At 69.6% G+C, this 54,216-nt stretch carries 60 protein-coding genes (2 of these 60 running past the window's edge); 28 read left to right on the top strand and 32 right to left on the bottom strand.

The window, feature by feature from the left end; genetic code table 11:
* From ACIRG5_RS22140 to ACIRG5_RS22130, 3 genes are all read right to left on the bottom strand, one after another.
* Positions 1–2,854: the 5' portion of a S8 family peptidase gene (locus ACIRG5_RS22140; RefSeq protein WP_402907292.1), read on the bottom strand. 302 nt of this gene lie to the left of the window's left edge; the window shows 2,854 of its 3,156 coding nt (coding positions 1–2,854); it begins with the start codon at positions 2,852–2,854; its stop codon lies off the left edge, out of view.
* 95 nt (positions 2,855–2,949) lie between these two features.
* On the bottom strand, positions 2,950–3,642 hold the full coding sequence (locus ACIRG5_RS22135) for an aspartate/glutamate racemase family protein (RefSeq protein ID WP_402907290.1): 693 nt from the start codon (positions 3,640–3,642) through the stop codon (positions 2,950–2,952).
* Between the two features lie 8 nt (positions 3,643–3,650).
* The gene (locus tag ACIRG5_RS22130; RefSeq protein ID WP_402907288.1) at positions 3,651–4,205 is read right to left on the bottom strand and encodes a TIGR03086 family metal-binding protein; all 555 of its coding nucleotides are present in this window, start codon (positions 4,203–4,205) and stop codon (positions 3,651–3,653) included.
* Between the two features lie 66 nt (positions 4,206–4,271).
* Between ACIRG5_RS22130 and ACIRG5_RS22125 the strand changes: the two genes are divergently transcribed.
* Positions 4,272–5,042 (top strand): DUF6597 domain-containing transcriptional factor, encoded by a 771-nt coding sequence (locus ACIRG5_RS22125; protein WP_402907287.1) that lies wholly within the window; start codon positions 4,272–4,274, stop codon positions 5,040–5,042.
* Here ACIRG5_RS22125 and ACIRG5_RS22120 read toward each other — a convergent pair.
* Entirely contained in the window at positions 5,035–5,457 is a 423-nt protein-coding gene (locus ACIRG5_RS22120) for a VOC family protein (protein ID WP_402907285.1), read from the bottom strand. The genes ACIRG5_RS22125 and ACIRG5_RS22120 overlap by 8 nt on opposite strands.
* 124 nt (positions 5,458–5,581) lie before the next feature.
* On the opposite strand from ACIRG5_RS22120, the gene ACIRG5_RS22115 reads away from it, so the two are divergent.
* Positions 5,582–6,172 carry a LysE family translocator gene (locus tag ACIRG5_RS22115; RefSeq protein WP_402907283.1) on the top strand — a complete coding sequence of 197 codons (591 nt, stop codon included), beginning with the start codon at positions 5,582–5,584 and terminating at the stop codon, positions 6,170–6,172.
* A 7-nt stretch (positions 6,173–6,179) separates the two neighbouring features.
* Here the strand turns inward: ACIRG5_RS22115 and ACIRG5_RS22110 are convergent, their stop codons facing one another.
* The 7 genes from ACIRG5_RS22110 to ACIRG5_RS22080 form a co-directional block, all read right to left on the bottom strand.
* Positions 6,180–6,929 carry a GNAT family N-acetyltransferase gene (locus tag ACIRG5_RS22110; RefSeq protein WP_402907281.1) on the bottom strand — a complete coding sequence of 250 codons (750 nt, stop codon included), beginning with the start codon at positions 6,927–6,929 and terminating at the stop codon, positions 6,180–6,182.
* A 2-nt stretch (positions 6,930–6,931) separates the two neighbouring features.
* The gene (locus tag ACIRG5_RS22105; RefSeq protein ID WP_402907280.1) at positions 6,932–8,176 is read right to left on the bottom strand and encodes an RNA polymerase sigma factor; all 1,245 of its coding nucleotides are present in this window, start codon (positions 8,174–8,176) and stop codon (positions 6,932–6,934) included.
* Positions 8,177–8,183: 7 nt separating this feature from the next.
* Complete coding sequence (locus tag ACIRG5_RS22100) at positions 8,184–8,414, bottom strand: hypothetical protein (RefSeq protein ID WP_402907278.1); 231 nt, start codon at positions 8,412–8,414, stop codon at positions 8,184–8,186.
* 63 nt (positions 8,415–8,477) lie between these two features.
* Positions 8,478–9,314 (bottom strand): SDR family oxidoreductase, encoded by an 837-nt coding sequence (locus tag ACIRG5_RS22095; protein ID WP_402907276.1) that lies wholly within the window; start codon positions 9,312–9,314, stop codon positions 8,478–8,480.
* Positions 9,311–10,066, bottom strand: coding sequence for a TetR/AcrR family transcriptional regulator (locus tag ACIRG5_RS22090; RefSeq protein ID WP_402907274.1), 756 nt, complete (start codon positions 10,064–10,066; stop codon positions 9,311–9,313). Before ACIRG5_RS22090 ends, ACIRG5_RS22095 begins: the two co-directional genes overlap by 4 nt.
* 65 nt (positions 10,067–10,131) lie before the next feature.
* Complete coding sequence (locus ACIRG5_RS22085) at positions 10,132–10,788, bottom strand: SGNH/GDSL hydrolase family protein (RefSeq protein WP_402907272.1); 657 nt, start codon at positions 10,786–10,788, stop codon at positions 10,132–10,134.
* A 37-nt stretch (positions 10,789–10,825) separates the two neighbouring features.
* Entirely contained in the window at positions 10,826–11,734 is a 909-nt protein-coding gene (locus ACIRG5_RS22080) for an alpha/beta fold hydrolase (RefSeq protein WP_402907270.1), read from the bottom strand.
* Between the two features lie 81 nt (positions 11,735–11,815).
* Between ACIRG5_RS22080 and ACIRG5_RS22075 the strand changes: the two genes are divergently transcribed.
* Positions 11,816–12,388, top strand: coding sequence for a TetR/AcrR family transcriptional regulator (locus ACIRG5_RS22075; RefSeq protein ID WP_402907269.1), 573 nt, complete (start codon positions 11,816–11,818; stop codon positions 12,386–12,388).
* Here the strand turns inward: ACIRG5_RS22075 and ACIRG5_RS22070 are convergent.
* The 7 genes from ACIRG5_RS22070 to ACIRG5_RS22040 all read right to left on the bottom strand — a co-directional run bounded on the left by ACIRG5_RS22070 (position 12,381) and on the right by ACIRG5_RS22040 (position 18,465).
* Positions 12,381–13,058 carry a hypothetical protein gene (locus ACIRG5_RS22070; protein ID WP_402907267.1) on the bottom strand — a complete coding sequence of 226 codons (678 nt, stop codon included), beginning with the start codon at positions 13,056–13,058 and terminating at the stop codon, positions 12,381–12,383. The genes ACIRG5_RS22075 and ACIRG5_RS22070 overlap by 8 nt on opposite strands.
* An 87-nt stretch (positions 13,059–13,145) precedes the next feature.
* Complete coding sequence (locus ACIRG5_RS22065) at positions 13,146–13,655, bottom strand: general stress protein (RefSeq protein ID WP_330275778.1); 510 nt, start codon at positions 13,653–13,655, stop codon at positions 13,146–13,148.
* A 37-nt stretch (positions 13,656–13,692) separates the two neighbouring features.
* Entirely contained in the window at positions 13,693–14,469 is a 777-nt protein-coding gene (locus tag ACIRG5_RS22060; RefSeq protein ID WP_402907266.1) for an arylamine N-acetyltransferase, read from the bottom strand.
* Positions 14,447–14,956, bottom strand: coding sequence for a GNAT family N-acetyltransferase (locus ACIRG5_RS22055; RefSeq protein ID WP_402907265.1), 510 nt, complete (start codon positions 14,954–14,956; stop codon positions 14,447–14,449). The genes ACIRG5_RS22060 and ACIRG5_RS22055 overlap by 23 nt, the downstream gene beginning before the upstream one ends.
* A complete protein-coding gene (locus ACIRG5_RS22050; RefSeq protein WP_402908158.1) occupies positions 14,938–16,548 on the bottom strand; it encodes an MFS transporter in 1,611 nt (536 codons plus the stop codon). The genes ACIRG5_RS22055 and ACIRG5_RS22050 overlap by 19 nt, the downstream gene beginning before the upstream one ends.
* 85 nt (positions 16,549–16,633) lie before the next feature.
* Complete coding sequence (locus ACIRG5_RS22045) at positions 16,634–17,890, bottom strand: hypothetical protein (RefSeq protein WP_402907264.1); 1,257 nt, start codon at positions 17,888–17,890, stop codon at positions 16,634–16,636.
* The gene (locus ACIRG5_RS22040; protein WP_402907263.1) at positions 17,887–18,465 is read right to left on the bottom strand and encodes an RNA polymerase sigma factor; all 579 of its coding nucleotides are present in this window, start codon (positions 18,463–18,465) and stop codon (positions 17,887–17,889) included. The genes ACIRG5_RS22045 and ACIRG5_RS22040 overlap by 4 nt, the downstream gene beginning before the upstream one ends.
* Before the next feature lie 84 nt (positions 18,466–18,549).
* On the opposite strand from ACIRG5_RS22040, the gene ACIRG5_RS22035 reads away from it, so the two are divergent.
* Positions 18,550–18,828: a hypothetical protein gene (locus ACIRG5_RS22035; RefSeq protein ID WP_402907262.1), complete on the top strand. Its 279-nt coding sequence runs from the start codon at positions 18,550–18,552 to the stop codon at positions 18,826–18,828.
* Positions 18,829–19,322: 494 nt separating this feature from the next.
* Positions 19,323–20,054, top strand: a complete 732-nt coding sequence (locus ACIRG5_RS22030) for an SDR family oxidoreductase (RefSeq protein WP_402907261.1) — start codon at positions 19,323–19,325, stop codon at positions 20,052–20,054.
* Here ACIRG5_RS22030 and ACIRG5_RS22025 read toward each other — a convergent pair.
* Positions 20,036–20,233: a DUF2087 domain-containing protein gene (locus tag ACIRG5_RS22025; protein WP_402908156.1), complete on the bottom strand. Its 198-nt coding sequence runs from the start codon at positions 20,231–20,233 to the stop codon at positions 20,036–20,038. The two genes, ACIRG5_RS22030 and ACIRG5_RS22025, sit on opposite strands and share 19 nt — an antisense overlap.
* A 369-nt stretch (positions 20,234–20,602) precedes the next feature.
* Between ACIRG5_RS22025 and ACIRG5_RS22020 the strand changes: the two genes are divergently transcribed.
* Positions 20,603–21,808, top strand: coding sequence for an RNA-guided endonuclease InsQ/TnpB family protein (locus ACIRG5_RS22020; protein ID WP_402907259.1), 1,206 nt, complete (start codon positions 20,603–20,605; stop codon positions 21,806–21,808).
* Positions 21,809–21,907: 99 nt separating this feature from the next.
* Here the strand turns inward: ACIRG5_RS22020 and ACIRG5_RS22015 are convergent, their stop codons facing one another.
* On the bottom strand, positions 21,908–22,384 hold the full coding sequence (locus tag ACIRG5_RS22015; RefSeq protein WP_402907257.1) for a hypothetical protein: 477 nt from the start codon (positions 22,382–22,384) through the stop codon (positions 21,908–21,910).
* A gap of 156 nt (positions 22,385–22,540) precedes the next feature.
* Here ACIRG5_RS22015 and ACIRG5_RS22010 point away from each other — a divergent pair, with 156 nt between their 5' ends.
* Together ACIRG5_RS22010 and ACIRG5_RS22005 are read left to right on the top strand one after the other, a co-directional pair.
* Positions 22,541–22,687 (top strand): hypothetical protein, encoded by a 147-nt coding sequence (locus ACIRG5_RS22010; RefSeq protein ID WP_402907255.1) that lies wholly within the window; start codon positions 22,541–22,543, stop codon positions 22,685–22,687.
* Between the two features lie 45 nt (positions 22,688–22,732).
* The gene (locus ACIRG5_RS22005; protein WP_402907253.1) at positions 22,733–23,701 is read left to right on the top strand and encodes a helix-turn-helix transcriptional regulator; all 969 of its coding nucleotides are present in this window, start codon (positions 22,733–22,735) and stop codon (positions 23,699–23,701) included.
* On the opposite strand, the gene ACIRG5_RS22000 is transcribed toward ACIRG5_RS22005, so the two are convergent.
* From ACIRG5_RS22000 to ACIRG5_RS21980, 5 genes are read right to left on the bottom strand one after another with little or no spacing between them, the layout of a single operon-like run.
* The gene (locus ACIRG5_RS22000; protein WP_402908154.1) at positions 23,689–24,402 is read right to left on the bottom strand and encodes a DUF3626 domain-containing protein; all 714 of its coding nucleotides are present in this window, start codon (positions 24,400–24,402) and stop codon (positions 23,689–23,691) included. The genes ACIRG5_RS22005 and ACIRG5_RS22000 overlap by 13 nt on opposite strands.
* A gap of 43 nt (positions 24,403–24,445) precedes the next feature.
* Complete coding sequence (locus ACIRG5_RS21995; RefSeq protein ID WP_402907251.1) at positions 24,446–25,063, bottom strand: DUF2238 domain-containing protein; 618 nt, start codon at positions 25,061–25,063, stop codon at positions 24,446–24,448.
* On the bottom strand, positions 25,053–25,592 hold the full coding sequence (locus ACIRG5_RS21990) for a sugar O-acetyltransferase (protein WP_402907249.1): 540 nt from the start codon (positions 25,590–25,592) through the stop codon (positions 25,053–25,055). The genes ACIRG5_RS21995 and ACIRG5_RS21990 overlap by 11 nt, the downstream gene beginning before the upstream one ends.
* Positions 25,589–26,347 (bottom strand): hypothetical protein, encoded by a 759-nt coding sequence (locus ACIRG5_RS21985; RefSeq protein ID WP_402907247.1) that lies wholly within the window; start codon positions 26,345–26,347, stop codon positions 25,589–25,591. The genes ACIRG5_RS21990 and ACIRG5_RS21985 overlap by 4 nt, the downstream gene beginning before the upstream one ends.
* On the bottom strand, positions 26,344–28,665 hold the full coding sequence (locus ACIRG5_RS21980; RefSeq protein ID WP_402907245.1) for a DEAD/DEAH box helicase: 2,322 nt from the start codon (positions 28,663–28,665) through the stop codon (positions 26,344–26,346). The genes ACIRG5_RS21985 and ACIRG5_RS21980 overlap by 4 nt, the downstream gene beginning before the upstream one ends.
* A 41-nt stretch (positions 28,666–28,706) precedes the next feature.
* Between ACIRG5_RS21980 and ACIRG5_RS21975 the strand changes: the two genes are divergently transcribed.
* From ACIRG5_RS21975 to ACIRG5_RS21935, 9 genes are all read left to right on the top strand, one after another.
* Positions 28,707–29,462 carry a TetR/AcrR family transcriptional regulator gene (locus ACIRG5_RS21975; protein WP_402907243.1) on the top strand — a complete coding sequence of 252 codons (756 nt, stop codon included), beginning with the start codon at positions 28,707–28,709 and terminating at the stop codon, positions 29,460–29,462.
* Between the two features lie 106 nt (positions 29,463–29,568).
* Positions 29,569–30,810, top strand: coding sequence for a hypothetical protein (locus ACIRG5_RS21970; protein ID WP_402907241.1), 1,242 nt, complete (start codon positions 29,569–29,571; stop codon positions 30,808–30,810).
* Positions 30,807–31,763, top strand: a complete 957-nt coding sequence (locus tag ACIRG5_RS21965) for a glutamate ABC transporter substrate-binding protein (protein ID WP_402907239.1) — start codon at positions 30,807–30,809, stop codon at positions 31,761–31,763. Before ACIRG5_RS21970 ends, ACIRG5_RS21965 begins: the two co-directional genes overlap by 4 nt.
* A gap of 9 nt (positions 31,764–31,772) precedes the next feature.
* Positions 31,773–33,905 (top strand): tetratricopeptide repeat protein, encoded by a 2,133-nt coding sequence (locus tag ACIRG5_RS21960; RefSeq protein ID WP_402907237.1) that lies wholly within the window; start codon positions 31,773–31,775, stop codon positions 33,903–33,905.
* Complete coding sequence (locus ACIRG5_RS21955; RefSeq protein ID WP_402907235.1) at positions 33,905–34,873, top strand: PP2C family serine/threonine-protein phosphatase; 969 nt, start codon at positions 33,905–33,907, stop codon at positions 34,871–34,873. The genes ACIRG5_RS21960 and ACIRG5_RS21955 overlap by 1 nt, the downstream gene beginning before the upstream one ends.
* A 28-nt stretch (positions 34,874–34,901) precedes the next feature.
* Positions 34,902–35,129, top strand: a complete 228-nt coding sequence (locus ACIRG5_RS21950) for a hypothetical protein (RefSeq protein ID WP_402907234.1) — start codon at positions 34,902–34,904, stop codon at positions 35,127–35,129.
* A 39-nt stretch (positions 35,130–35,168) separates the two neighbouring features.
* A complete protein-coding gene (locus tag ACIRG5_RS21945; protein WP_402907232.1) occupies positions 35,169–35,594 on the top strand; it encodes a hypothetical protein in 426 nt (141 codons plus the stop codon).
* The gene (locus ACIRG5_RS21940; RefSeq protein WP_402907230.1) at positions 35,594–36,022 is read left to right on the top strand and encodes a hypothetical protein; all 429 of its coding nucleotides are present in this window, start codon (positions 35,594–35,596) and stop codon (positions 36,020–36,022) included. Before ACIRG5_RS21945 ends, ACIRG5_RS21940 begins: the two co-directional genes overlap by 1 nt.
* 17 nt (positions 36,023–36,039) lie before the next feature.
* Positions 36,040–36,807, top strand: a complete 768-nt coding sequence (locus ACIRG5_RS21935; protein ID WP_402907229.1) for an alpha/beta hydrolase — start codon at positions 36,040–36,042, stop codon at positions 36,805–36,807.
* On the opposite strand, the gene ACIRG5_RS21930 is transcribed toward ACIRG5_RS21935, so the two are convergent.
* On the bottom strand, positions 36,800–37,831 hold the full coding sequence (locus tag ACIRG5_RS21930) for a LacI family DNA-binding transcriptional regulator (RefSeq protein WP_402907227.1): 1,032 nt from the start codon (positions 37,829–37,831) through the stop codon (positions 36,800–36,802). The two genes, ACIRG5_RS21935 and ACIRG5_RS21930, sit on opposite strands and share 8 nt — an antisense overlap.
* A gap of 136 nt (positions 37,832–37,967) precedes the next feature.
* Here ACIRG5_RS21930 and ACIRG5_RS21925 point away from each other — a divergent pair, with 136 nt between their 5' ends.
* Genes ACIRG5_RS21925 through ACIRG5_RS21915 form a run of 3 tightly spaced genes read left to right on the top strand, consistent with a single transcriptional unit; the run spans position 37,968 to position 40,750 of the window.
* On the top strand, positions 37,968–38,981 hold the full coding sequence (locus ACIRG5_RS21925; protein ID WP_402907225.1) for a sugar ABC transporter substrate-binding protein: 1,014 nt from the start codon (positions 37,968–37,970) through the stop codon (positions 38,979–38,981).
* 3 nt (positions 38,982–38,984) lie between these two features.
* Positions 38,985–39,986 (top strand): ABC transporter permease, encoded by a 1,002-nt coding sequence (locus ACIRG5_RS21920; RefSeq protein WP_402907224.1) that lies wholly within the window; start codon positions 38,985–38,987, stop codon positions 39,984–39,986.
* Complete coding sequence (locus tag ACIRG5_RS21915; RefSeq protein ID WP_319980484.1) at positions 39,983–40,750, top strand: ATP-binding cassette domain-containing protein; 768 nt, start codon at positions 39,983–39,985, stop codon at positions 40,748–40,750. The genes ACIRG5_RS21920 and ACIRG5_RS21915 overlap by 4 nt, the downstream gene beginning before the upstream one ends.
* Here ACIRG5_RS21915 and ACIRG5_RS21910 read toward each other — a convergent pair.
* Entirely contained in the window at positions 40,747–41,088 is a 342-nt protein-coding gene (locus ACIRG5_RS21910; protein ID WP_402907221.1) for a YybH family protein, read from the bottom strand. The genes ACIRG5_RS21915 and ACIRG5_RS21910 overlap by 4 nt on opposite strands.
* A 39-nt stretch (positions 41,089–41,127) precedes the next feature.
* Here ACIRG5_RS21910 and ACIRG5_RS21905 point away from each other — a divergent pair, with 39 nt between their 5' ends.
* Entirely contained in the window at positions 41,128–41,460 is a 333-nt protein-coding gene (locus tag ACIRG5_RS21905) for a winged helix-turn-helix transcriptional regulator (RefSeq protein WP_402907219.1), read from the top strand.
* On the opposite strand, the gene ACIRG5_RS21900 is transcribed toward ACIRG5_RS21905, so the two are convergent.
* The gene (locus ACIRG5_RS21900) at positions 41,434–41,973 is read right to left on the bottom strand and encodes a hypothetical protein (RefSeq protein WP_402907217.1); all 540 of its coding nucleotides are present in this window, start codon (positions 41,971–41,973) and stop codon (positions 41,434–41,436) included. The two genes, ACIRG5_RS21905 and ACIRG5_RS21900, sit on opposite strands and share 27 nt — an antisense overlap.
* Positions 41,974–41,991: 18 nt before the next feature.
* Positions 41,992–45,858, bottom strand: a complete 3,867-nt coding sequence (gene hrpA / locus ACIRG5_RS21895; RefSeq protein ID WP_402907216.1) for an ATP-dependent RNA helicase HrpA — start codon at positions 45,856–45,858, stop codon at positions 41,992–41,994.
* 75 nt (positions 45,859–45,933) lie between these two features.
* On the opposite strand from hrpA, the gene ACIRG5_RS21890 reads away from it, so the two are divergent.
* From ACIRG5_RS21890 to ACIRG5_RS21880, 3 genes are all read left to right on the top strand, one after another.
* A complete protein-coding gene (locus ACIRG5_RS21890; RefSeq protein WP_402907214.1) occupies positions 45,934–46,509 on the top strand; it encodes a DUF4240 domain-containing protein in 576 nt (191 codons plus the stop codon).
* 135 nt (positions 46,510–46,644) lie between these two features.
* Complete coding sequence (locus ACIRG5_RS21885) at positions 46,645–47,199, top strand: DUF4240 domain-containing protein (RefSeq protein ID WP_402907212.1); 555 nt, start codon at positions 46,645–46,647, stop codon at positions 47,197–47,199.
* Positions 47,199–47,537 carry a hypothetical protein gene (locus ACIRG5_RS21880; protein WP_402907210.1) on the top strand — a complete coding sequence of 113 codons (339 nt, stop codon included), beginning with the start codon at positions 47,199–47,201 and terminating at the stop codon, positions 47,535–47,537. The genes ACIRG5_RS21885 and ACIRG5_RS21880 overlap by 1 nt, the downstream gene beginning before the upstream one ends.
* On the opposite strand, the gene add is transcribed toward ACIRG5_RS21880, so the two are convergent.
* Together add and ACIRG5_RS21870 are read right to left on the bottom strand one after the other, a co-directional pair.
* On the bottom strand, positions 47,453–48,481 hold the full coding sequence (gene add / locus ACIRG5_RS21875; protein ID WP_402907208.1) for an adenosine deaminase: 1,029 nt from the start codon (positions 48,479–48,481) through the stop codon (positions 47,453–47,455). The two genes, ACIRG5_RS21880 and add, sit on opposite strands and share 85 nt — an antisense overlap.
* 42 nt (positions 48,482–48,523) lie before the next feature.
* Positions 48,524–49,231: an alpha/beta hydrolase gene (locus ACIRG5_RS21870; protein WP_402907206.1), complete on the bottom strand. Its 708-nt coding sequence runs from the start codon at positions 49,229–49,231 to the stop codon at positions 48,524–48,526.
* A 220-nt stretch (positions 49,232–49,451) separates the two neighbouring features.
* Between ACIRG5_RS21870 and ACIRG5_RS21865 the strand changes: the two genes are divergently transcribed.
* The 4 genes from ACIRG5_RS21865 (at position 49,452) to ACIRG5_RS21850 (ending at position 53,922) form a co-directional block, all read left to right on the top strand.
* Positions 49,452–49,823, top strand: coding sequence for a DUF4180 domain-containing protein (locus tag ACIRG5_RS21865; RefSeq protein ID WP_402907204.1), 372 nt, complete (start codon positions 49,452–49,454; stop codon positions 49,821–49,823).
* Between the two features lie 52 nt (positions 49,824–49,875).
* Positions 49,876–50,922: a threonine aldolase family protein gene (locus ACIRG5_RS21860; RefSeq protein WP_402907202.1), complete on the top strand. Its 1,047-nt coding sequence runs from the start codon at positions 49,876–49,878 to the stop codon at positions 50,920–50,922.
* Positions 50,919–52,037: a site-specific integrase gene (locus ACIRG5_RS21855; protein ID WP_402907200.1), complete on the top strand. Its 1,119-nt coding sequence runs from the start codon at positions 50,919–50,921 to the stop codon at positions 52,035–52,037. The genes ACIRG5_RS21860 and ACIRG5_RS21855 overlap by 4 nt, the downstream gene beginning before the upstream one ends.
* A gap of 364 nt (positions 52,038–52,401) precedes the next feature.
* On the top strand, positions 52,402–53,922 hold the full coding sequence (locus ACIRG5_RS21850; RefSeq protein WP_402907198.1) for a M4 family metallopeptidase: 1,521 nt from the start codon (positions 52,402–52,404) through the stop codon (positions 53,920–53,922).
* A gap of 72 nt (positions 53,923–53,994) precedes the next feature.
* Here ACIRG5_RS21850 and ACIRG5_RS21845 read toward each other — a convergent pair whose 3' ends face one another.
* On the bottom strand, positions 53,995–54,216 hold the final stretch of the coding sequence (locus ACIRG5_RS21845; protein ID WP_402907196.1) for a YybH family protein. 228 nt of this gene lie beyond the right edge of the window; 222 of the gene's 450 nt are visible here — the last part of the coding sequence; its start codon lies off the right edge, out of view — the gene reads right to left on this strand; it ends in the stop codon at positions 53,995–53,997.

Raw genomic sequence — 54,216 nt, 5'->3', positions numbered from 1 at the left:
GCAGCGGCACCGACTGGTACAGATCGCCGGCGACGAACTCGGAGTAGAACGACCAGTCCGCGGTCACCTTCGACGAGAACGAGTCGCGGGTCGCCTCGGTGTGGACGGTGTAGCGCTTCTTCTCCGCCGGCGCGTTCGGGACGGTGCCGTATCCGGCCTCCGGCTGGTCGGAGATGACCTTGCCGTCCAGCGTGATGGTGGTGCGGCCCGTGGTCGGCGACGAGTACCCGTACATGCCCTGTGAGCTGTGCAGGGGCAGGTCGAGGCGCAGCAGGTTGCCGACGCGCCCGGCGAAGCGCACGGTCCCCGGGGCGTGCGGTACACCGGGCCCGTAGACGGCGCTGTTCCAGTGCTCGGTCGTGGTGCGGCCGAGCTTGAACACCCGTGGCGCGACCGAGAACTGCGAGCCGAGAGTGGGCCACTCGCCGAGCTTCGTGAACTCGGTCAGCCCTCCGGCCCAGTCGACGCCCGGCGTGTAGAACTCCTTGAGCCGCAACGGCAGCGGGCCGGAGGCACCGTTGTCGCGCTGGCCGATCGAACCCGGCACGCGGGCGTGCGTGATGGAGTCGACCTTGGCCAGTTCGCGGTCCTTGACGGAACGCTGCAGGTTCTCCGGCACGCGGGTCTTCTCGCTGATCCGCACGTGGTACTGGTACGGGCTGCCGTCGAACTTGCCGTTGGCGTCCGGCTTGGCCTGCACGCTCTCGGCGTAGAACTCGAACTTCGGCCACGACGTCTTCGACGGGCGGACGCGGATCGAGTCGAACGAGTTGAGGTACCAGGTGCCGCCGGTCGCGCCCCAGTTGGCCTGCATCAGGAACCCGAGACCTGCCTGCGCGGCCTTGGCGTCCTTCTGCTCGACCGCGATCACCGGCTGGGTGCCCTGCCGTGCGTCGAACACGATCTCGGTGTTGCCGGTGACCTCCAGCGCCGGTTCGGTCAGCGTGGTGGTCAGGCCGCCCTTGGTCGGGTCGGGGTCACGGGTGCTGATCGTGCCGTCGAGGAAGTACTTGCCCTTGGGCAGGCGCTGCACGAGCGTGCCGGACGGGTCGTAGCGGAAGTACGCCTGCGGCTGGTCGAGGCTGACGAACCGGTAGTCGTAGTACTGCGTCGCCGCGCCGTTGTGGTCGAGGAACGTGAGCTTCACGTCGTAGCTCTCGACCTCCTTCACCACGCCGATCGGCACCCGCACGCCGTCGGAGGACAGGACCGCCGCGCCGTAGACGCCGTCCGCGACGGCGGCCTTCGTGTCGGCGGTGACCGCGGCGTCGGCCGTGCCACCGGCGGGGATCGTCAGCTTCGCCGGCGAGACGCCGAACAGACCGGCTCCGGCGGGCTTCACCTCGGCGACGCTGAGGTCGACCGTCACGTCGGACGTGCCGTTGTTGCGGTAGGTCAGCTTCTGCGTGATCGGCTTGTCGTCGTCGTGCGGCCACTGCGCGGTGCCCAGCGAGAAGCTGCCGTGGTTCGTGGAGACCCCGGCGGACACGGCGCGGCCGACGTCGAGACGTCCGGCGCCCTGCTCGTAGACGGTCAGCGACGGGTTGGGCTTGGCGCTGTTCATCAGCGCGGCCTTGATGTCCTCGGCCTTCCACGCCGGGTTCTTCGAGGCGAGGATCGCCGCGGCGCCCGCCACGTGCGGGGTGGCCATCGACGTGCCGGACAGCGAGACGTGTCCCTCGTCGACGGGCGTGCCGATCTGGCCGTTCTTGGCCTTGGCGGCCACGATGTCGACGCCCGGCGCGGTGATGTCGGGCTTGACGGCGTTGTTCACCCAGCGCGGGCCGCGCGAGGAGAACTCGGCGAGCGTGTCGTCGCGGTTCACGGCGCCGACGGTGAGGGCCGCGTCGGCGGATCCCGGCGAGCCGATGGCGCCACCGGAGTTGCCGGCGGCGACGACGAACAACGCGCCGGTCTGCTCGGTGATGCGGTTGAGCGCCAGCGACATCGGGTCGGTGCCCTCGTCGGGCCACGAGCTGCCGAGGCTCATGTTGACGACCTTGGCCTTGGCCGCGGCCCACTCCATGCCGGCGATGATGTCGCTCTCCCGGCCGCCGCCGTAGTCGCCGAGCACCTTGCCGTTGATGAGCTTCGCGTCGGGCGCGATGCCCTTGTACTTGCCGTCGCCCGTGACGGTCGACGCGACGTGCGTGCCGTGGCCGAGGCGGTCGTCGGTGCTGTCGCTGTCGCTGAAGTTCTTCGACTCCACGACGGCGCCCGCGAGGTCCGGGTGGGTCTCGTCGACGCCGGTGTCGAGGATCGCGACGGTGACGTCCTTGCCGGTGAAGCCCTTCTCCCACGCCTGGGGCGCGCCGACCTGCGCGGCGCTGCGGTCCAGTGACGCGGTGACCTTGCCGTCGAGCCAGATCCTGCCGGTGCCCGCCGCCCGGGCACCGGCCCAGAACGAGCCGTTCTTCTCCACCGTGATCGCCCGAGCGTCGATGCTCGGCAACGACTCGGCGTTCGCCGCGCTGATCCCCTGCCCCTGCACGATCAGCGGAAGCGTCTTGCCGGCCGCGTCGTCGTAGCCGGATCTGGCCAGCAGCGAGACGTCGAACAGCCGTGCGTCCAGTTCGCCCGTGTTGAGTCTGTGCTGGGCGTCGAGCGGGACGACGTGCAGGTCGCCGCGCGGGTCCTTGAAGCTGCGGAACCCGACGGTCTCCCTGCCCTGCGCCGCTCGGGCGTGGACCTTGCCGTTGGAGACGGTGATCTCGTCACCGGTGATGAGGGTGACCTTGGTGGTCAGCCCGTCGGCGCGTACCTCTTGTTCCTGTGGCGCCGCCGAAACAGGAACGGCTGCCGTGGCGGCAACCACGACAGCCGTCAGCCCGGCAGCGAGATGTGATCGTTTCAAGCGAACTCCCCTTAGTTCACCGAGGAGGGAATAGCCCTCAGTGACTAAGACACTCCGCACGGTTGCGGCGTTGCTGAGTGGCCCGCATCACATGTTCACAGATTTGCCTGGATTGCCCGTTCGACGGCCGCCTCGACGTGCAGGCGGGTGGTCGGGAACACCGGAATCGGCACGTCAGCCTGGGAGAGCAGCAGTTCGATCTCGGTGCAGCCGAGGATGACGCCCTCCGCCCCTTCGAACCGCGCGATCACGTCTTGATAGGCGCGCCGGGACTGCTCGCGGACGATGCCGAGGCACAGTTCGTCGTAGATGATCCGGTGCACGGTCGCCCGGTCCTCCGCCGAGGGCACCAGGACCTTCAGGCCGTGGGACTCCAGGCGTTCGCGGTAGAACGCCTGGTCCATGGTGAAGCCGGTGCCGAGCAGGCCGACCGTGGTGAAGCCGGCCTGCCTGATGGCCTGTGCCGTCGTGTCGCCGAGGTGGATGACCGGGATGTCGACGGCGGCCTGGACCTGGTCGAACACCTTGTGCATGGTGTTGGTGCAGATCAGCAGGAAGTCGGCGCCGCCGGCCTGCACCTGTGCGGCGGCTTCGGCGAGCGCCTTGCCCGCGTCGTCCCAGCGGCCCTCGGCCTGCAGGCGTTCGATCTCGGCGAAGTCGACGGAGTGCAGCACGACCTTCGCGGAGTGCAGGCCTCCGAGCCGTTCGCGTACGAGCACGTTCGCGAGCCGGTAGTACTCCGCGCTGCTCTCCCAGCTCATTCCGCCCAGCATCCCGATCGTCAGCATGCGATCAGTCAAGCACTCCAGCGCGGGTCACGGCCGGTGGTGGCCAGGAGCTGCTCGAACGGCGACGCGTCCGCGGGCGCCTCGACGGGTTCCTTGAAGACCTTCCACTCGATGGCCGTCGGTCCCATCTGGGTGACGAGATCGGCGACCTCGGCGAACACCTCGGGGTCAGGTTCGAAGCGCTGGCCGGTGGCCTGGGCGAGATCGGACGCGTGGATGGTGAGGTCGAGCAGGGCCAGTCCGCCGACCGTCCGCGCGGGCAACTGCATGTTGCCGGCGATGCCCTCGGTCGCGCCCGGCTGTCCCCAGGCCTCGACGAGCTTCGCGGACTCGGCCGGGTACTGGGTGCGCCAGTCCGGGTAGGACGGCGTGTGGCTGAAGTCGGCGTCCTGCTTGGTGGCGAGTTTCTGGAACTCCACGACGACGTGCAGCAGGTGGTCGAGCAGGGCGCGGACGTCGTAGTCGGCGCACGGCGTGGGCTTGGTCAGGTCGTCGTCGGTGATGTTCGCGATGACGGGCAGTGCGTGGTCGCGGGCTCGGTCGAGCAGAACGCTGAGCTTCATGGTTGCGAGCCTATTTTCGTGCGTCTCGTCGCTCTTGAAGAAACGCGCCAACCTAGGATCTGGGCTGTGCAGGGGCCGCGCCGGGACACTCGGGGGATCATCGACGCGCGCGAGCTTTTCGCCCGCGTGCGGTTTCGCCGCCGCATGCCGTGTGCCGAGTTGCAGCCGTATCTGGAGCACTACTGGCTCATCGACGGTCAGCTGGACGCGCCGTACACCTCGCACGTCGTGCCGCATCCGTCGGTGAACGTCGTCTTCGAGCGCGGCTTCGCCCAGCCGGAGATCGCCGGCGTGGGGCTGGGGCTGTTCAGCCGGGTGCTGGACGGGCGGATCAGGGTGGCGGGTGTGCAGTTCCGGCCGGGAGGGTTCCGGCCGTTCCGTGCCGAGCCGGTGTCGGAGTGGACCGGGCGGCACGTGCGGCTCGACGCTCCGTCGTCGCTGGTGCTGGACGTGGAGGACGAGGACGATCGGGTGGCCGCGCTCGACGCGTTCCTGCTGGGTCTGGGGCCGGTGCCCGATCCGCAGACGGCGCTGGCGATGGAGCTGATGCAACGGATCCGGGACGACCGGGAGATCCGGCGGGTGACGGACTTCGCGCGGGACAGCGGTGTCGCGGTGCGCACGATGCAGCGGCTGTTCGCGGACTACGTCGGGGTGAGCCCGAAGTGGGTCATCCTGCGGTACCGCATCCACGAGGCGCTGGAACGGGCCGAGTCGGACGTGGAGTGGGCACACCTGGCCGCTGACCTCGGGTACAGCGACCAGGCCCACCTCGTCCGGGACTTCACGCAGACCGTGGGCGTCTCCCCCACGGCGTACGCGCGGGCGCTCAATTGAAGTACTGGCACAGCTCGACGAGGATCCCCTCGGGGCCGCGGACGTAGCAGGTCCGGAGCATGTTCTCGTACGTCTCGACGTTCCTGACCAGCTCGGCGCCGTGCGGCTTCAGGCGGGCGAGGGTGGCGTCCAGGTCGTCGATGACGAACGCGATGTGCCGCAGCCCGAGGGCGTTGATCGGCGCGTGCGAGCTGCCGTCGATGCTCTCCGGGGTCTGGAACTGGCTGAACTCGATCCGGTACTGGTCGTCCGGCGTCTTCAGCATGGCGATGTCGCTGTTGGAGCCGTCGAGCCCGATGACGCCGTCGACGAACTCGCCCTCCATGTGCGCCTTGCCCTCCAGTTCCATGCCGAGCGCCTCGAAGAACGCGACGGCGGCCGCGAGGTCGGTGACGGTCATTCCCACGTGGTGCATGCTCTTGATGCTCATGCCCCTGGGACGGAGCCCACGACCGATCCTCGACATCGAAAGTGGTCCAACTTCACGGGCAGTTTTTGGCTCTCCTGCCTGGACCGCTTTGGCGGCAGAGTTCACCGGCATGAGCCTCGCATTCCTGATCACGACGTTGATCGCGGTCGCCACGCCCGGCACCGGCGTGCTGTACACGCTGTCCGCCGGTCTCGCACACGGCCGCAAGGCGAGCGTGGTCGCCGCGTTCGGCTGCACGCTGGGGATCGTGCCGCACGTCCTGGCCACCGTCACCGGGCTGGCGGCGCTGCTGCACGCGAGCGCGCTGGCGTTCGAGATCGTGAAGTACCTGGGCGTCGCGTACCTGGTCTACCTGGCGTGGGCGACGTTGCGGGACAAGAGCGACCTCGTGGTGGACACCGCGGCGGCACCGGCGTCGGCGCGCAGGGTCGTGGTGTCGGCGGTGCTGATCAACCTGCTCAACCCGAAGCTGACGATCTTCTTCGTGGCGTTCCTGCCGCAGTTCGCGACCGGCTTCGGGCAGATGGTGACGCTCAGCGCGGTGTTCATGGCCCTGACGTTCGTGGTCTTCGCCGTCTACGGGGTGTTCGCGGCGTCGATGCGCGACCGGGTGCTGGCCCGGCCGCGCGTGATGGTGTGGCTGCGCCGGTTCTTCGCGGCGTCGTTCGCGGCGCTCGGTGCGAAGCTGGCGCTGAGCTGACGCCGGATCAGGACCTCGCCCACGCCGCGCGTCGCTCCAGACGGAATCCCGCCCTCTGCAGATTCGCGGCGCTCACCGACTCGGGACGAGCCGTGGCCACCGCCAGCACGCAACCCGCGTCGGCGGCCACACGGAGACGGTGGCGCAACAGCTGCGACTGCGCGCCCCGGCCCCGGTACGCGGGCAAGGTCGAGGCGCCTCCCAGCACGGCGACATCGCCGTGGATCGTCATGGCGGCAGCGGCGATCGGGGTTCCTCCCGCCACGGCCAGGAACCGCCGCATCATCGGCAGCCGATGTTCGGCCCGGATGAACGCGGCGACCGTCCCGCCGACCTCGTATCCGGCCAGCAACACCTCCACGAACGCGTCGGCCGCATCCGCTGCGACCACGTCGAGGCCGGCACCTTCCTCCGGCCCGGGTTGGACGGTCAGCCGGTTGACCGCCAGCAGACGGTCGGCCATGCGTGCGAACCCCGCCGTCACCAGCGCGTTCTCCGCCGCCTCGGCCGGCACCACCAGCGTCGGCTTGACGCCTCGCCAGTCCGCTGCGTCGACCAGGTCGATCGCGGCGGGCACCGTCTCGCCCGACACCGTCGAGAGAAATCCCAGCGCGGGATCCGTGGCGAGCACGGCCATCGCCCCCGCCTGTTCCCACACGCGAAATCGGCCCGGCACACCGGCCTCCGACGCGGCGTCGCAGGCCCACCTCGCGCGGCGATGCAACGCGCGCACCGCCCTGCTCACCTCCGACGACACGGCTAGCAGGCGGCGGCGCGTTCGAGCAGCAGCGTGCGTTCACGTTCGTTGCGGGTCAGCGACGCGGCCTTCTCGAACTCCGCCTTCGCCTCCGCGGTGCGCCCGAGCTTCACCAGGAAGTCGCCGCGCACGCTGGGCAGCAGGTGGTAGCCCTGCAACGCCTTCTCACCCGCGATCTCGTCGACCAGCGCGAGACCCGCGGCGGGCCCGAACGCCATCGACAACGCCACCGCGCGGTTGAGTTCGACGATCGGGGACGGCGAGATTCCCGCGAGCACCTGGTAGAGGGTGGCGATGCGTTGCCAGTCGGTGTCCTCGGCCCTGCGCGCACGGCCGTGACACGCGGCGAGAGCGGCCTGCACGTAGTACGGGCCAGGCGGTTGGTTGAGGGCTTCGGCGCGTTCGAGGGCCTTGAGACCGCGGCCGATGAGCAGCCAGTCCCAGCGGCCGCGATCCTGTTCGAGCAGCAGCACGGGTTCGCCGCCGGGGCCGGTGCGGGCCTTGGTGCGGGAGGCCTGGATCTCCATCAACGCGACCAGGCCGTGGACCTCGGCCTCCTTGGGCGCGAGTTCGGCGAGCACGCGGCCGAGCCTGAGCGCCTCAGCACAGAGTTCGGGGCGCAGCCAGTCGTCGCCCTGGGTGGCGGAGTAGCCCTCGTTGAAGATCAGGTAGATGACTTCGAGCACCGACGCGAGCCTGGTGGCGAGTTCGGGGCCTTCGGGGACCTCGAACGGCACTCCGGCGTCGGCCAGGGCCTTCTTGGCGCGCACGATGCGCTGGGCGACGGTCGCGTCGCTGACCAGGAACGCGCGGGCGATCTCCTCGGTCTTGAGGCCGCCCAGCATCTTCAGCGTGAGCGCGACCCGCGCCTCGGTGCCCAGCACCGGGTGGCAGGCGGTGAACATGAGGCTCAGGAGGTCGTCGCCGATCTCGTCCTCGATGCCGTCGCCGGCATCGGGCGTGGCCTCCTGGACGTCGCGGCCGATCTCCTCGACCTTGCGGTTGAAGTTCTCGCGCCGGCGGATCTGGTCGATCGCGCGCCGCTTCGCCGTCGTGGTCAGCCAGGCGCCGGGGTTTTTCGGCACGCCTTCTTCCGGCCACTGCTCCAGGGCCGCGACCAGTGCGTCCTGGGCCATCTCCTCGGCGAGTCCGACGTCGCGGGTGTACCGGGCCAGCGCGGCGATGACCTTCGCCGACTCCATCCGCCAGACCGCGTCGATGGTGCGATGCACCGAGGTAGCCCCCATGGGGGCATCAGACCACAGGCACCTGACGTATTTCCACGACGCACGCGGGAAGGCGGATGCGCCGGATCCGTTCGACCGCTTCCTCCTGGTCGCGGACGTCGATCAGCCAGTACCCCGACACCCCGTACGCGCCGGGCACGAGGTCCCCGGCGTCGAGCAGAACGCCCGCGCGCACGAGCGCGTCCCCGTGCCGTGCCGCCAACGGTCTCGGACTCCTGACGAACACCATGAACCGCACCGGGCCTCCTCGTTCGCCGTCTACCGGTACGTCGAACGAGGAGATGCGGAATCGACGCGATGATCAGCCGCGGAAGTCGGCCGCGTGATCGCGCGCCCACTGCGCGAACGTCCGATACGGCTTGCCGGTGAGCTTCTCGTAGTCCGGCGACACGACGAACTCGTAGTCGGAGAAGTCGTCGGCCTCGCCGCCCTCGTAGCCGCCGAGGCCGAGGATGTAGCGGGCGATCTCCTCGGGCCAGCCGATGCTCACGTAGTAGGCGAGCGCCTCGTCGGCGGTGACGTCCTGGAACGTCAGGTCGCGGCCGATCGCGGCGCCGATGTCGCGGGCCATGTCCCGCTGGGTGAGTTGCGGCGGTCCGGACAGGTCGTAGGCCCTGCCCGCGTGACCGTCCTCCTGCAGCACCCTGATCGCGGCGTCGGCGATGTCGGCCTCGTGGATGGGCTGGCCGAACCCGTCCGGCTCTGGGTGCACGATCGTGCCGTCCGCGCGGATCGACGGACCCCAGAGGTCGATCTTGTTGGCCGCGAACTCTCCTGGCCGCAGGTGCGTCCACTCGACGCCGGACGACTCCACGGCCTGCTCGACCGGTAGATGGTGACTCGTGTCGTAGCCGTAGGTCACCGCGCCCGAGGACAGCGTCACGATCCTGCGCACACCCGCCCGCACCGCGCGTTCGACCACCTCCCGCGCGGTCGGCGGGTGCACGAACAGGTAGAGCTTCTCCACGCCGTCGAACGGGATGCTGTCCGGGTCGTCGAGGTCGGCCTTCACCACGTCGACGTGGGCGGGGAAGTCCGCCTTGGCCGGATCGCGGGTGATCGCCCGCACCGGTCCGGTGAGCCCTCGCACCACCAATCGGCCGACGTTGCCCGTCGCGCCGGTCACCAGCGTCGTCATCGCATGCCCCCTTCGATGCCGTCGAGCAGTTTGTCGAGCCCGTAGTCGAACGAGCTGCGCATGTTGTCCGCGAGCGTGCCCTCGGTGTCGTAGGCGCCGGCGTTCCACAGCGCCGTCATCGCCGGGTAGCGCTCGACGTCGAAGTAGTCGTCCCAGAACACCTGCCGTGCGCCCCACCACGAGTCACCGGACTCACCCGTCACCGCCGCGAGCTGCTGATCGTCCACTTCGGACGCCGCCGCGCCGTGCACGAACCCCTCGACCGCGACGTGCGCGACGGTGATCTGCCTCGGTTCCAGCCCTGAGTCGGCGAGCGCGGCCAGCACGAACTCCTGACCGTCCATCAGTCCCGGCCCGAGCGGCGGCCGCACCATCGACACGTCCCGCATCCACGGGTGCGCCTGGTAGACCGCACGCGTGCGGTCGGCGTAGTGCTTGACGCGTTCACGCCACGTGCCCTCCGCCGCGAGGTCGCGCTCCTGCAACACCGCGTCGGCCATGAGGTCGATCAACTCGCCCTTGCCGGGCACGTGTGTGTAGAGCGACATCGTGCCGACGGCCAGTTCCTGCGCGACGCGGGCCATCGACATGGCGCCGAGGCCCTCGCGGTCGGCCACCGCGATCGCAGCGGTGACGATCTGGTCGACGCTCACCTTGGGCTTCCTGCCGACCGGCTTCGGCTCCGCCGGCGTGCGCCAGAGCAGTGCGAGCGTCCTGGCCGGGTCTCCCCCGCCGCTGCGTTCGGCGGCCATCCGTCCACCCCATTTCCGTAGGCCATACGGAAACAATACCGTACGCCCTACGGAAATGGATCTGGTTACCCGACGAGATCCAGCCAGGCCTCCGCGAGAGCGCTGTGACCTGCGGCTGTCGGGTGCACGCCGTCCTCGGCCCAGTGCTCCGGCGGTCTCCGCGCGGACAGTTCGGTGAACATGCGGTCAGCTTCCAGCAGTTCGGCGCCGTACTCGCGGGCGAGCGCGCGCACGACCCCGATCTTCGGCTCCAGGTCCTCACGCCACTGCTTGCGCTCCTGCTCACCGATCCGCATCCCACCGGCCTCGACGACGCCGTCGACCGCCAGGAGAAACGGCTCGATGAGGATCAGCCGCGTGCCGGCGTCGGCGAGGGGCGTGAGCAGGCGGCGGTAGGTCGCGGCGAACTCCTCGGCGGAGACCACCGGTGTGTCCGGGTCGATCGTGTGGCCACCGGCGTCGTTGATCCCGACGAGGATCGAGAGGACGTCGGGGCCTGCGTCGAGCACGTCGGCCTGCCAGCGGGCTTCGAGGTCGGCCGTCGTGTCGCCGCGGTAACCGGTGTTCAGCCACGTCAGGGGCCAGTCGGGATGCTCGAAGCTCCACCGGCCGGCCACCTGCAACGGGTAGGCGGCCCGGTCGTCGCCGTCCTGGCGCCAGACGCCGGTGATCGAGTCGCCGGTGAACATCACGGTGCTCGCGGGATTGAGAGTGATCGTCACACCGCAGACCTTGACGAGGCCCACTGGCAGACGCCGCTCACCGCGCTGGCAGTCCGCTGGCGGCCTGTCCGCCGAGGAAGTCCCGCAGGACCTCGGTGAACCGCGCCGGCTGCTCCTCGGCCACGTAATGACCGCACTCGTCGATGACCACCTCGGTGACGTCATCGGCCGCCAGCCGCATCGTGTCGGCCACCAACGCGCCGCTGTACCGCGCGCCGCCGACGGCGAGCACCGGCAGCGTCAGGCGGGTCTCCTTCCGCTGCTCGTTCTGCGCGATCGTCTCGTCCAGCGCCCGGTAGTACGCGAAGCTCGCCCGCAGCCCGCGAGGATCAGCGACGATCGCGTCGACGTAGACGTCGACGGCGTACGCGGGGATCGGCATGGTGGCCTTGGTGGCGAACTGGTGTCCGAAGAAGAGGTGCTCCCGCCCCCGGACCAGTTCCTCGTTGAGGTCGGTGAGCCGGTTGAAGCCGAAGTGCCAGAGCCGCTGGTTGACCGCGGCCAGGCTGAAGACCGACGGGATCGGCGTGAGACCGGGGATGACGGCGTCGACGACGGCGAGCCGGCCCACCCGCTCGGGGTGATCGGCGGCGAGGGCGTATCCGGTCCACATGCCGATGTCGTGGCCGACCACGTCGAACCGGTCGTGCCCGAGCGCGGCCATCAGCGCGACCAGATCGGCGGCCAGCGCGCCGGCGTCGTACCCGTCGTCGGGCTTGTCGGAGAGCCCGGCTCCGCGCGAGTCGACGGCGACGACGGTGTGCTCGCGGGCGAGCGCCGGCATCACTTCCCGCCAGGCGTACCAGGTCTGCGGCCACCCGCCGACCAGCAGCAGTGGCGGGCCGTCCCCGCCGGTGACCGCGTGCAGCCGCAGTCCGTCCAGCTGCACGAACTGGCTGACGAAGACGTCGGTGAACCCGTCGGGCAGCCGCAGCGAGCTCATCATGGACCGATCAGTACAACTTGTCATGGCGGCGACCCTACGCATATTGGAACGATCGGTGCAAGATGTGTAGGCTGATGAACCATGGTGGGCCGCAAGCAGTTCGACGTGGACGAGGCGCTACGACGCGCGATGCACGTCTTCTGGCGCTGGGGCTATTCCGAGGCCTCGATCGACCGCCTCACCGAGGGCACGGGCCTGGGCCGGAGCTCGCTCTACAGCACCTTCGGCGACAAGAGCGCCCTCTTCCGGAAAAGCCTCGAACGGTACGCGCAGACCTACCACCCGCTGTACGACCAGGCGTTGTCCGGCTCGCACCCGAGCCCGAGCGCCGTCGTGGCCGCCTATCTGCAGGTCACCCTGAACCGCATCGCCGACCCGGCGGTCCCGGACGGCTGCCTGCTCACGGTGTCCGCAACGCAGTTCCCGGCCCTCGACGCGGAGGGCCAGGCGGCGGTCCGCGCCATGATCGACGGTGTGCGGACGATGCTAGAGAAGGCGTTGCTGGCAGCGGGGGCCGACGAGCAGCAGGCGGCGGAGCTGGCGTTGTGCGCGCTGGCGACGAACAAGTCCCTGGCGGTGCTGAGCCGCGCCGGCTTCTCGAACGAAGAGCTGGCAACCGTCGCCGCGGCCGCCGCGCGACAGGGCACTAGTTGACGTACCAGGTGACCTCGACCGCGTCGGAGGAGATCCTCTTCGGCTCCGCGCACACCTCGTGCGTGAACACGAGCCCGGTGGCCCGGCACAGCCGCTCCGGCGTCCGAACCGTGAACCCGCGCGACTCCAGGTGCTCGCGCATCAGGTCAGGAGCGCGGTCCCCGGTCGCGGTCACCTCGCGCGAGCAGTTGCCGGAACCGCAGTAGCCACTGCCTTCGGCGATCCGCAGCCCGGACGGCGCGGGCAGCACACCCTCGTCGCCGGGCTTGGCCTCCAGTTGACCGAGCAGGACGACCGCCGTGGCCAGGAACCCCGCCAGGACCATCGTCACCAGCCCGAGGACACCGGTCGACACCCGCCGCAGGGCCGGCAGGCACACGACCGCCGCGATCACCGGGTAGAGCCAGTACACCTCGACCTCCGAGGGCACCAGCGATCCGGACCACCCGAGTCCGCGCGGCACCACGAACCACACCAGCAGCGCCAGCAGGATCAGTCCCACGATCACCCCGGCCTCGCGCGACCGAGCCAGGAAGCACCAGATCAGGATCGGCACCACGCCGAACACGCTGGCCGGCGCGGTCCACGGGAACGTCGCCACGATCACGGCGGCGACGAGCAGCGCGGCCTTCCACCAGTGCAGCCGAGTCGTTTCCCCCAGGGTGGACATGCCGCCAGTAAAGCGGAAACGCCGCCCCGAAGATCGGGACGGCGTTTCCTCGTGGTGGGAACGGGTGTCAGGCTGCCAGGCGGGTGGTCAGGAACGCCAGGCCAGCGTCGCCAGCATCTCCTTGCCGCGTTCGGCGCTGCGCGGGGCGCTGAGCACGTCGTAGCGGCCGCCCACGAGCTGGGTGACCGAGGCGAAGTCACGACGTCCGCCGGTCGCCTTGTAGCGCACGGCCGCGCTCGCGAGGCCGAAGACCGTACCGAAGACGAGGCCCGCGATGATCGGGGCGAGGGCACCGCCGGTCGAGAAGAAACCGAGCAGCAGACCCACGAACAGACCGAACCAGGCACCCGACGCGGCACCCGCGCCGAGGACGCGGCCCCAGGTCAGGCGGCCGGTCACGCGTTCGACGATCATCGGCTCGACGCCGACGATGGTGACGTCCGCGACCGGGAAGTCGTTGTCCGCCAGGTGGTCCACGGCCCGCTGGGCCTCTTCGTAGGTCCCGTAGGAACCAATGGGCCAGCCGGTGGGCGGAGTGGGCAGTGCGTTGACGCCCGTGGAATTTGCTCCCGTGGCGAACGGAGTCGCGGTGGTCATTTCCAACACCTCCGAATTGCGATCCCTACACCCGGTATTACGAACGCGGGCCCCCGGTTGTTCCCAGAGTTGAGCTGATGTGACTCAGCTCCCTGTCGGTAAGCGTGATGTCCAGCGATTCCAGTGTCTTTCCGAGGTCGTCGACCTGAGAATTCTCAGGTTTCTCACCGGCGTGCTCGACGGTGAGCGTCATTCCGACCAGACGGCGGCTCAGACCCGGTTCGAGACGCATGACGACGAGCTGGCGGCTGAACGGCGACCGCTCGTGCGTGGCGACGTAGTAGTTGGAGGCCATGTAGTCGACGGGCAACTGTTCGACGTCGGTCTCGAACGCGTGCTGGCGCTCCCAGCCGTCCGCCGCCTGCTTCTCCAGCACCCAGCGGTTGTCCTCGCGGCGCAGCCGGTGCGGCCATCCGGCCTGGTCCACGATCGCGCCGTCGACCAGCGGCATCGGGTGCAGCATTCCGGCGCCGAACCCGACGTCCATGAGCTGGTCGTCGACGATCGACACGAAGTGCGTGCGCGGCCCGGTCTTCACACGGCTCATCTGCCTGCTGACGGTGTGGCCAAGACGTTCCAGCACGGCCGTGAACAGCAGCTGGTGCTCGAAGCAGTAGCCGCCGCGACGGCGTCGGACCATCTTGTCCTGGATGTCGCCGAGGTCGAGTGACGGCACACGGCCGAGCAACACGTCGATGTTCTCGAACGGAATGGCGCGCACATGCGCTTCGTGCAACTCCGCGAGCGAACTCGACGCTGAGGTCCCCGTGCGCGCGAAGTACGCGTCCAAATCAAGCAATTCCGTCTGCCACATGGCCTTCCCCCTGAACTCGTTGCCACTCTTCTTTTGTCAGCGCGTACTCGACCTCTCCGTATTCCGCGCCGGGCAACGGATCGGGGAAGTCGACGTGGAACGTGCGGACGTGCCGCAGCCCGCACTTCTCCATCACGCGCCGCGATCCGGCGTTGACGAACATCGTGGTGGCGACGACGCGCCGCACTCCGCCTGTGGTGAACCCGCGTCCGATCAGGGCCTTCCCGCCCTCGGTGGCGTAGCCGAGGCCCCAGAACTCGCGGTGCAGCCGGTAGCCGAGCTCGACCTCGTCCGTCCCCTTGAACTCGAACCAGCCGACGAACCGGCCGCTGCCCTTCTCGCAGGCCGCGAGGAAGCTGTCGCCGAGGTAGCTCTCGACCGGGGCCGGGTCGAGGTAGCGCATGACCTCGGGGTCGGCGTGCAGCGCGCGCAACGAGTCCACGTCGGACTCGGCGAGCGGGCGCAGCGTCAGTCGTTCCGTTTCCACGAGGAGATCGTGCCGCACTTGAGCGACGCGAACGCGGCCACCAGGCACAGGACGATGGCGAAACCGAACGCGATCGCGAGGCCCTGGGCGAACGGCCCGGAGATCAGGCTCGGGAAGAACCCGCGCCCGGTGAGGAACGCGGCCTGGTCCGGTGGCAGCGTCGCGAGCTGGTCGCCGAGCAGCTGCTGGATGGGGTTGTAGCCGAGGAACGCCGCGAACAGCACGGCCACCGCGGGCAGTGCCGCGACCTGGGCCGCGGCGGCCGGAGCGACGCCGTGCTCGACCAGTCCGCTGCGCATCGCGCCCGGCAGGGACTGGGAGAACCCGACGATGATCAGGCTGAAGAAGAACCCGATCGACAGCACCATCGCGGTGTTCTGGAAGGTGGTCATCATGCCACTGCCCGAGCCGCGGGCGTTGGCGGGCAACGAGTTCATGACCTCGGCGCGGTTGGGTGAGGAGAACATGCCCATGCCGATGCCGGTGAACACCAGGATCAGCGCGAACTCCCAGTACGGGAAGTCGACGGGCAGGGCGATGAGCAGCGCGAACGTCACCGCGGTCAGCACGTTGCCGGCGAACGCGAGCGCCCTGCTGCCCAGCCGGTCGGACAGGATGCCGGCGGTGGGCGCGGCGAGCAGGAACCCGACGGTCATCGGCAGCATGTAGATCCCGGCCCACAGCGGCGTCTCCTCGTAGGAGTAGCCGTGCAGCGGCAGCCAGATGCCCTGCAGCCAGATGATCAGGATGAACTGCAGCCCGCCGCGTCCGAGCGCCGAGGCGAAGTTCGCGATGTTGCCCCAGGTGAACGACGGCAGCCGGAACAGGTGCAGGTCGAACAGCGGGTTGGGCACGCGGTGCTCGATCACGACGAACACGGCCAGCACCGCGAGCCCGCCGATGAGGCAGGTCAGCACGAAAGGGCTGGTCCAGCCGGTCTGGGAGGTGCCGTGCGGCTGGATGCCGTAGGTGATCCCGACCAGCAGGACGATCAGGCCGACGCCGAAGGTGATGTTGCCCCACCAGTCCATCTCGGCGTGGCGGCGTTCGCCGGTGTCGTGCAGCTTCAGGTAGGCCCAGACCGTGCCGAACAGGCCGAACGGCACGGACACGATGAAGATCAGGTTCCAGTTGACCGGCGCCAGCAGGCCGCCGACCACGAGACCGAGGAACGACCCCGCGATCGCGGCCACGCCGTTGATGCCCAGTGCCATGCCGCGCTGGGTGACCGGGAAGGCGTCGGCCAGGATCGCCGAGGAGTTCGCCATCAGGAACGCACCGCCGACGCCCTGCACGATCCGCCAGCCGATCAGCCACAGCGCGGCGGCGTCACCACCGAACCAGGTGATCGCGAGCATCACCGAGGAGAACGTGAAGATCGCGAACCCCAGGTTGTACATGCGGGCCCGGCCGTACATGTCCCCCAGCCGCCCGAAGCTGACCACCAGCACCGCCGTGACGACCAGGAAACCCATGATCATCCACAGCAGGTAGCCGGTGTTGGCCGGGTCGAGCGGGTTGATCGCGATGCCCTTGAAGATGTCGGGCAACGCGATCAGCACGATGGAGGAGTTGATCGTGGCGATGAGCATGCCCAGCGTGGTGTTGGACAGCGCGATCCACTTGTACCCGGCCGGAGCCGCCTGCACAGTCACTTCGCCATGCTAACCAACCTGTCTACGACGGGTTCTGCGGCGTGATCGTCTCGAGTACGTTCCCGGCGGCGTCGCGCACGATCACGCGGGCCTCGGGATGGCGGTCGAGCAGCTTCGCGGCCAGCACGAACGTGCCGTTGCCCAGCGTCGCGGGCACGTCGGCCGCGCCGGGGCCGGAGTAGGTGATCGAGGCGACCCGAGGGTCGAGGACCAGGCCGATGGCCGCGGCGCTGGTGCTGCCGCCGTCGTAGAACTCCCCCTGTTCGTTCACCTTGTACGGCTTGAAGTCGTAGAACGCCGTCATCCCCGCGATGGTCTGGCCGCGGTACTCGGTCAGGTCGTCCAGGTCGAACACCGTGCCGGGCGTCGGGTCGTGGTCGGCGTCCCGGCAGTAGAACAGCAGGTCGCCGAACCGGCCGGTGATCATCGTGTCGGTGGCGCTGACCTTGGCCGTGAGGCCGTGCGCGAACTGGCCGGGGTCCGGGACCGCCCTGTCCTTGAGGCAGGCGCCGAACCGCTTGGCCTCGGGTGTGTCGCGGGCGGCGGGCGGCTGCGGGCGGTCCACGACGGACGCGGTGGGCTTCGGAACGCCCCGCACGGCGAACTCCTCGCCGTTGACCAGTGCCTTCGTGCCGTTCTCCGCCTTCTGGAAGCCGCTGGGCGCGAGGAACAGACCGTCCACGAGGGCAGGCATCGTGTTGTTCTGGCCCGAGGCGGCGATCTGGGACAGGCTCAGGAACTTCACGTCGGACGAGACGATGCCCGCCATGGCGCCGGTCGGCGTGGTGAAGAGGATCTCCACCTGGCGCCGGCCCTCGGGCACGGCGGGGTTCGGCGCCGAGATCGTCGTCGTGGTCGCGGTGTTCGCACAGAAGAAGACGCCGGCCGCCGTGCGGAACGCGGTGAGCACCGTGCCGTTCTTGTGGCTGGTCGCCATCGGCGTCCATTCGGCGACGGGCGTGTGGGCCGTGGCCGCCGCGGCGCACCGGGCCAGCACGTCGGGGTCGACCCTGTCGCGTTCGACGTGGTTGACGATCCCGCGGTCCTTGCCGACGAACTCGCCGTTGTGCCGCACGGGCGGTTCGGCGACGTCGGCTGAGCTGCCGAGAAGTGTCTGGCTGGCGAAGACCGCGCCCGCGGCGAGCATGCTCACACCCGCGGCGATCAGGATCGGCCTGCCGTTGCGGGCAGCGGGGCTCATGCCTTCGGAGAGACGTTGACGGGCGCGCATGCGGACGTCGTCGGGCAGGGCGCGGTGTTCGGGCAGCTGGTCGATCACGGGGTGTCCTCGGGGGTCAGGTCGCGCAGCCGGGCGCGGGTGCGGGAGACGCGGGCGCGGACGCTCGACTCGGTGATGCCGAGGAGCGCGGCGGCGTCGGCGGTGGACACGTCGCCCAGCAGGCAGAGCTGGGCGATCTCGCGTTCGGAGGCCGGCAGCTTCGCGATGGCGGCCACCACGCCGGCGAGGCGGCGTTGGGCGTCGGTGCGCGCGGCGACGTCGTCGGCGTGGTCGCGTTCGTCCTGCGGGGTCAGCTTCGTGACCAGCCGCAGGGCTCTGCGCGAGGCCCGCCACTCGGTGCGGGCCCGGTTCGCGGTCACCGTGTAGAGCCACGGCAGCGCGGAGTCGCGCACCAGCTGGGCGTCGCCGCGTTTGCGCCACGCGGTCAGGAACGTCGCGGAGAGCAGGTCCTCGGCCTGCGACCAGGAGGCCGTCAGCCGGTAGGCGTAGTTCCAGACCGCTTCGGCGTGGCGTTCGAAGAGCTCGGTGAACGCGGCGTGGTCGCCTTTCGCGATCTGCTCCCAGAGGCGCGTGTCGGGCGGCCCGACGTTCGCACGCTCGGTCGTCTCAGTCATCACACTCCGCCTGGGGCCGCCACGGCCCAGTGTGCTGCGTGACGCGCGTCACTCGACGCCGGGGAGCCGCCCCTCATTCGAGGCGTGAACGACACCGATGGCAAGATCTTCGCCGTGCCGATCGAGCAGAAGCAGCCCGGCAATGTCGAGGCGGAGACCCAGGTGTTCGCGAAGATCACGATCCCCGTGCAGGACGCGGCGACGATTCCCGGAGTTCCTCCGGTGACACCCGCTCCCGCGGCGGTCACTCCACCAGCCCCCGCACCGGCGGCGGCCACCGCGGCGCAGGATCGTCAGTCCAAGTCGCGGACCCGGCGGTTGGCCCGCCGGATCCTCGGCCCGACCTTGATGACGAAGAAATAGGGCTCAGCGACACCTATCTGTCGGGGACCTGTCCCAAGCCCCCGCAGACCCGGCAGGCGGTCCGGTCCTCGTTGAGTCCAGAACCAAGGCAACGGCTGCACTCCTTCACAGAAGAACAGTGTCCGCTTCTACTCCGAGTGGGGGCAGCCGCCAAGCAGGGACCCTCCCGGCAATAATGGGTGACCCCCATCGTTCACGCTCGGTGATCAGGCCTGGGTGGACGGTCCGGCCGGAATCTCGTTGGCACGTGCGACATTGCCTGCGACGATGCCTCTGCTTTCCCCGTGCGGAAGCCTCCACCAGCCGGAGCACCCGCGCGGGCACGGGTGCGACATCTCGTGCAGCACAAGGCCTTCCGGACCGGGAACGGGTTGTTGCCACGACATCGTTCCGGACCCTGCGCACAGCAGGCAGGTGTCCTCTTCACACTCCACACCTGTAAGTACTCCACAGGGGACACTTCGGGCAATCGCTGGATCGAGGGGAGATCACCGATGGCAGTCGCGGTCGTGACGGGAGCGGGTTCCGGGGTGGGTCGCGCGGCGGCGCGAACCCTGCTGGCGGCGGGATTCCAGGTCGCTCTGGCAGGCAGGCGCGAGGACGCGTTGATCGAGACCGGAGAGGGCTTTCCCGGTTCCGCCCTCGTCGTGCCGGCCGATGTGTCGCAAGAGGACTCGGTCGTCGCGTTGTTCGAGGCGGTGGTTGCCCGCTTCGGCCGGGTGGACGTGTTGTTCAACAACGCCGGGATGAACGTGCGCGCGACGCCGATCGAGGAATTCAGCCTGAGCGCGTGGGAGAAGGTCGTCGGGGTGAACCTGACGGGCGCGTTCCTGTGCGCCCGCGAGGCGTTCAAGGTGATGAAGACCCACGGCGGCGGCCGGATCATCAACAACGGCTCGATCTCGGCGTCGGTGCCGCGCCCGCACGCGGTGGCGTACAACGCGACCAAGCACGCGATGACCGGGCTGACCAAGTCGTTGTCGCTGGAGGGCCGCGCTTTTGGCATCGCGTGCGGGCAGATCGACATCGGCAACGCGGCGACGGAGATGACCGAGCGGATGGGCGTCGGCGTGCTGCAGGCGAACTTCGAGGTCAGGCCGGAGCCGACGTTCGACGTGCAGCACGTGGCCGATGCCGTCCTGTACCAGGCTCAGTTGCCGCTCAACGCCAACGTGCAGTTCATGACCGTGATGGCGACGGCGATGCCCTACATCGGCAGGGGTTGAGCCTGGTACATGCCGCCGCCGCGCTCCAGCAGACCGAAGTCGACCAGGTAGCGGCGGATGGTGACGTGGTCGAGCTCTCCCCCGTCGCACCAGGCTTTCAGCCGCTCGTTGATCTCCTTCTCCTCGTAGTAGGTCCGCGGGCATCGCCTCGGTGAGCGTCGCCGCGAGCGGCTTGAGATCGGCGGGCCGGACCGGTTCCCCCTCGACCAGCCCGGCCTCGCGGAGCTTGATCAGCGCGGTGCCGGCGTCCTTGACCTTCAGTCCGGAGGCGGCGGCGATGTCGGCCAGCGTGCCCGCGCCGAGGACGACGGCGGCAAGAGTCCGGTCGCGCGGCGATGGCACCCGCAGCCTCGTGGGTTCGGCCAACGCGCGCACGACGGATTCCGGAGTGGTCATCTGAAGTCCTCCGAGGAGACCTCGTCCTTCAGGGCGAGGAGGAATCGGACTTCTGCGGAGCAGAGCAGGAACAGCCGTGTCGCCGCCGGGGCGGTACGGCGTCCGCGACCCACCCGTACAGGGGTACACAGTGGCCGGATAATCTGTGAACTGTGAACGGGCTGGTGAAGCGGGCGTTTCGGTACCGCTTCTATCCGAGCGAGGCGCAGGCGGCGGAGCTGTCGCGCACGTTCGGGTGTGTCCGCAAGGTCTACAACTTGGCGTTGCAGGCTCGTGCGGAGGCGTGGACGCTGCGGGGGGAGCGGGTCGGTTATGAGGCCACGTCGGCGTTGCTGACCGCGTGGAAGCGCACCGAGGATCTGGCGTTTCTGGGTGAGGTGTCGTCGGTGCCGTTGCAGCAGGCGTTGCGGCAGGCGTTGCGGCATCTGCAGGCTGGGTTCGCGAACTTCTTTGCCAGGCGTGCGCGGTTTCCGCGGTTCAAGTCGCGGAAGAAGTCGCGTGCCAGCGCGGAGTACACGCGTTCGGCGTTCCGCTGGCGTGACGGGGCGTTGACGCTGGCGAAGATGGCAGAGCCGCTGGATATCCGCTGGTCGCGGCCGCTGCCCGTGGGCGTGGCGCCGTCGACGGTGACGGTGTCGAGGGACTCGGCCGGGCGCTGGTTCGTGTCTCTGCTGTGCGAAGACCCGAGCGTGACGCCGTTGCCCGCGGTGGATTCGGTGGTGGGCATCGATGTCGGTCTCGATCACCTGCTGGTGCTCTCGACCGGGGAGAAGATCGGCAATCCCCGGCACGAACGTCGCGACCGCACGGCACTGGCGAAGGCGCACCGGGCGTTGTGCCGCAAGCAGAAGGACAGCAGCAACCGGGCCAAGGCCCGTATCAAGGTCGCTCGCGTGCATGCCCGGATCGCCGACCGGCGTACCGATTTCCTGCACAAAATCACTACTCGGCTCGTGCGTGAGACCCAAACGCTCGTGATCGAGGACCTCGCGGTGTCCAACATGGTCGGCAACCACAGCCTGGCTCGCGCCATCGGTGACGCGGGCTGGCGGCAGTTTCGGCAACAGTTGCAGTACAAAGCGCGCTGGTACGGGCGGGGCGTGATCGCCGTGGATCGCTGGTTCCCGTCGTCCAAGTTGTGCTCGGTCTGCGGCGCGCTCGCGGCGACCATGCCGCTGCATGTGCGTACGTGGACGTGTGGCTGCGGCGTGACCCATGATCGGGACGTGAACGCGGCGCGCAACATTCTGGCCGCCGGGCTGGCGGTGTCGGTCTGTGGAGCCGGTGTAAGACCTCAACGGAATCCTCCGGGCGGGCAGTCGGCGACGAAGCAGAAAATCCTGCGGCGCGAGCCGTAGGAATCCCCCTCGTTCACGAGGGGGAGGAAGTCAAGCCTGCGAACCTAGCGCCGCCGTCCACCCGTTTTCAGCGGGAAGGCGCCCCCTGCCAGTCCTGCCTCATCGGCCCACCAGGCCCTCGGCCATCACGTCGGTGAGGTAGCCCTCGAAGTCGGGCTCGTCCGGTTCGAGCACGTGCCGCACCCACGCGGTGCGTTCGTGGGCGAGCGGCGGAAGCTCCCAGACGCAGCCGATGAGGTCCTTCGGGATGACGGTGAAGTGCGTGAGGTCCGGGTCGGTCGAGCCGAGGAACGGCTGGTCGCCGGACACGGCGGTGCGGCAGTGCAGGACGTTGTCCCAGACCCAGTTGTAGGCGTTGAGGTACATGCCGGCGGAGCTGCGGTGCAGGACGGTGACCGTGGCGGGCGGGGTCGGGTCGTCGAAGTCCGGGTAGAGCTTCGGCAGGAACGCGTAGGCGGCCGCGCGGATGTCGTCGGTGATCTCCAGTCCCGGAGTGACCACCTCGTAGCGCTTGACGTGTCTGCCCGCGACGACCAGCGGTTCCCTGACCGCCAGTTCCTTCTCGTAAAAAGCCATGGGTCGAACGTATGAGCTAACCCTGACAGGGTGTGTCAGTGGTTTTGGGCGGGTAACGCGGTCGGTGAGCGCAGGCGAGAGGTGACACCGTGTCCGACGAGCCGAAGACCGATCCCGTGGCCGGCGCGTTCGAGCCGGCACAGGCCCGGAGAGGCGGTGATCCTTCTGCACTCGATCCGCCGCATCCTGATGTGGATGCTGGTCATCGTCCCGACCGTCGGTGCCGCCCTGTTCATCGCACTGGTCGTCATGGAGAACACCGCCGAGCCGGCGCCGTGCACCTCGATCTACAGCTGCAGATGAGCAACCGCGGGCGCCATCACTGACAGGGTGTGTCAGGGTGTCCGCGTGCGTGCGAGCCGGTTGGTGTCCGTGCTGCTCCTTCTGCAGGCCAAGGGCCGCATGACGGCGCAGGCGCTGGCCGACGAGCTGGAGGTGTCGGTCCGCACGATCTACCGCGACGTGGAGTCGCTGCACGCGGCCGGGGTGCCGTTGTACGGCGACGCGGGCCCGTCCGGCGGCTATCAGCTGCTCGACGGCTACCGCACGCGGCTGACCGGGCTGACCGCGCAGGAGGCGGAGTCGCTGTTCCTGGCCGGGCTGCCTGGTGCGGCGGCGGATCTGGGGCTCGGGGACGCGGTGTCGGCGGCGCAGCTCAAGCTGATGGCGGCGTTGCCGTCGTCGATGCGCGACCGGGCCTCCCACATGGCGACGCGGTTCCACCTCGACGCGCCTGCCTGGTACTACGACCCGGAGCGCTCGCCGTTCCTGGGGCTGGTGGCGGACGCGGTGTGGCGCGAGCGGCTGCTCGAGGTCAGCTATCGGCGGTGGCGTGCGCCGGAGGACATCACTCGCGTGCTGCGGCCGCTGGGTCTCGTGCTGAAGGCCGGTCGCTGGTACCTGGTCGCGCAGGGCAGCACGCGGATCTCCACGTACCGGGTGTCGCAGATCCAGGCGGCCGCCGTGCTGGACGAGACGTTCGAACGGCCGGACGCGTTCGACCTGGCGGCGCACTGGACGGCGTCGTTGGAGGAGTTCCAATCGCGGCAGTACACGGGTTCGGCGGTCATCAGGCTGTCGGCGCGGGGCTGGGAGTCGTTCTCCTCGAACGTGCTGCCGGTGGTGGCGCGGGCGGCCGAGGAGTCCGCTGTGGACGACGGCGAGGGTGTCCGGGTGACGATCCCGATCGAGTCTCTCGGGCACGCGACGGGGATGTTGCTGCGGATGGGCGGCGAGGTCGAGGTGCTGGAACCGGAAGAGCTGCGCGAGCAGGTGACGACGGCCGTGCGCACGTTGGCATCGATCTACCTGGAGTGACCGAACCTCGCGAGGTGGTGCCACAGGTGCTTCGCGACCTGCGGTGGCGCTTCGGCGGCTTCCAGGAGGTCCGGGGTGATGACCCCGCCTCGCGCGATCGCGAGTCCTAACGCGACGGATTCGGGTGTGCGGTAGTCCGCGTGCCGCAGCAGGTCCTCTGTGGAGAGCCGGAAGCCCTGGTGGTGCTCGACCGGGCAGGGCAGGCCCGTGCCGCGGAAGGTCGGGTCCAGCACGAGGGCTTCGACGTCGTCGAACGTGACGGGGCCGTGGACGTGGGCCTCGATGTAGTCGTCGAGGGGGTCCCGGTCGTCGGCCTCGGCCCGGTCGATCAGGGCGAAATGGTGCGCGGTGCCGAAGTCGACCGGGTCGAAGACGCTGTCCGGGTGGCAGAACGTCGTGCGGTCGAGCACGTCTTCCTTGAGGCGCAGGTGGGCGGAGCCGAACCGCGGCGCGCCACCGAACGGCGACTTCCGGTGGTTGAGCGCGCCGTACTTGGGCCGGTCGGCGGGGTTCGAGTGGTCGTAGGCGCCGCCGAACAGGCGGCTCTCCCAGTCCCAGCGGGCGCCGCCGGGGTGGGCGGTGAGGCCGCCGTTGCTGGTGCCGGTCTCGAACTGGGAGCGGTAGACGCCCTCCCGCGCGAGCTTCGCGAGGACGCCACGACCGGGGTGGAAGTTGAGCGTCACGCGCAGGTCGCGCGGCATCGGTCCGCCGGCCGAACGCGCGGCGACGTGCGCGATGGCCTGCTCAACGGCCACGAGCCAACTCCCGGTCGTGCACCCGCCCCAACACCAACTGCGCGGTCAAAGCCCCCAGCAGAGCCATGAACATGTCCCACTGCGTGTCCCACACGTCGCCCTGAGTCCCGAGGAACTCGTCCGCCGCCGACCCGCCCAGGACCGCCGCCAGCCACTCCCCCAGCTCATAGGTGGCGCTGAACGCCAGACACACGCACACGACGAGGAAGAACAGCCACCCGCCAGGCCGAAGCGGAGTCCGGCGCAACAGGATCTCGCGGGCGAGCACGGCCGGCACGAACCCCTGCACGAAGTGGGCGAACCGGTCGTAGTGGTTGCGCGCCAGGTCGAGCAGGTCCTGCACCCAGAGCCCCACCGGCACTCGCGCGTAGGTGTAGTGGCCGCCCAGGATCAGGACCAGCGCGTGCAGGAAGATCAGCCGGTACAGCAGCGGTGTCAACGGGAAGCGCCGGTAGGTCGCGATCAGCACACCCCCGCCGATCACGACGGGCGCCACTTCGAGGTACCAGGTCGCGCGGTCGTACGGGCCGATGCCGGAGGCGATCAGGGCGGCGACGGTCAGGCCGAGCAGGACCAGCGGCTCGGTGGTGCGCTTGTCATAGCTCACGGATCACCTTGCAGGGATTGCCGACGGCGAGGACGCGCGGCGGGATGTCGCGCGTGACGACGCTACCGGCTCCGATGACGGCGTCGGAGCCGATCGTGACCCCGGCGCAGACGATGACGCCGCCGCCGAGCCACACGTTGTCGCCGATGACGATCGGCGCGGCGGACTCGAAGCGCCGGCGGCGGGCCTCGTGGTCCTCGATGGGGTGCAGGGCGGTCAGCAACTGGGCGCGGGGGCCGATGGAGACGTCGTCGCCGATGGTGATGGTGGCGCAGTCCATGAGGATGGCGTCGTAGTTGAGGAAGCTGTTGGAGCCCATGTGGATCTGGTGGCCGTAGTCGCACTGGAACCGCGGCATGACCCACGAGCCCTCGCCGATGGAGCCGAAGAGCCGAGAGATGACCGCACCGGAGCGGGTGGCGTTGAACTCGTCGACCAACTGCTGCGCGGCGAGGCGTTCCGCGACCAGTTCGGGGTCGGAGTCCTTGTACAGCAGGCCCGTCGTCATCTTCTGCTTCTCGGTGATCACCCTTCGAGAGTGCCCGAACGCAGCAGCGCGCGTGCCCTGGAGGCGGCGATCTCCATCAGTGCCACGAGTTCGGCGGCCTCGAAGCCTGGTGGCGGTTCGACCGCGAGCACCACAGGTGTGGTGGTCGGAAGCGCAGGGCGGGCAGGCAGCTGACCTGCCGTTTCGGCGGAAACCACCACAGGTGTTCTGGTGCCGACGGGGCCGGCGACGCGCTCGCGGAGTGCGTCGAGGAGTTCCTGTTCCGGTTTTCCCTTGAGCAGCAGGAGCACGAACGGGTCGGCGTCGAGCAGCCAGCCGACCTGGAACGCGAGCGCGGCGGCGTGGCGGCACGTGAGTTCCCAGCTGTCGCAGTCGCAGTCGGGTTCGAGGTCGCCGATGCCGGGCAGCAGGTCCACACCGGACTCCTCCGCGGCGAGGACTAGGTCGCGGGGCATGTCGTTGTCCAGCAGGGCGGCGATGTGGCCGGAGTGTTCGGCGACGCGGTCGAGGAACCGTCCCCATTGGACTTCGGACAACGCCGGGACGCTGACCGTCGTGCTGTGGACGGTGTCGTCGTCGTGCACCTGGGCGTGCAGCCGGCCGGGACTGACGGTGATCGGGCCGACGACGCCGGCGTGGGCGTAGCGGCGGCCGAGGCGGATCAGGGTGGTGTCGAGCGCGGTGTCCTCGAGGGCCTTCACCCAGGCCTTGCCCCACCACGTGGTGGCGACGCGGCGTTTCACCTTGGGGAACGCGGCGAATCCGCGGGTGGTCACCGGGCGCTCCTGAGCTGGACGAGTTCGGCGAGTTCGGCGTCGGTGAGTTCGGTGAACGCGGACTCTCCCCCGTGCAGGACGGCGTCGGCGAGGTCGCGTTTGTCCTGCACGAGTGCGGCGATGCGTTCCTCCACGGTGCCTTCGGTGACGAACTTGTGCACCTGGACGGGTCTGGTCTGGCCGATGCGGTAGGCGCGGTCGGTGGCCTGGTCCTCGACGGCGGGGTTCCACCAGCGGTCGAAGTGGATGACGTGGTCGGCGCGGGTGAGGTTGAGGCCGGTGCCCGCGGCCTTCAAGGACAGCAGGAAGACGGGCGCGCGGCCGTTCTGGAAGTCGTCGACCATCTGTTCGCGCTGGGGCACCGGGGTGCCGCCGTGCAGGAACAGGGTGGGCTGCTTGATGTGCTGCTCCAGCAGCCGGGCCATGCCGACGTACTGGGTGAAGATCAGCGCGGAGCCGTCCTCGGCGACGATCGTGTCCAGCAGTTCGTCGAGCAGGTCGAGCTTGCCGGAGGTGCCCTGCATCGTGGCGTGGCCGAGGTAGTGCGACGGGTGGTTGCAGATCTGCTTGAGCCCGGTCAGGAGCTTCAGCACAAGACCGCGCCGGGCCATGCCGTCGCTCGAAGCGATCTGCTCGAGGGTCTCCCTGGTCAGCGCCTCGTACAGCGCCGCCTGCTCGACGCTCAGCGAGACGTACCGGTCGGTCTCGGTCTTGGCGGGCAGTTCGGGGGCGACGCCGGGGTCGGACTTGCGGCGGCGCAGCAGGAACGGCCGCACGACCTTGGCGAGGGTGTCGTCGGGTTCCGGCCAGCGGGTGCGGAACGCGCGGTGCGTGCCGAGCAGGCCCGGTGTCGTCCAGTCCAGGACTGCCCAGAGTTCGGACAGCGAGTTCTCCACGGGCGTGCCGGACAACGCGACGCGCGCCGCGGCAGGGATCGAGCGCAGTGCCTTGGCGGTGCCGGAGTGCGGGTTCTTGACGTGCTGGGCCTCGTCGGCGACGACCATGCCCCACTCGTTCTCGCGCAGCGCCTCGGCGTCCAGGCGCATGGTGCCGTAGGTGGTCAGCACGACGCCGTCGGTGGCGAGCGTCCGCTGTGGACCGTGGTAGCGGGTGACGGAAACCCCTGGAGCGAAGCGGTGGATCTCGCGTTCCCAGTTGCCGAGCAGGGACGCCGGGCAGACGACCAGCGTCGGGTGTTCGTGGTCGCGGTGCAGGTGCAGTGCGATGAGCGTGATGGTCTTGCCGAGGCCCATGTCGTCGGCGAGACACGCGCCCAGGCCGAGTCCGGTCATGTGGGCGAGCCAGCGCAGGCCGTGCAGCTGGTAGTCGCGCAGCTGTGCCTGCAAGGCCGCGGGCTGGGGGAACTCGGGGACGGTCGCGATCGCCGTGGTGAGGCTGTGCGGGGCGACCTCGACGTGCTCTCCGTCGATGATCGCCACGCCGGTGAGGGCGGCGGTGACGGCCTGAGCAGCGGTGATCGGCTTGAGCTGCTGCCGGGCCTTCTTCTTGAGCAACGGGTCGACCAGCACCCACTGGTCGCGCAGCTTCACGACTGGCCGCGACGCCTCGGCGATGAGATCCATCTCGGCCTCGGTGAGCTCCTCGCCGCCGAGCGCGAGCCGCCAGTCGAACGTGAGCAGGTCGCCCGCCTGGAGCCGGCCTCCGGTCTCGCCGATGGCGGCCTTGGCGGACAGGGTCGTGGCGAGGTCGCGGGGCCAGTGGACCTCGATGTCGGTGCCGAGGAGTTCGGCGACCTCGCCGTCGGTGAGGTCGGCCTGGTCGAGCAGGCGTTGCAGCGGTGGCCAGTCGACGCGGGCCATCGCCCTGATGGCGTCGAGCTCGCGGCCGGATCCGCGCACGTCCTGAGGGTAGGGGTCGGTGATGGCGCGGACCTGCACGATCGCGCGGAACCGCAGGTCGTCGGTGGTCTCGATGCGTAGCGAGATCTTGATCTGCTCGTCGGCCCACGCCTTGAGCTCGGGGACGTCGTGCGGTTCGGTGCCGGCGAACGGTCCTTCGCCGGTGCGGGGCAGCGTGTCGGCGACGGCGTCGAGGAACCCGCGGAGTTCGTCGTAGTCGCCGTGCGCGGCGAGCTGGCGCAGGTGGAGCTCGTCGGCGTGGTCGAGCGGCCCGACGCGCCAGGTGTCGTGACCTCCGGCCGTCACGCCGGGCACGATCCGGCCGCGGGCCACCAGGGTCAGTGCGGTCGCGGCGGCCACTCCCCAGTAACCGTCGTCGTTCACCACCTCAGGCAGGGCTTCCAGCAGGGGTTTTCCGTGGAGCTGGCCGAATCTGGGCGGGTCGGCAGGCACGAACATACTCTGTACCGTACACCATACGGTACGGTAGGGTCGCGTTCGTGATCGAACACACGGGCAGCGGTGACCCCGCGCGGACGCTGGCGTTGCTGTGGCGCACCCAGGAACGCGTGTCGCGCAAGGGCAAGCCGGACCTGAGCGTGGACCGGATCGTGCAGGCGGGCATCGCGCTGGCCGACGCGGACGGGCTCAAGGCGCTGTCGATGCGGCGCGTGGCCGAGTCGCTGGGCGTGGGGACGATGTCGCTCTACACCTACGTGCCGGGCAAGGGCGAGCTGATCGACGTCATGGTCGACACCGTGCAGGCCGCGACCGGGCGTGAGGCGGCCGAGGGCTGGCGGGAGCACCTCGCGTACGTGGCGCGGGAGAACCTGGCGCTCTATCAGCGGCATCCGTGGTTGTTGCAGGTCGCGCCGTCCCGCACGGTGCTGGGCCCGCAGGTCGCGGCGAAGTACGACTTCGAGCTGCGCGGCCTGGAGGGCGTCGGTCTGTCGGACGTGGAGATGGACTCGGTGCTCAACCTGGTGCTCGGGCACGTGCAGAACTCGGCGCGCGGCCTGACGGCGGCGGCGGTGACCGAGAAGGAGACCGGCCTGACCGATCAGCAGTGGTGGGACGCGGCGGCGCCGGTCCTGATGACGGTGTTCGACCCTGCCCGCTTTCCGGTGGCGGCACGCGTGGGCGGCGCCGTGGGCGAGGCGCACCAGAGCGCGTTCAGCCCGGAGCATTCGTTCGAGTTCGGGCTGGAGATGATCCTCGACGGCGTCAATCGGCTGATCGAGTCGCGTCGGCTGTAACTGCTGAGTGACACCTTGCGGGATGCGTCGTTAATTCCCACACGGTGCCACTTGGGTGCCTACAGTTACGCCACGCCGATCAACTTCACCGCTGGGAGGCCCGTTCGTGGTGATCGACTCGCAGCCCCGGCAGGCGCTGGTGCGCCGCTTCACCGGTCTGGCGCGGTCGACTCCGGGACGCCTGAGCCTGATCGTCGTGGTGCTCGTGGTGGCGAGCCTGGCCAGCGGCTGGCTGTCGACGTGGAGCGTGAACCGGCAGGAACGGGCGCTGGAGGACCTGGCGACCAGGTCCGAGCCTCTCGCGCACGCGGCGCAGGAGGTCTACCGGGCGTTGCAGGACGCGGACGCGACGGCGGCGAGCGCGTTCCTGTCCGGCGGGCTGGAGCCTTCCCAGCTGCGGGAACGCTACGAGAAGGACATCGCGCAGGCACAGGCGGCGCTGTCGGTGGCGACGGCCTCCTCCCCCGACCTGACGGCGACGCTCGCGGCGCAGCTGCCGGTCTACACGGGACTCATCGAGACGGCGCGCACGAACAACCGGCAGGGTTTCCCCGTGGGCGCGGCGTATCTGCGTGAGGCGTCGGGGTTGATGCGCACGCAGCTGCTGCCGGCGGCGCAGGAGCTGTACCGGGCGGAGACGGACCGGGTGTCGCGCGCGCAGGACGAGGCGAACTTCCCCTGGGGCTCGGTCGGGGTGGCGCTGGCGTTCGTCATCGCGCTGGTGCTGACCCAGCGGTATCTGACCCGCAGGACGAACCGGCTGCTCAACCTCGGTCTGCTGGTGGCCACGGGTGCGGCGGTGGTGTCGCTGCTGTGGGTGACGACGGTGTCGGTGCTGGTCATGAACAACGTGTCGGACTCGCGGGCGGCCTCGCAGAAGGTCGACGTGCTGGCGCAGGCGCGGATCGCGACCCTGACCGCACGCGGCGAGGAAACGTTGACGCTGGTCGCGCGGGGTGCGGGCCAGGCCTACGAGAAGAACTTCGTCGAGGTCTCCGAACGGCTCGAAGGGCTGCTCGACCAGGCCACGCGCCTGGGTGACACCGAGGCGGTCGACGAGGCGATGCGGCAGTTCCGGCAGTGGCAGCAGGTCCACCAGCGCATCCGCGAGGCCGACGACGCCGGGCAGTACAGCGACGCGGTGGCGCTGATCGGCAACCCGTACTTCGACTCGCTGGACCAGTCCCTGGTGCGCGCGATCGGCGAGGCGCGGCAGGACTTCAGCGACGAGGTGGCGGTGGCGCGGGCGTCGCTGGCGGGTACGGCGGTCGGGGTGCTGGTGCTCGCGCTGATCGCGGCGGCGGGCTCGGCGATGGGGTTGTGGCAGCGGCTCAAGGAGTACAGGTGAGGCGACTGGCGTTGGCGGCGCTGATGCTGCTCGGAGCGTGTTCGGCGGGTCCGCCGCCGAGCGAGGTCGTGCCGCGCAGCGCCGAGGCACCGCAACCGGCGAACGCGAGCACGGTCTCCGCGGCGCCGAGCAGCTCGGCGAACCCGCCGCCCTCGTGCGACGCGACGGCGAGCCTGCGGCCGGGCGCGTTGCCCGCGGCCGGGCAGATGCCGTCCGGGTCGACGATGGCGAAGATCGCGCAGCGCGGCCGGTTGATCGCCGGGGTGGACCAGAACTCCTACCTGATGGGGTTCCGCAACTCGTTCACCGGCGAGATCGAGGGTTTCGACGTCGACGTGGCGCGGCAGATCGCGAAGGCCGTGTTCGGTGACGAGAAGAAGGTGCAGTTCAAGGTCGTCACCGCGGCCGAGCGGATCCCGATGCTGCAGAGCGGCGCGGTCGACGTCGTGGTCCGCACGATGACGATCACCTGCGACCGGCTCAAGGACGTGGACTTCTCGCAGGTCTACTACCAGGCGGGACAGCGGGTGCTGGTGCGCCGCAACTCCGGCATCACCGGCGTGGAGGGACTCGCGGACAAGCGGGTGTGCGTGGCGTCGGGGTCGACGTCGCTGGGCAACGTGGTGAACCGGGCGAAGACGACGGTGAGCGTGCCGAACTGGACGGACTGCCTGGTGATGCTGCAGCAGGGACAGGTCGACGCGATCTCGACCGACGACACGATCCTCGCGGGACTGGCGGCGCAGGACCCGTACACCGAGGTCGTGGGATCGCGGTTCACCGACGAGTCGTACGGCGTGGGCGTGCCGAAGGGGCAGGAGGACCTGGTCCGGTTCGTCAACGGCGTGCTGGAACGGATGCGCGCCGACGGCACGTGGGGCGGGATCTACCGGCGGTGGCTCACGCCGCTGGGTCCGGCACCAACGCCGCCCGTCGCGCGTTATCGGGACTAGGGGGCCGGGATGACTGACGAGCTTGAGCTGCCCGAGACAGGGCCGTCGACGGCGCCGGGGACCGCGCCCTGGTCGTCGTCTCAGGAGGTGTCGCGGTCGAACTCGGGCCGCACGCGGCGGGGCAGCGCGCGGTCGATGAGCCGCGGCCGGCTGGGTGCCGGGCTGGTCGAGGTGCCGCGGGTGCCGTACCGGGATCCGAAGACCGCCGTGCTGGAGCAGCCGGAGGTGCCGGAGGCGAAGCGGTTCTGCTCGAAGTGCGGCAAGAAGGTCGGGCGGCGCAAGGACGGCAAGCAGGGCCGGGTGGAGGGGTTCTGCCCGCAGTGCGGGCACGCCTACTCGTTCACTCCCAAGCTCGCGCCCGGTGAGGTGCTGCACGACCAGTACGAGGTGCTGGGGTGCCTGGCGCACGGCGGCCTGGGCTGGCTCTACCTGGCGCTCGACCACGCGGTGAGCGACCGGTGGGTGGTGCTCAAGGGCCTGCTCGACTCCGGTGACGCGGACGCGATGGCGGCGGCGCTGGCCGAACGGCGGTTCCTGGCCGAGGTCGAGCACCCGAACATCGTGAAGATCCACAACTTCATCCGGCACGAGAGCCGCGACAGCGACAAGCGCGTCGAGTACATCGTGATGGAGTACGTCGGCGGCGAGTCGATCAAGGACATGATCACGCGCCGGCGCCGGGAGGGCCGCGGGGACGAGGCGCTGCCGCTGGCGCAGGCCATCGCCTACGTCCTGGAGATCCTGCCCGCGGTCGGCTACCTGCACGGCGTGGGGCTGTTGTACTGCGACTTCAAGCCGGACAACATGATCCACACCGAGGAGCAGCTCAAGCTGATCGACCTGGGCGCGGTGCGGCGCATCGACGACCACCACTCCCCCATCTACGGCACGATCGGCTACCAGGCGCCCGAGATCGGCACGATCGGCCCGTCGGTGTTCTCCGACATCTACACGGTCGGGCGCGCTTTGGCGGTGATGAGCTTCCCGTTCGACTTCCGCGGCCGCTGCAAGGACCGGCTGCCCACGGTCGACGAGGAACCGCTGCTGGGCCGGTTCGAGTCGTTCCACCGGCTGCTGCTGCGCGCCACGAACCCGAACCCCGAGCTGCGCTTCTCCTCCGCCGAGGACATGGCCGAGCAGCTCACGGGCGTGCTGCGCGAGGTGCTGGCGATCGAGGACGGCGTGCCGCGGCCGGGCCTGTCGCGGCAGTTCACGCCGGAACGCCGCCGGTTCGGCGTGGAGGGCTCGCTCGACCTGCCCGAGGTGGCGCTGGCGTTGCCGGCACCGAGCGTGAGCACCTCCGACGCGGCCGCGTCCTGGCTGGCGACGGCGACGACGTCGGATCCGGCGGGGCTGCGCAAGGCGCCGGAGCTCACGGTGGAGGTGCGGCTGCGGATCGTGCGGGTGCTCATCGAGTCCGGCGACACCGAGGCGGCCATGCGGGAGCTGGAGTCGCTCACGGCGCCGTCGATGTTCGACGAGCCGGAACTCGACCCCGCCGAGGACTGGCGTCCGGACTGGTACCGGGGCCTCGCGGCGCTCACCGACGGGCGGGCAGCCGACGCGCTGGGGTTCTTCGACGCGGTGTGCTCGGCGGTGCCGGGCGAGGCGGCCCCGAAGCTCGCGCTGGGCGTGTGCGCGGAGGCCACCGGCGACTTGAAGGCGGCGGCGGGCTGGTACGAGCTGGTGTGGAGCACGGATCACTCGTACGTGTCGGCGGCGTTCGGGCTGGGGCGGGTGCTGCTGGCGTGCGGTGACCGCGCTCGGGCGGTCGAGGTGCTGTTGTCGGTGCCGGACACGTCATCGCAACATCTGGCGGCGCAGATCGCGGCGGTGCGCGCGCAGCTCGGCGACTGCGGTGCGGAGGACCTCGTCGCGGCCGGGGAACGGTTGCACGCCTTGGACATCGACGTCCATTCGCACACGCAGCTGTCGGCCGAGGTGCTGGAGGCGGCGTACGACTACGTGACCCGCAATCAGGCCGCCGAGGGCAAGGTGCTGGACTGTGCACTCTCCGAACACGAGCTTCGGCTGGGTCTAGAGGCGCGCTATCGCACGCTGGCCCGGTTCGCGGCCACGCCGGAGGAACGGATCGCATTGGTGGACCGCGCGAACGCGGTAAGGCCTAGGACGTTGGTTTGATGGACACCCTGAAGTGCCCGGAGTGCTTCGCGCCCGTCGCGGCGGAGGACCGGTTCTGCGAGGCGTGCGGACGCAACCTGCTGGTCCGCCGCACGCCGCTGGGCGGACCGACCGGTCCCGCGCAGGCCTCGTGCATCCTGTGCGGGTCGCCCGACATCGACGACGAGGACTACTGCACCCAGTGCGGCCGTCACCAGCCCTCGGCGCGTGATCGGGTCGAGTACGCGCTGGGCGCGGTGTCCGGTGTGTCGGACCGCGGCAAGCGGCGGGCGCGCAACGAGGACTCGATGGCGTTCGGTCACGTCGCGGGCAAGGGTGTCGCCGCCGTCGTCTGCGACGGTGTGGCCTCCTCCGAACGCGCCGAGCAGGCCTCGCAGGCCGCCGCGGACGCCGCGGTGGACGTGCTGCTCAACGCCCTGATCGACACCGCGGACGCCGAGCAGGCCATGGTCGACGCCGTCGCCGCGTCGTGCTCCGCGGTGGAACAGCTGGTCGAGCTGGAGCCGATGGAGGCGGGCGGCCGGGGTGTCGCGCCGTCGTGCACGTTCGTCTCCGCGCTGGTCACGGAGAACTCGGTGACGATCGGCTGGGTCGGCGACTCGCGCGCCTACTGGCTGTCCGACGAGGGCTCCAAGCAGCTCACCACGGACGACACGTGGGCCGCGCAGCTGGTCTCCGAAGGCGTGCTGACCGAGGAGCAGGCGCGCACGGACCGTCGCGCGCACGTGCTGTCGCGGTGGATCGGCGCGGACGCGGGCCGGGTGGAACCGCAGGTCGTGACGCTGAAGCCGACCTCGCCGGGCGTGTTCCTGCTGTGCTCGGACGGCCTGCACAACTACCGGCCCGAGCCCGAGGACCTGCAGCCGCTGCTGCCGTGCGGGCCGGAGGAGTTCGTGAAGGTCGCCCTGGACGCGGGCGGGCACGACAACATCACCGTGGTGCTGGTGCCGTTCGCTCCGGCGGACTGAAGCCCCGCACGGTCAGGTCGACGAGCCGGTGAGGTCCGACCTCACCGGCCTCGCTGGCATGCCGGACGAGCCGGCCGCACGACTCGTGCTGACCCAGGCCGAGATCGCCGCGCGGTTGTCCGTGGTGGCCGGACGGGAGATCCGCCACGTCGACCTGCCTGTGGCCGAGTTCGCGAAACGCCTGGTCGCGCCAGGTGTGCCCGAGGCGTTCGCGGCGCGTCAGGTGTGGACGATCGAAGTCCACACCTTCGAGTGATTTACCGCTGACTAACCGGGGGTGGGCACCGTCGGGGGCGTGAGATTCGTTTCTGTCGCGGCGGTGGCCGCACTGGCGCTGACCGGGCTGTCGTCCGGGGTGGCGCACGCCGAGTCCGCGCCGGGCTGTGGTCCGGTGACGCAGATCGGCAAGACCGCCTACATCGGTGGTAACGCCTCGTCGGCGTGGGCGTCGGTGAAGCAGTTCAAGGGGTGTGGCAAGAACTGGGCCTACGTGTACGTGTGGGACTCGTTCGTCGACCGGGTCGGTGACTTCCAGGTCAGGGTGTACGTCGAGGCGAACGGCCAGAAGGCCGGGCTCAAGACGTATCCGCGCAACCGCCAGGAGAACTGGTCGGAGGGCACGAACACGCTGTCGCAGTGCACGCGTGCGGTCGGGCAGATGGTCGATTTCGTGTCCAGCGAGACCTACTGGCACACCACCAAGACCGAGGAGAGGTGCTGATGAAGCGCGCGCTGATGGTGGCCGCGGCCCTGACGTTGTCGGTGTTGTCGCCGGGGATGGCGCACGCGGAGTCGGCGCCGGGCTGTGGTCCGGTGACGCAGATCGGGAGCACGGCCTACATCCAGACCGGCACGAGCTCGAGTTCGATCGTGGCCTCGGTGAAGCAGTTCAAGGGCTGCGGGAAGAACTGGGCGTACGTGTACGTGTGGGACCAGTACATCAGCAAGGGCCGGTCCTTCGAGATCCACACCGCGATCTACCCGGACGGCGCCAACCCGGCCGGGTCGGTGCGGCAGCGCAACAAGCAGGAGAACTGGTCGAAGGGCACGAACACGCTGTCGCAGTGCACGCGTGCGTCGGGCACGTTCGTCGATCTTGTCGGTGACCCGAGCTACGGCTTCCAGGAGTTCACCGACAAGCGCTGCTGAGCCTTCATCATGGGGATGTGAGGAGGCCGGTGTTGATCGCGGCGGCGGTGGTTGTCACCATCGTCGCCGTGGTCTTCACCTTCCAGCGCAAGCTCGTGTACTTCCCCTCCCCCGGCCCGGTGCCCGCGGCCGAGGAGGTGCTGCCCGGTGGGCGCGACGTCCGCCTGGTGACGGCGGACGGTCTGCTGCTCGACGGCTGGCACTTCGAACTGCCCGGCGCGACCGCCACGGTGATCGTGTTCCCGGGCAACGGCGGCAACCGGACGGGGCGGGTGTCGCTGGCGCGGGAACTGACCGCGCGCGGGCTGTCGGTGCTGCTGTTCGACTACCGCGGCTACGGCGACAACCCCGGCAAGCCGACGGAGGAGGGCCTGACGTTCGACGCTCGGGCCGCGCTGGACCTGATCGACGGGCCGGTCGTCTACTTCGGCGAGTCGTTGGGCGCGGCGGTGGCGGCGGAGCTGGCGACGTTCCGCGCGCCCAAGGCCATGGTGCTGCGCTCGCCGTTCACCTCGCTGGCGGCGGTCGGGTCGCACCACTACCCGTGGCTGCCGGTGAAGGCGTTGTTGCAGGACAAGTTCCCCGTGACGGAGCGGGTGTCCGGGGTGGACGTTCCGACCGTGGTGCTGCTGGGCACGAAGGACTCGGTGGTGCCGCCCGCGCAGAGCCGTGAGGTGGCGACGGCGGCCCGCGCGAGGCTCGTCGAGATCGACGGCGCGGACCACAACGACGAGGTGCTGGTGTCGGGGCCGCAGGTGATCGACGCGGTGCTGTCGGTCAGCTGACCGGCGCGATCTCGCCGGACCCGCGGCGCACGAGCGCGGCGGGGACGACGGCGTGCACGGGCGGTGAGGTGTCGCCGTCGATGCGGGCGAAGATGAGTTCGGCGGCCTTGCGCCCGATGCCGGGCACGTCCTGGCGCACGACGGTGATGCCGGGGTCGAGCATGTCGGCGAGCGGGAAGTCGTCGAACCCGATGAGTGCGACGCGGCGGTGCAGGTCACGAGCGCGCAGCAGCCGCATGGCGCCGACGGTGACGAGGTTCTGGGCGGTGAACAACGCGGTGGGCGGCCGGTCGAGGTCGAACAGCGCCCCGGTCGCGGCCTCGGCGAGGTCGGCGCCGTGCAGGTCGGTGCGCACGAGCGCGTCCCGCAGGGTCAGGCCTGCCTGGGCGAGGCCTTCGAGGTAGCCGGTGTAGCGCTCCTGGCTGGTCCACAGGGTGCGGCGGTCGCCGAGGAACGCGATGTCGCGGTGGCCCAGGGCGGCCAGGTGCAGCACGGCGTCGCGGGAGCTGTCGCGGTTGGTGGTGGTGACGCAGTCGGTGCCGCCGAAGGTGGGAGGCCGGTCCACGAGCACCATCGGGGTGCCGCGGTCGCGTTCCTGTTGCAGGGCGTCCTGATGCCCGCCGACGGCCATGACGACGACGCCGTCGACACGGCGCGTGGACAGCGACACGAGCAGTTCGCGTTGCAGGGTGTGGTCGTCCTCGCTGCTGCCGGCGAGCACGAGGACCCCGGCGTGGCGGGCGCGGTCCTCGACGGCGCGCAGCAGGGCGGCGTCGAAGGGGTTGGAGAGGTCTTCGAACAGCACGCCGATGGTGGCGCTGCGCCGGTCGGAGCGGCGCAGGCTGCTGGCGGTCAGGTTCGGGCGATAGCCCAGGGTGCGGGCCGCCTCGCGGACGCGGTCGACGACCTCGGCACCGGCGCCGGGCAGGCCGTTGATCACGCGGGACACGGTCTTGGTGCTGACCTTCGCCAGCGCGGCGACGTCGCGCATCGTGGGTTCACGTCTGTCGGCTGCTCGGTCCATGTCCACGTCCTACGACTCTTGCGTCAACGATGACGCAACGGTATACCCGTTTGCACAGCTCGCGTAGCCGCTCTTCCGTTCACGATCTCAGAGACCTCGGACGGGTGGTTACGTCAACGTTGACGTAGGAGTTGACATGCGTAGAACTGTCGGGGTCACCGCGGCGGCGTTGCTCACCTTGCTCACCGCGTGCGGAGGCGGTGGGTCCTCCGGCGGCGGCACGACGCTGGTGGGCCTGGTGACGAAGACGGACACGAACCCGTTCTTCGTGAAGATGAAGGAGGGCGCTCAGCAGGCGGCCTCGTCGGCAGGCGCGACGGTGCAGTCGTTCGCGGGCAAGCAGGACGGCGACAACCAGACGCAGGTCGACGCGATCGAGAACCTGATCGCGTCGGGTGCGAAGGGCATCCTGATCACGCCGAGCGACTCGAAGGCGATCGTGCCGTCGGTGGACAAGGCGCGGGCGGCGGGGCTGCTGGTGATCGCGCTGGACACGCCGCTGGAGCCGGCCAGTGCCGCGGACGCGACGTTCGCGACCGACAACTACAAGGCCGGGTTGCTGATCGGGCAGTGGGCGAAGTCGAAGTTCGCGAAGGAGGGCAAGCAGGCCAAGATCGCGTTGCTGGACCTCAACCCGAACCAGGTGTCGGTGGACGTGCAGCGCGACCAGGGGTTCCTGGAGGGCTTCGGCGTCGACGTGAAGGACAAGGCCCGCATCGGTGACGAGTCCGATCCGCGGATCGTGGGCCACGACGTGACCAACGGCGACCCGTCCGGTGGCCGCACGGCGATGGAGAACCTGCTGCAGAAGGACCCCGGCGTCAACCTGGTCTACACGATCAACGAACCCGCTGCGGCCGGTGCCTATGAGGCGTTGAAGGCGGCGGGCAAGGAGAAGGACGTCGTGATCGTGTCGGTCGACGGCGGCTGTCCGGGCGTGAACAACGTCAAGTCCGGGGTGATCGGGGCGACCTCGCAGCAGTACCCGCTGAAGATGGCGCAGCTCGGCGTGGAGGCGGTGTCGAAGTTCGCGAAGGACGGCTCGAAGCCGCAGAACACCGACACCGGCGTCACGTTGATCACCGACCAGCCCGCGGACGGCGTGGAGTCCAAGGACTCGGCGTTCGGCCTGCAGAACTGCTGGGGCTAAGCGATGACCGCGGTGGTGGAGGAACGGGATCGTTCCGTGCTGACGCGCGTGCAGCACCTGCTGCACGCGCAGGCCACGATCGGACCGGCGGTGGTGCTGCTGGCGTCGGTGATCGTGTTCGCGTTGCTCTCGGAGCGGTTCCTGACGCCGGGCAACATCTCGCTGATCCTGCAGCAGGTCGCGGTGGTGGGCACGCTCGCGGTGGGGCAGACGATCGTGATCCTGACCGCCGGGATCGACCTGTCGTGCGGGGCGATCATGGTGCTGACCTCGATCGTGATGGCGAAGGTGGCGTCGGAGACCGGCCTGCCGGGGTTGCCGGCGTTGCTGCTCGGTTTCCTGGTGGGCACGGTGTGCGGGTTGCTCAACGGCCTGCTGGTGACGCGGCTGAAGCTGCCGCCGTTCATCGTCACGCTGGGCACGTTGAACGTGTTCTTCGCGTTGAACCTCTGGTATTCGGGCAGTGCCACGATCCGCGGCACGGACATGCCGTCGTTGCTGCTGTTCACCGGCCAGACGTTCACCGTCGGCGGCACGCGCATCACCTACGGCTCGATCATGCTGGTGCTGCTGGTGGCGGCGATGGCGTTCGTGCTGAAGAACACCGCGTGGGGCCGGCACGTCTACTCGACCGGTGACGATCTGGAGGCCTCGCGCCTGTCGGGCATCCGCACGGCTCGGGTGCTGCTGTCCGTGTACGCGACGGCGGGGTTGATCTACGCGGTGGCGGCGTGGACGTTGATCGGCCGGATCGCCTCGGCTTCACCGCAGGCGGGGCAGACCGACAACCTGGACTCGATCACGGCGGTGGTGATCGGCGGGACGTCGCTGTTCGGTGGCCGCGGCGCGGTGGTGGGGTCGCTGATCGGCGCGTTGATCGTCGGCGTGTTCCGCAACGGCCTGGCCTTGGCCGGGGTGGACGTGCTGTGGCAGACGATGGCGGTCGGTGTGCTGATCATCGTGGCGGTGTCGCTGGACCAGTGGATCAGGAAGGTGAAGGCATGACCACCCCGATCCTGCAGGCAACGGGCCTGGTCAAGCGCTACGGCAGGGTGACGGCGCTGGCGGGTTCGGACCTGGAGTTGCTGCCGGGCGAGATCCTCGCGGTGATCGGTGACAACGGCGCGGGCAAGTCGTCGCTGATCAAGGCCCTGTCCGGCGCGGTGGTGCCCGATGAGGGCGAGGTGTTCCTCGACGGCTCTCCCGTGTCGTTCTCCACGCCGCTGGACGCGCGCAAGGCCGGCATCGAGACGGTGCACCAGTCGCTGGCCGTGTCGCCGTCGCTCGACATCGCCGCGAACCTGTTCCTGGGCCGTGAACTGCGCCGCAAGGGCGTGCTCGGCTCGGTGTTCCGGATGCTCGACCGCACCGGCATGCGCGACGAGGCCCGCCGCCAGCTCGACGCGCTGGGGATCATGACGATCCAGAACCCCGGCCAGGCGGTGGAGACCCTCTCGGGTGGCCAGCGTCAGGCCGTGGCGGTGGCGCGGGCGGCGGCGTTCGGCAGCCGTGTCGTGATCATGGACGAGCCGACGGCGGCGCTGGGCGTGCGGGAGTCCCGTGCGGTGCTGGACCTGATCCTGCAGGTCCGCGACCGGGGCCTGCCGGTGATCCTGATCAGCCACAACATGCCGCACGTGTTCGAGGTGGCCGACCGCATCCACATCCAGCGCCTGGGCCGGCGCAAGGCGGTGGTGGATCCGAAGTCCATCTCGATGTCGGACGCGGTGGCGATCATGACCGGGGCCATGGAGCCACCTGAGGCCTAGGCCGTGCCGAAGGGGTTGTCGATCACGTACCGCCACCGGCCGTCCTCGCCACGGCGGGCGACGTCGGTGGCGGTGCCGTGCAGGTCGCCGATGGTCCAGTCGACGATGAGCAGCGCGATGCCGTCGTGTTCGTAGACGTGGCGTGGCCGGAGGTCTATGGGCAGGCCGAGATCGAGGAACCGCTGGTTGGCGGCGCGCCGGGCGGCTCCGGTGACGGTGCGGCCGGGTTCGGGGACGAACAGGCCGCTCGGTTCGTAGACGGTGTCGACGGCGTCCGGGTTCCGGGAGTTGAACGCGGCGGCGAAGTCGTGGGCGACACTGGCGGGGTGGATGGACATGCCGACAGCGTCGCGTTCGCTTCTGTGGGTCACCAAACGGTGACCTGGGACCGGCCGTCGCAGGACTGCCCGGTGGAGGTGGCGCTCGCGGCGATCAGCGGCCGGTGGGCGACGCTGGTGCTGCGGGATCTGATGCACGGGCCGCGGTCGTTCTCGCAGTTGCGGGCGGGGTTGCCGTCGTTGAGCGCGAAGGTGCTGACCGAGCGGCTGGAGTCGCTGGTGGCGCAGGGTGTGGTGTCGTGTTCCCGCTCCCCTGGTTTTCCGGTGCGGACGTCGTACGAGCTGACGCCGGCCGGGGTGTTGCTGCGGCCTTTGCTGGTGCAGCTGTACCGCACGGGTGAGGCGCTACAGCGCGAGTTCACGCAGGACTGACTCCAGTGGCGCGAGGACGTTGCGGGAGATGCGGAGCTCGTCGGACACGAGCGCGGTGTGCTTGTCGACTCGACGCCAGAACTGGCCCTCGACCGGGATCTCGATCATGCGGAGGTTGAAGACGGGCCGGCGGCCCAACTCGACGGTGAGCTGGTCGACGATCTCCTTGAGCAGCGCGTAGGACTCGGTCCTGGCATGGCGGCGCAGCGCGCGCTGCTCGGGCGAGGTCCAGTCGGGCTGCCATCGGGTGTAGTCGGCACGCATCTGCTCGGGCACCCCGACAGGCGGGTGCCCTGAGCCGAGGGTGGTGAGCGAGCGGGTCCACCACCGGTCCCACGCCGACCCGAAGGTCTCCGGCACGTACGCGTCGTGGTCGCGCGGTACCGGCGGGGTCAGGCGTGGGATCGCGTCGGCGGTGGGTGTGCTGATGCCGAGCGCGTCACGCACGTACAGCGCGAAGACCTCACCACTGCCGCTGGACACCTGCCACGTGGAATCCCCGGGAAAGTGCATGTTCCACGGTAGCGAGGTCTACAAGGGCACGGCGTCGAGCGCTTTGTAGATGCGTTTGTCGCTGACGCTGTAGCGGGTGGGGATGGTCTGGGCGAAGTAGGACAGGCGCAGTTCCTCGATCATCCAGCGGATCTCGTCGAGTTCGGGCGCGGGTTCGTCGGCCGGGGTCTGCGCGCGCAGTTCCCGGTATTCGGCGTGGACCTGGTGGATCTTGTCGGTCCAGTCGAGGTCGCGGCGCGGGTTCTCGGGCAGTTTCTCGATGCGCCGCGCGATGCCCTTGAGGTAGCGGACGAGGTCGGGCAGCCGGTCGTAGCCGGTGTGGGTGACGAATCCCTTGTACACCAGCGAGTTGAGGTGTGCGCGGATGTCGGCGGCCGAATCGGGGGCACCCTTGAGGCCGGTCAGTGCCAGTTCGGCCTGGTGGGCGGCTTCGAGGACCTTGCGGACCTCCTGCACGACGACCCAGGTGGTGTCGTTGAGCGCGGCCTGGACCTTCTTCAGTTGCGCCGCATAGGACTTGGCGTTCCACGCGGGGTCGCCCATGAGCCGGTCGACGGCGGCCATGATGCAGTCCGACAGCAGCGCGGCGACGCTGCCGTGGGGGTTGCGGGTCAGTGCGAGCTTGGCGGCGTTGTCGAGGTGGCGCTGCAGGTGTTTGACGGGCGAGTTGACGCCGAGCAGCAGGAGTCTGCGCACGCCGCGGCGGTGGGCGTAGGCCTGCCGGCCGGGGGTGTCGAGGACCTTGATCGCGACGGTCTCGCCCTGGTCGAGCAGCGACGGGTAGGCGGTGACGGTGATGCCGGACTGCCGTTGCTCGATGGTCTGGGGCAGGGCGTCGAAGTCCCACGTGGTCAGTCCGGTGCGTTCGAGGTGGCCGGCGGCCTGGCTCAGTGATTCGCGGACCTCGTCGCGCAGTTTCTCCTTCAGCGCCGCGATGTCCTTGCCTTCGGCGAGGGTGCGGTTCTGGTCGTCGACGACCTGGAAGGTGAGCTTGAGGTGGTCGGGGACGGCGTCGAACTGCCAGTCCTCGCGCTGCACGGTCACGCCGGTCAACGCCCGCAGCTCCCGTTCGACACCGCTGAGCAGGCTGGTGTCCTTGGGGTTGATGCGCGCGAGGACGGCGGTGGCGACGTCGGGGACGGGCACGAAGTTGCGGCGGATCGGCTTGGGCAGCGACCGGATGAGCGCGACGACGAGGTCGTGGCGCAGGCCGGGGATCTGCCAGGAGAACGCGTCGTCGTCCAGGGCGGTGAGCGCGGGCAGCGGGAGCTGGACGGTGACGCCGTCGTTCTTGGTGCCCGGCTCGAAGTGGTAGCTCAGCGGCAGCGTGAGCTCGCCCTGGCGCCACTGGTCGGGGTAGGCCTCGGGGGTGACGTCGGCACGGTCGTTGACCAGCATGTCCTTGGTGAAGGTCAGCAGGTTCTTGTCCTTCTGCTTCTTCCACCACGAGTCGAAGTGCCGCGCGGACACGACCTCCGGGGCGACGCGCTTGTCGTAGAACTCGTACAGCGTCTCCTCGTCCACGACGATGTCGCGGCGCCGTGCGCGGTTCTCCAGTTCGCCGACTTCTTCGAGCATCGCGCGGTTGGTGTGGAAGAACCGGTGGTGCGTGGTCCACTCGCCCTGCACGAGCGCGTGGCGGATGAACAGCTCACGCGAGAGTTCGGGGTCGATGCGGCCGTAGCTGACCTTGCGGCCGGCGACGATCGGCACCCCGTACAGCGTGACCTTCTCCAGTGCGACGACTGATCCGCGTCTGGTCTCCCAGTGCGGTTCGGAGTACTGGCGTTTGACGACGTGCTCGCCGAGGCGTTCGGCCCATTCGGGTTCGATCCTGGCGACGATGCGGCCCCACAGGCGGCTGGTCTCGACGAGTTCGGCGGCCATCACCCACTGCGGTGGTTTCCTGGCCAGCGCGGAGCCGGGGAAGATCGCGAACTTGGCGTTGCGGGCGCCGAGGAACTCCGTGAGCGGACGCCGTTTCTCGCCTGGGGCCTGCTTTTTGAGGATGTCCTTGACGCCGATGTGGCTGAGCAGTCCGGACAGCAGCGCGATGTGGATGTTGCGCGGGTCGCCGGGCTGGTCGTTGACGTGCATGCCGATCTGCTTGGCGACCTGGCGCAGCTGCAGGTAGATGTCCTGCCACTCGCGCACGCGCAGGTAGTTGAGGAACTCGGCCTTGCAGCGCTTGCGGAACTGGTTGCCGCTCAGTTCCTTCTGCTGTTGCTTGAGGTACTCCCACAGGTTGAGGAACGTCGTGAAGTCGGATTCCTTGTCGACGAACCTCGCGTGCTGCTGGGTGGCGGCTTCCTGCTGGTCCGCGGGCCGTTCGCGCGGGTCCTGGATGGACAGTGCCGCGGCGATGATCATGACCTCTTTGAGGCAGCCGGTGGTGTCGGCCTCGAGCACCATGCGACCCAGACGGGGGTCGACGGGCAGGGCGGCGAGTTTGCGGCCGGTCGGGGTGAGCTTCTTCTCGGCGGCGTTGATGGCGCCGAGCTCCTGCAGCAGGCCGATGCCGTCGTTGATGTTGCGGGAGTCGGGCGGATCGATGAACGGGAACGCGGCGACGTCGCCGAGGCCGATGTTGGTCATCTGCAGGATGACGCTGGCGAGGTTGGTGCGCAGGATCTCCGCGTCGGTGAACTCGGGGCGGGCCTCGAAGTCCTCTTCGGAGTACAGGCGGATGCAGATGCCTTCGCTGACGCGGCCGCAGCGGCCCTTGCGCTGGTTGGCCGACGCCTGGCTGATGGGTTCGATCGGCAGGCGCTGGACCTTGAGGCGGTGGCTGTAGCGGGAGATGCGGGCGTTGCCGGGGTCGACGACGTACTTGATGCCGGGCACGGTGAGGCTGGTCTCGGCGACGTTGGTGGCGAGCACGACGCGGCGGCCGGTGTGGCGTTGGAACACGCGGTGCTGCTCGCCCACGGACAGGCGGGCGTAGAGCGGGAGGATCTCGGTGTTGCGGAGGTCTTCGGCTTTGAGGGCTTCGGCGGTGTCGCGGATCTCGCGTTCGCCGGACAGGAACACCAGGACGTCGCCGGGGCCTTCCGCCTGCAGTTCGCGGACGGCGTTGAGGATGCCCTGGGTCTGGTCGTCGTCCTCCTCCAGCGGCCGGTAGCGGGTCTCGACGGGGTAGGTGCGGCCGGAGACCTCGATGACCGGGGCGTTCTCGAAGTGCGCGCTGAAGCGTTGCGGGTCGATGGTCGCCGAGGTGATGACGACCTTGAGGTCGGGGCGCTGCGGCAGGAGCTGCTTGAGGTAGCCGAGCAGGAAGTCGACGTTGAGGCTGCGTTCGTGGGCCTCGTCGATGATGATCGTGTCGTAGCGGCTCAGCGTCCTGTCGGTCTGGATCTCGGCGAGCAGGATGCCGTCGGTCATGAGCTTGACCAGCGTGTCGTCGCCGGACTGGTCGGTGAAGCGGACCTTGTAGCCGATGGTGTCGCCGAGCTTGGTGCCCAGCTCCTCGGCGACGCGTTCGGCGACGGTGCGGGCGGCGATCCTTCTCGGCTGGGTGTGGCCGATCTGGCCGATGACACCGCGCCCCAGTTCCAGGCAGATCTTGGGCAGCTGCGTGGTCTTACCGGATCCGGTCTCGCCCGCGACGATCACGACCTGATGGTGCGCGATCAGCTCTTTGATCTCGTCCTTGTGCTGGCTGACCGGCAGTTCGGCGGGATAGGTGATCTTGGGAACGGACTCCCGGCGCAGCGCGACCTTGAGCGCGGCCTCGTCGATCTGGGCGGCGATCTCCTCGGTGATCTTGCGGCGCGCCAGCGGGTCCTTGACCTTGCGTGCGCCGTCGAGGCGCCTGGCGAGCCGGCGTTGATCACGCGGCATGAGCTCGGGCAGGCGTTTGTGCAGTTCAGCGTGCGGGGTGTCCATTTGGAGTCAAGGATAGTGGGGAGCTCCAATTCGCTCGCGTCAATAACTGTCAGACCCCGCCGCCAGCGTTGCCGGATGGACGCAGGGGGCTTCTGGAAGCTGGTCGATCACGCCGTTGCCGCTACCGCTGACCTGGAACAACGGCGGGAGTGGCTGTCCGGGCGGCTGGCACTGTTGCCGGCGGGTGAGATCGCCGACTTCGCCGTGCGGGGCGACGAGCAGCGCCGCCGGGTGGACACGTGGGTGCACTGGCAGGCGGCCTCGCTGATCTGTTCCGGGCTGTGCGGGATGGACTCGTTCTTCTACTTCCAGGCGTGGCTGATCGGCCAGGGTCGCGAGGTGTTCTCGTCGGTGGCGGCGTCGCCGGACGCGCTGGCCGACGTTGCGCAGGTGCGGCGGCTGGCGGCACTGGGGCCTGTGGCCGGCTGGTCCGATGAGGACTGGCCGGAGTGGGAGGCGCTGTACCGGGTGCCGGACGCGGCGTTCGAGGCGGTGTACGCCGCAGACCTGGACGACCTGCTGGGTTCGCGCGGGCAGGCGCGGGCGTTCGACGTGTCGCCGGGCGGTGAAGCCGTGGAGATGGAGGATCCGGCGGACATCGCGCGCCGGATTCCGCGGCTGTGGGCGTTGTTCGGGAAAGTGCCGCGATGACCCTGGGAGCCGCCGGTCCCCGGATGCCGTCCGGGATGCGGCTCCGTCCCGCGCGGGCATGGCCTCTCACAGCTTCTGACCTGGGCTGATGTCGGGGCTTCAAAATTGTCAGACCCCCTCGCTAGCGTTTCGGGCATGGACCTCAACGCGTTCTGGGGCCTGGTGGAGTCCTCCGCTGTGGGGGCCTCGGACCAGGACGATCGGCTGGAGCGGCTCACGGCCGCGCTGGCCGTGTTGCCTGCCGGCGAGGTGGTGGAGTTCGGGGTGCGCCTGGACGAGGTGCGTCGCCGGGTGGACACGTGGGCGCACTGGCACGCGGCGGACGTGATCTGCGGCGGGTTGTGCTCGGACGACGGGTTCTTCTACTTCCAGGCGTGGCTGGTGGGTCAGGGGCGGGCGGTGTTCGAGGCGGTGGCCTCGTCGCCGGACGCGCTGGCCGATCTGCCGCACGTGCGGTTGCTGGCGTCGCGTGGCGGCGTGCACGCGTGGGCGGATGAGGACTGGCCGGACTGGGAGGGTCTCGACTACGTGGCGGCCGAGGCGTTCGACGGTGATCTGGAGGCGGTGGTGGCCGAGCGTGGGCTGCTGGTGTCGCCGGATCCAGCAGGTGAGCAGTGGGATTTCGCTGATCCGGCGGAGATCTCCGCGCGGATTCCGCGGTTGGGTGCGTTGTTCGGGAAGGTGGCGTGATGGCCGTGCCGGTCGAGGTGCCAGTCGACGTGGTGGTGTGGCGGGCTCCTGGTCCGGCGTCCTTCCCGGAGGCGGCGGCCCGGTATGCGGAGTTGCGGTCCTCGCCGCTGGGCGCGTTCGAGCCCGCGGTGGCGGCGTTCGTGCGGGAGTTGCGGCAGACCTCGCCGGATCCCGCCTCCCCCGTGTCGTGGGACGAGGCGCTGACGGTGGGGGTGGACGCGGTGATCGTGCACGTGGTGTGGCCGGGGCAGCGTCAGGTGCTGGATCTGGTGGCGTTGCTGGCGTCGCGGCACGGGCTGGTGTGTTTCGAGCCTGCCCGCCAGGCGGCGATGTCCTGACGCAGCGCGGTCTTCGTTCCCTCGGGGGCGAAGGAGGCGTCGACGGCGTTGGTGGCGATGCGCGCGAGAGCGTCGTCGTCGAAGCCGAGGTGCTCGCGCAGCAGCCGGTATTCGCCGGTGAGCGTGGTGCCGGTGGAGGCGGGGATGTCGGTGCTGAGCGTGACGGTCAGCCCGGCGTCGATGAGTTGTGGCAGCGGATGAGAGGAGAGCGAGTCGACCAGTCCCAGTGCGACGTTGGACGACGGGCAGGCTTCGAGCGGTATGGCGCGGTCCCGTAGCAGCGCGACGACGTCCGGATCGTCGAGTGCGCGGAACCCGTGGCCGATCCGGTCGGCGAGTCCTACGGTGACGGCTTCGGCGACGCTCGGTGCTCCGCAGCATTCTCCGGCGTGGTGCACGAGCCCGATCCCGGCTTCGCGCGCGGCGCGGAACACGGCGGCGAACGGGGTGAGCGGGTGGTCTTCCGCTCCGGCCATCCCGATCGCGACGACCCGCGGGTGCGTGGCCGCGAGGCGAAGCGAGTCCTGAAACCGCGCGACCGACCGCTTTCTGGGGTGGTCCACGATCACACGGCATTCGATGTCGTGGGCGGCCTGTCCTGCGGCGAGCCCGGACAACACCGCTTCGAGCGGCATGTCCGGATCACCGAGCCGTTCTCCGTGCGCTGCCGCGGTGAACGTGACCTCGGCGTACCGGGTCCCCTGCGCTGCTTCCTCGGCGCAGAACTCGTACGCGATCCGGTGGAAGTCCTCGGCTCGCCGCAGGCAGTCCCGTACTGCCCCGTTGTGCGCGGCGAACTGCGTGAAGCCGTCGAACGATCCGGCCTGCGCGGCGGGCACGTCGACGCCGTGGTGCTCGGCGAGTTCGGCGAGGGTGTCCGGGCGCACGGTGCTTTCCAGGTGCACGTGCAGGTGGGCCTTGGGCAACGTCGCGAGATCACGCATGTGGCGCGACGCTACCCAGACCCACCCGCGGGCGCCCGGGATTTATCCGGCGAGGAACGTGACCGCGGCGGCGAGTTCGTGTTCGGGGACCTCGCCGTGGCCTCCGGGGTTGGCGTGCAGGGACTTCTGGCGGGTGCCGAAGGCGTCGAACAGCGCGAGGCCGGCGTCGCGGGCGATGAGCTGGTCGTCCCACTGCAGCAGGAACCGCACGGACGCGGTGATCGTCGCCGCCGCCGCGGTCAGTGCTTCGGTGGCGCCGATGAGCCCGAACACGGCGGTGCGGATGCGGGGTTCGGCGGCGACGAGCGGGATGCCGAGGGCGGCGCCCATGGACACGCCCCAGAACCCGATGGCGTCGCCGGTGGCGGGCAGGGCGTCGAGCACGGATCGCCATTCCGGGATCGCCCGCGCGGCTTGCAGGACGTTGTACTCGGCGACGAGTGCGCCGGCGTCGCGTCCGGAGGTGATGCGGGAGCGGATCTCGGTGGCGAACCGGTCGTCGTCGGCGGTGCGGGGCCGGTCGCCGTGGCCTGGCGCGTCGAGGGTGACGACGGTGAGTCCGGCGGCGGCGCACCGTGCCGCGCGGGCGGTGATGCCGGGGGCTCGTTTGTGCTGTCCGCCGCCGTGTGCGCTGAGCACGAGGCCGCTGGGGGTGCCGGCGGGGGTCCAGAGCACGCCGGGGACGCCGTCGTGGACGAAGTCGCGTTCGGTGGTGCCGTCGGCGGACGTGGTCTCGGAGGTGAAGCGCATGGCTGCTGGCCTTTCGGGATGGCTGCTGGAGCGTTCCCGTGGCGACGCGCGGACGGCGTCAGGCCGAAAGGGGGAGGGAACGCCCATCTGGGTTGACCGCGTTGATGGGACTCACCTCCTCGGGCCGATCGCGTGCGGTGACCCTAGCAAGTGGTGATCACCGGTCGCGCGCGATATTCGGCGCGACATCGGACGCGGGCCGCGACTAGGTTCCGGTGCCATGCCTGATGTTGTGCAGACGCGCCACGGCGCGACGGTGCTGATGTGCGCCGCCGACGGTCCCGTGATCACCGACGAGCAGTCCGCTGTGGACTTGATCGGCACGTTGTGGGGGCAGGACGTGCAGTGGCTGGTGGTGCCGGTGGCGCGGTTGTCGCAGGATTTCCTCGTGTTGCGCACACGGGTGGCGGGTGCGGTGGTGCAGAAGTTCCAGCAGTACGGGTTCAAGGTCGTGGTGGTCGGGGACATCACCGAGCAGGTGGCGGCGAGCACGGCGTTGCGGGACTTCGTCCACGAGTCGAACCGGGGCCGTCAGCTGTGGTTCGTGGCGGACGAGGCCGAGCTGGACGCACGCCTGAACGCGGCCGCCTGATCACGACGAACTGAGTCTGTTGCAAGTAAGTTGCAATAGGTACGGTCGGGTCATGGAGATCCGTCGTTCGCTGTCGCAGCACAGCGGTCCGCGCAAGTCGCCGTTCGAGCTCGTGCGCCGCCTGGCCGGGCGCGTCACGGCGGACACGCGGCCCGAGGATCCGGTGCGGGAGCTGGAGCACCGGATCGCGGGGCTGCTGGGCAAGCCGCAGGCGTTGTTCTTCCCGTCGGGGACGATGGCGCAGCAGGTGGCGCTGCGGGTGCACGCGGAACGTTCGGGCCGGCGCGCGTTCGCCGGTCATCCGCAGACGCATCTGCACGTGTGGGAGAACCAGGGCTACAACGCGTTGCACGGCTTGCGGTTTCACCCCGTGGGTGACCGCAACGAGCTGTTCGGTCTCGATGATCTGCGAGCGGTGCACGAGCCGCTCGCGGCCGTGGTGTTCGAGCTGCCGCAACGCGACATCGGCGGCGTGCTGCCCGCGTTCGGGGATCTGGCGGCGCAGACGGCGTGGACGAGGCAGACCGGCGCGGCCGCACACTGCGACGGCGCGCGGCTGTGGGAGGCGCAGACCGGGTACGACGCCACGTTCGCGGAGATCGGCGCGTTGTTCGACACGGTGTACGTGTCGCTCTACAAAGGACTCGAAGGCGTGCGGGGCGCGGTGCTGGCCGGGGACGCCGAGACGATCGAGCACGCGGCGGTGTGGCGGCGCCGGATGGGCGGGGCGATCGCGGACGCGTGGCCGCTGGCGGCGATCGCGTTGATGGGCATGGACGAGAACCTGCCGCGGATGGAGGAGTTCCGCGACCACGCGCGGGCCGTGGCCGAGGCGATCAACGCCGACGGGTTCGCGCACACCACCCCGGGCGTGCCCTCCACTCCCCTGTTCCACGTCCACCTGCCGATGTCACGCCAGGACGCGCAACGAGCGGCGCGGAACCTGCTGGAGGAGACCGGGATCAAGCTGTTCCTGTACGCGCGGTCGAATCCGGATCCGCGCCGGTGCGCCTTCGAGGTGAGCGTCGGAATCAGCGGGCTGGACTTCACTCCGGGCGAGGTCGCGGAGTTGATCAGAGGACTACCATCGCGGGTGTGAGCCTGCCCGAACCCGTCCAGCACGCGCTGGTCAGGGTCTCGAACTCGGTGCTGATCGACGCCGACGCGCTCGTGAGGGTGCGCGAACGGTTCGACGACGAGCAGGCGGCCTCGCTGAGCGGCTATCTGCGCAGCGCCCAGTCACCGAACACCGTGCGCGCCTACCGGTCGGACTGGATCGCGTGGGCCGGCTGGTGTCAGGCCGAGGGCCGCCAGGCGTTGCCCGCGGACCCGCTGGACGTGGCCGTCTACCTGGCGGTCGCGGCGGACACGGTGAAACCGGACGGGTCGCCTGCGTTCGGCGCGTCGACGCTGGAGCGCAAGTCCGCGGCGATCGCGGCCGTGCACGCGGCGAACGGGCTGCCCAGCCCGACGCGCAGTGACGTGGTGCGGCTGACGTTGCGCGGTATCCGGCGCACCCGCAAAACACAGCCCCGGCGTAAACGGCCGGTGTTGCTCGAAACGCTCGAAGCGCTGCTGAACGAACGGCCGCAGGACGGTCCGGCGCGAGCCAGGGACGCTTTGCTGCTGCTGGTCGGGTTCGCGGGCGCGTTGCGGCGCAGCGAGCTGGCGCGGATCGAGTTCGAGGACGTCACGGTGGACGTGGATCCGCGCACGCACGAGCCGTTGCTGCTGATCCGGCTGGGGACGACGAAGACCGACCAGACGGGCAAGCACCAGCAGTCGGTGGTGCTGCCGCGCGGCAGCAGGCGGCCGACGTGCCCGGTGTGCGCGTTCGCGGACTGGGCCGACGTGCTCGACGGCCGCGAGATCTCCGAGACGGGGCTGCACCGCTGCCACGGCTATCAGGCGAGCGGGCGCCGGGGTGCGGTGTTCCCGATCATCAACCGGCACGGCGGCATCGCGGAGAAGGCGATGTCGGGGCGTGCGGTGGCGGAGCTGGTGAAGCGGTACGCGGTGCGGGCGGGGCTGGATCCGGCGTTGTTCGGCGGGCATTCGCTGCGGGCGGGGTTCGCGACGCAGGCGGCGCTGGGCGGGGCGAGCGACCGGGAGATCATGCGGCAGGGCCGGTGGACCAATCCGCGGACGGTGCACCGCTACATCCGCACGGCGAACCCCCTTGAGGACAACGCCGTGACCCGCCTCGGCCTGTGAATTTGTGACCCAGGTCTCACTGTGCGTAGTTAACTGTAAACAAGATCCCCTCCGGTAGGGCTGCACCGAACAGAGCAGTGCGTTAGCCCATCGGCACGGGCGTCCCGGAAGTTTCCGTCGTGTTTCCACGTCGTTTGAGCTGCTCTTTTGTCCCGCCATTCGGACAAAATCCGGCGTCCTGACCAGCGCATCAGGTCAATTTATGAACCGATCTCGCATTCTGGGAGCGGCTGGTCGTATGCACTGAGAGCAATACGATCACCACGCCCGGTCATCGACGACGGCCGGGATGTTCCACGGTGATCGACCCGGCACCCCTGTAACGCCGGAGCGATCACTCCCTGCACCGGAACAAGGAGCGTTCATGAAGCGCAAAACCCTGGGCATCACCACCGCCCTGGTGGCCGGAGCGGCTCTGGCCGCCACGGGCACGCTGGGAGCCAACGCCGCACCACAGCCGAGGCCCCTCACCCAACAGGAAGCTCTGCACGCCGCGGCCGAGCAGGCGGGGACGATCTCCTCCGCCCTCGGCCTGGCCGGCGGCGAGCAGCTCGTGCCCCGCGACGTCGTGCGCGACGCCGACGGCACGCACCACCTCCGCTTCGACCGCACCCTCAACGGTCTGAAGGTCATCGGCGGCGACCTCGTCGTCACCCAGAAGTCCGGCCAGGTCACGGGCGTGACCAAGGCGTCGGAGGCCGCCCTCGCAGGCCTCGACACCTCCGCGCCCGCCACCGCGGCCGCCGGCGGCACGCTGGTCGTGTTCGCCCTGGACCACGCACCCGTGCTCGCGTGGGAGACCGTCACGCACAGCGTCAAGGAAGACCAGACGCCCAGCGAACTGCACACCTTCACCGACGCCAAGACCGGCCAGACGCTGCTGACCTACGACGGCGTGCACCACGCCGAGGGCACCGGCCAGTCCACCTACACCGGCACCGTCGCCCTCAACACCGCCCAGTCCGGCTCCACGTTCCAGCTCAAGGACCCGGCCCGCGGCAACCAGGCCGTCAACAACCTCAACAACGGCACGGGCACCGGCACCCTGTTCACCGACGCCGACAACAAGTGGGGCAACGGCACCTACACCGACAAGGCCACCGCGGGCGTCGACGCCGCGTTCGGCGCCGCCAAGACGTGGGACTACTACAAGTTCGTCCACGGCCGCAGCGGCATCAAGAACAACGGCCAGGGCGCGCTGAGCAAGGTCCACTACGGCAACAACTACAGCAACGCCTTCTGGTCGGACTCCTGCTTCTGCATGACCTACGGCGACGGCGCCCAGAACCGCAACCCGCTGACCTCGATCGACGTCGCGGCCCACGAGATGTCGCACGGCGTCACCGCCTCGACCGCCGGCCTGGTCTACTCCGGTGAGTCCGGCGGCCTCAACGAGGCCACCAGCGACATCTTCGGCTCCACCACGGAGTTCTACGCCGCCAACACCACCGACGTGGGCGACTACCTGATCGGCGAGAAGATCAACATCCGCGGTGACGGCAAGCCGTTGCGCTACATGGACAAGCCCTCCAAGGACGGCAAGAGCCTCGACTACTGGTCCTCCACCGCGGGCAACGTCGACGTGCACTACTCCTCGGGCATCGCCAACCACTTCTTCTACCTGCTGTCCGAGGGCAGCGGCCAGAAGACCATCAACGGCGTCGCCTACGACTCCCCCACCACCGACGGCCAGCCCGTCACCGGCATCGGCCGCGACAAGGCCGAGAAGATCTGGTACCGCGCGCTGACCACCAAGTTCACCTCCAGCACCAAGTACGCCGCCGCCCGCACGGGCACCCTCGCGGCCACCGCCGACCTCTACGGCGCCTCGTCGCCCGAGTACGCGGCGGTCAACCGGGCCTGGGCCGCGGTGAACGTCAAGTAGCAGACCCACCCCGCAAGAAGCGCCGAGGTCCGGACCGACCCCCTGCACGGTCCGGGCCTCGGCAAGGCCTGCTCAGGGCTCCAGATCGGTCGCCGCCAGGAACGACCCGTCCATGTGGAACGGCACCGACTGGTGCTCGTGCGTCACCAGCCACCGCCCGTCGCGGCGCCGCAACCCCACGGTCGTGCGCATCCACATCGAGAACCCCTCCGGGTAACCGACCGGCACCGCCGCCATCCGCGCCAGCCCGTGCACGAACGCCACGTCACCGGCCACCGCGACCTCCAGATCCCG

The organism is Lentzea sp. NPDC102401, from assembly GCF_044765805.1.
Taxonomy (GTDB): Bacteria; Actinomycetota; Actinomycetes; order Mycobacteriales; family Pseudonocardiaceae; genus Lentzea; species Lentzea sokolovensis.
The sequence above is the reverse complement of the archived record's forward strand: the minus strand, read 5'-3'. Positions and strand labels throughout refer to the sequence as shown.

Bases quoted from the DNA above. Each gene is read 5' to 3' on its own strand.
- ACIRG5_RS22135 (WP_402907290.1), bottom strand. From the start codon at position 3,642: ATGCTGACGATCGGGATGCTGGGCGGAATGAGCTGGGAGAGCAGCGCG.
- ACIRG5_RS21850 (WP_402907198.1), top strand. From the start codon at position 52,402: ATGAAGCGCAAAACCCTGGGCATCACCACCGCCCTGGTGGCCGGAGCG.
- ACIRG5_RS21930 (WP_402907227.1), bottom strand. From the start codon at position 37,831: ATGGACCGAGCAGCCGACAGACGTGAACCCACGATGCGCGACGTCGCC.
- ACIRG5_RS22090 (WP_402907274.1), bottom strand. From the start codon at position 10,066: ATGGCCGCCGAACGCAGCGGCGGGGGAGACCCGGCCAGGACGCTCGCA.
- add (WP_402907208.1), bottom strand. From the start codon at position 48,481: ATGCGTGATCTCGCGACGTTGCCCAAGGCCCACCTGCACGTGCACCTG.
- ACIRG5_RS22060 (WP_402907266.1), bottom strand. From the start codon at position 14,469: ATGTGGCAGACGGAATTGCTTGATTTGGACGCGTACTTCGCGCGCACG.
- ACIRG5_RS21915 (WP_319980484.1), top strand. From the start codon at position 39,983: ATGACCACCCCGATCCTGCAGGCAACGGGCCTGGTCAAGCGCTACGGC.
- ACIRG5_RS21940 (WP_402907230.1), top strand. From the start codon at position 35,594: ATGAAGCGCGCGCTGATGGTGGCCGCGGCCCTGACGTTGTCGGTGTTG.
- hrpA (WP_402907216.1), bottom strand. From the start codon at position 45,858: ATGGACACCCCGCACGCTGAACTGCACAAACGCCTGCCCGAGCTCATG.
- ACIRG5_RS22095 (WP_402907276.1), bottom strand. From the start codon at position 9,314: ATGACGACGCTGGTGACCGGCGCGACGGGCAACGTCGGCCGATTGGTG.
- ACIRG5_RS21885 (WP_402907212.1), top strand. From the start codon at position 46,645: ATGGACCTCAACGCGTTCTGGGGCCTGGTGGAGTCCTCCGCTGTGGGG.
- ACIRG5_RS21955 (WP_402907235.1), top strand. From the start codon at position 33,905: ATGGACACCCTGAAGTGCCCGGAGTGCTTCGCGCCCGTCGCGGCGGAG.
- ACIRG5_RS21925 (WP_402907225.1), top strand. From the start codon at position 37,968: ATGCGTAGAACTGTCGGGGTCACCGCGGCGGCGTTGCTCACCTTGCTC.
- ACIRG5_RS21870 (WP_402907206.1), bottom strand. From the start codon at position 49,231: ATGCGCTTCACCTCCGAGACCACGTCCGCCGACGGCACCACCGAACGC.
- ACIRG5_RS21880 (WP_402907210.1), top strand. From the start codon at position 47,199: ATGGCCGTGCCGGTCGAGGTGCCAGTCGACGTGGTGGTGTGGCGGGCT.
- ACIRG5_RS22040 (WP_402907263.1), bottom strand. From the start codon at position 18,465: ATGACTGAGACGACCGAGCGTGCGAACGTCGGGCCGCCCGACACGCGC.
- ACIRG5_RS21860 (WP_402907202.1), top strand. From the start codon at position 49,876: ATGGAGATCCGTCGTTCGCTGTCGCAGCACAGCGGTCCGCGCAAGTCG.
- ACIRG5_RS22105 (WP_402907280.1), bottom strand. From the start codon at position 8,176: ATGGGGGCTACCTCGGTGCATCGCACCATCGACGCGGTCTGGCGGATG.
- ACIRG5_RS21910 (WP_402907221.1), bottom strand. From the start codon at position 41,088: ATGTCCATCCACCCCGCCAGTGTCGCCCACGACTTCGCCGCCGCGTTC.
- ACIRG5_RS22000 (WP_402908154.1), bottom strand. From the start codon at position 24,402: ATGCCGCGCGACCTGCGCGTGACGCTCAACTTCCACCCCGGTCGTGGC.
- ACIRG5_RS21920 (WP_402907224.1), top strand. From the start codon at position 38,985: ATGACCGCGGTGGTGGAGGAACGGGATCGTTCCGTGCTGACGCGCGTG.
- ACIRG5_RS22120 (WP_402907285.1), bottom strand. From the start codon at position 5,457: ATGCACCACGTGGGAATGACCGTCACCGACCTCGCGGCCGCCGTCGCG.
- ACIRG5_RS22115 (WP_402907283.1), top strand. From the start codon at position 5,582: ATGAGCCTCGCATTCCTGATCACGACGTTGATCGCGGTCGCCACGCCC.
- ACIRG5_RS22075 (WP_402907269.1), top strand. From the start codon at position 11,816: ATGGTGGGCCGCAAGCAGTTCGACGTGGACGAGGCGCTACGACGCGCG.
- ACIRG5_RS22015 (WP_402907257.1), bottom strand. From the start codon at position 22,384: ATGGCTTTTTACGAGAAGGAACTGGCGGTCAGGGAACCGCTGGTCGTC.
- ACIRG5_RS22065 (WP_330275778.1), bottom strand. From the start codon at position 13,655: ATGACCACCGCGACTCCGTTCGCCACGGGAGCAAATTCCACGGGCGTC.
- ACIRG5_RS22050 (WP_402908158.1), bottom strand. From the start codon at position 16,548: ATGCTCATCGCCACGATCAACTCCTCCATCGTGCTGATCGCGTTGCCC.
- ACIRG5_RS21980 (WP_402907245.1), bottom strand. From the start codon at position 28,665: ATGTTCGTGCCTGCCGACCCGCCCAGATTCGGCCAGCTCCACGGAAAA.
- ACIRG5_RS21900 (WP_402907217.1), bottom strand. From the start codon at position 41,973: ATGCACTTTCCCGGGGATTCCACGTGGCAGGTGTCCAGCGGCAGTGGT.
- ACIRG5_RS21890 (WP_402907214.1), top strand. From the start codon at position 45,934: ATGGACGCAGGGGGCTTCTGGAAGCTGGTCGATCACGCCGTTGCCGCT.
- ACIRG5_RS22070 (WP_402907267.1), bottom strand. From the start codon at position 13,058: ATGTCCACCCTGGGGGAAACGACTCGGCTGCACTGGTGGAAGGCCGCG.
- ACIRG5_RS21960 (WP_402907237.1), top strand. From the start codon at position 31,773: ATGACTGACGAGCTTGAGCTGCCCGAGACAGGGCCGTCGACGGCGCCG.
- ACIRG5_RS22130 (WP_402907288.1), bottom strand. From the start codon at position 4,205: ATGAAGCTCAGCGTTCTGCTCGACCGAGCCCGCGACCACGCACTGCCC.
- ACIRG5_RS22030 (WP_402907261.1), top strand. From the start codon at position 19,323: ATGGCAGTCGCGGTCGTGACGGGAGCGGGTTCCGGGGTGGGTCGCGCG.
- ACIRG5_RS21865 (WP_402907204.1), top strand. From the start codon at position 49,452: ATGCCTGATGTTGTGCAGACGCGCCACGGCGCGACGGTGCTGATGTGC.
- ACIRG5_RS22080 (WP_402907270.1), bottom strand. From the start codon at position 11,734: ATGATGAGCTCGCTGCGGCTGCCCGACGGGTTCACCGACGTCTTCGTC.